The organism is Bacillus sp. BB51/4 (assembly GCF_008368845.1).
GTDB classification, from domain to species: Bacteria; Bacillota; Bacilli; order Bacillales; family Bacillaceae_G; genus Bacillus_A; species Bacillus_A wiedmannii.
The window spans coordinates 1-57,671 of sequence record NZ_QOSC01000013.1 but is presented as its reverse complement, the minus strand read 5'-3'; the positions used below and the strand labels follow the sequence as shown (position 1 = coordinate 57,671).

Here is a 57,671-nt window from a genome sequence, read left to right as displayed (position 1 = left end):
ATCTTCAATTATATCCATATATCCTTGTCCTATAGCTGTTCCATAGTGTAATGTAAGCCCCTTCTTTTCATACACTGACTTTGGCACCGAAAAAATAAACCTCCTCAAGTTACTTTCATCAGCTGGTTCCATAATTAAAACAATCCCATCCTCATCAAACATATACGCTCGCCCTCCAACTTTACATTCACTATGGCTCAGTATTGCCTTTGTCAGCTAAATTTAAAACAAAAAAATAAGTTGCACATCGCTCTATAATTAAAATAAGAAGCATTAATTCTTTTTTTTAAGTTTAATGCTTCTTCAAAACTTTGATTTAATTGTCCATAATCCGTATTATACGAATTATTTCAATTCCCCTCAATTCTTCATTTCCGGACAATATAGAGTACATCAGTTTCAGATAAACCAAATTTCCTCGCACTTTTCATTCCTTGTTTTTCAGCTATGTTATACAATTCCACCTTAAATCCTACATTCATTAATCGTTGTATAAATCCTGATTGATTATAAATTCTTACATGTTCTTCATGACCAAAAGCTAATTTTCTCAATTTTGGCGTTAAAATTAATTCATTCTCTATAATAATATCTACATTCATTACGATTGGAGCTTGAATAATTCCCCATCCATTTGTTTTTAATACTCTATATAACTCTCTCATCGCTTTTTCATCATCTTGAACGTACTGTAATACATGACCACATAAAATCACATCAAATGTATCATTTTCATATGGAATTCTAGTAACATCAATTTCCTGCATTAATGGATCCTTTGGTTCAATATCTCCACACACATATATAATATTTTTATACTGAGCAAACCAACTTCTTAACTTCGCTTCTGGTGCAATATGAAGCATAGTATCATTTCCACTTAATAAATCCGTTTCCATTTCAATATATACACGATATAACCTTTCACGGTCCATCGAATCACATACCGGACAAATCCCCGTATCTTTATTCCACATCTCGAATTTATATTTTGGAAAAGCGTAATGTTCTGGCCAAGGTGAAAATTTTTCAAATTGTTGATTGCAAAATTGACAATAGCAGACTTCTTTCTCAAATATACGATTAACTAGCTTATTTAGTTCCTTCTCTATCTTTTCATTATCAATTTGATTTAATTGACTATTTTTTACTACATCCTTAATTATTAAAACCGCATTTTCCAAACAATTAGTTAAACACTCTTTATAATCTTGCTCACAATTTAAAAACCCACTATTATATGCATCTATTATTAATTCAATCCATTCTTCAATTGTCTTTAATGTAAATTGCATTTGTTTTTGATTTTCCCCACTATGTTGTCTAAAATAACTAAGGGGTTCCTCTATATAAACTACTTTTCCTTTCTTCATCATATCTAGCCATGTTGCAATGTCATTAATAGCAGAGTAAGCCTTCCCCTTAAAACACCCAAAATCCCCTCCCAAAAATTTTCGATTAAATAGAACTGTTGTAGGCTCACCAACTACATTTTTTAAGTTTTTTAACATATAATCCCCTAATTCTTTCCCTTCAAAAAGTGTAGTTTCTTTGGCGATTTTCATATTCAATGTTGATGGTGATAATACTTTTCCATTCTCATCAATTAATTCACGATATGACGTCACAAACGAAATGTTTTCTAGACTAAAAAAACAGTTCATCATTCTTTTAATCTTTTCAGGATGAAATAAGTCATCATCTAATAAAAAGTTTATATAATCTCCATTTGCAAGTTCTATACACTTATTAAAGTTCTCTGCTTCTAATCGAGGTTTATTTTTAACATATGTAATACATTCATATTCACTTAAATATGGTTGGATCATCGCTTGAATTTCACCGTTTGTACTATCGTCAGAAATTATTATTTCAATATTTTCATATGTTTGATTCAAAGCACTTTTGAGAGCTAATTCCAAGTAATGAGGTTTATTATAGGCAGGAATAAGTATACTGACTTTCGGTAAATGAGAGTTGTTATTCCGATACTGTTTTTTCTTTTCTATATTTATTTCCTTTCGCTTAATTTGTCGGTAGTAGTCTAATGTATATAATATTGATGATGGAACTAATTTTTTTGCATAGTCTAGGAAATTAGTTATCGCTTTATATAACTCTTTTTCAGTAGATAAAAAACCATACTTTTCTCCAACTATAATACTATGTGAAAAATCCTCTACTCCATCCATAAGTTTATTAGATTCATTCAACTGTTGACCTGAATGTAATCGGAAGTAACTAAGTGTCTCTGCTATATATACTGCTTTTCCTTTACTTAATAAAGATAACCATGAGGCTATATCTACATTACATAGATACCTCCTCTTATCAAAAATCCCATACGGTTCTTGTAAATCATTTTTACGAAATAAAACTGTTGTCGGTTCTCCAATATAATTTTTTTGATCCACAATTACCCTATTTCCTAATTCTGTTCCCTCTATAATCGTATCCTCTTCAAATAAACGGACAGTTGAATAAATATGTCGTAGTTCTTTCCCTTTATCATCAATTACTTGACGATGAGATGTTACAAGCTTGATTTCATTATCTAAATCATTGGAAAAATACTTCATCATTTTTTCAATTTTATTCATATGAAATATATCATCATCCATTAAAAAATTTATATACTCACCGTTCGCTTCATTAAATAACATTAGCGCATTTTCAAATTGTCCGAGAGTTGACCTGTTTTTTATATAAATAATATTTGAATGATCACATAAGTATTTTTGTAACACATTTTCCGTTTCGTCATTCGTGCTATCATCTCCAACAATAATTTCTATATTAGAATATGTTTGTTGTAATACACTACACAATGCTTTTTCAAAGTAGCCAGGACGATTATAAGTAGGAATTAATACACTTACCAACGGAATTCGATCTATCGCCTCTTCACTTTTTTCAAAACGATTCCCCATCTTTTCCCTCCACCTTTTCGCATATTATTTATATACGCGACATAATATCACATTACTTAAACCGTATGAAACCTTTATACTTTTATGCAAGCCCATAACAAAATATCCTACTTTTCACTCCAAAATATACATATTCAATAATTTAAGCATTTGATTAACTGTTTTTTATACATTTGATTTCTATCATAAAATAATGTAAGACAAATAAAACGAAACTTTAATCAGGGGGGCTTCTCCATCCCTTCTGATTATCCCCCTCACCAATCGGACTTTTACGTACATAACTTCCTCACATCAGCCGGATCTTGCCCTGCAAATAGCGAGATAAATCTATACCTTAAAAAGAATATATATTTCTTAACAAAAAAATAGCTGCACCATTAGGCGTAGCTATTTTACAATTATTACTTATTCAAACTATATTCCTTTATCTAACTCATACAGCTTACGATACTTCTCGCTTTCTTTCAGAAGTTGTTCATGACTGCCTTGCATCACAATTTGACCACGATCAAGGAATATAACTTCATCTACATGTTCAATTCCTACAAGGTGGTGTGTAATCCAAATAACAGTCTTTTCTTCTGTTGCAGAAAACATTGTTTCTATTAAAGATAGTTCTGTCTTTGGATCTAAGCCGATCGTAGGTTCATCAAGTACAATAATTGGAGCCTCTTGCATTAGCGTTCTAGCAAAAGCAACCCGTTGTCTTTCTCCACCAGAAAACCTTTTCCCCATTTCATGCATTTTTGTTTGCAATCCATCTGGAAGAGAAGCTATATGCGAAGCTAATTGTGCTTTCTCTAAAGCTGTCCATATCTCTTCATCCGTAGCCTCTGGTTTACCGATTCGCACATTATTTCCAATTGTCGTATCGAATAAATGCGGTTTTTGATTCAATACAGAAATATATTTTGATAAAAGATTCGTATGAGCATGTTCACTATGCAATAAAACTTCACCATGCAACGGGCTTAGCGCACCTGCTAACAATTTTAACAAAGTAGATTTTCCTGTTCCACTTCTTCCTAAAATGGCAATTTTCTTTCCTGCCTTTATTTGCAGTGATACTTCTTTCAATACAAATTCATTACTATCTGGGTAACTATACGATACATTATTTACTTCAATGTCTATATGTTTTGATGCAACATAATCTTTATCCTCATGTAATTCCTTTTCATCCTGTAAAACATCATTAGCTTCTACTTTAATTAGACGATGAGCAGATTCTACATATGATGGAATTCGATCTATAGCATCTGAAAGAGGAATAAGCGCGTTTGTGACTGATAACGTCATTAAGACGAAAGCCGCAATAACGGTAGGTGCAATCTGTTCACTTGCCGCCTCATTTCCAGTCCATATGATCATTGAAATAACTACAATCCCCACTACTAATTGAATGATACTGTCCCGAATATGATTCCAGCGCTTCATTCTTTTTTCCGTTTTTAACAACTGAGCATTTTGCTCTACATACTTATCAATGAATTCATCTTTTCTACCACTTGCTTGCCAATCTGATAATCCAAAAACAGCGTCTGTTAATTGTTGATACAAACGGCTTCTTCCTTGTTTTAAAGTAACATGATGTTGCTTCATTAAAAGTAATGATACAAACGGAAGCAGAAAGACGATAATAGCCAACATACTTGCTGCAATAAGTGCAAATACTACGTCAAATGCACCGATAACAAGTACGAATATGCTATATACAACTAATGCTAATAGACTAGGAAATATTGTACGTAAATATAGGTTTTGCAAATGCTCTATATCTTCGGATAATATACCTAACATATCGCCCGTTTGAAATCGTGAGCGGAAAAATAACGCCTGCGGTTCTACTATTCTATATAGTTTCGTTCTCATCTTTTCTAATATGCGTAGTACGACATCGTGTCCAACTAAACGCTCTAAATAATGAAATACCGCTTGTCCTATACTAAACGCACGTGTTGCAACGATAGGAACATATACAGCCATTACATTTTCTGGTCTAAGAGCAGATTTAGAGATTAAATAACCTGAAATGAAAAGTAACATCGCACCTGAACTAACTCCAAGAAGACCAAGGAAAATAGTTAAAGTCATTCTACCTTTATTTTGCTGTATATAAGGTTTAATCCAGTTACTCATCTCTATCCCCTCTCTTTCCTGTGAAAATGTAATGCCTCATTCTTTAAAAGTTCTTCATACGTTCCGCTTTCTATCATTTCCCCTTTATTTAAAATAAGAATATGATCCATCTGTTTCATCCAGTGAAGACGATGTGTTGCAAGAAATACTAGCTTACCTTCAAACAGACGTAACATCGCTTGCTTTATTTCAAATTCAGTTTCAATATCAAGATGTGCTGTAGGCTCGTCTAATAAAATAATTGGCTTTTTGCTTAAAAGTGCACGCGCCATAGCGACACGTTGTTCTTGCCCGCCACTAAGCATACGTCCACCTTCTCCAATTCTTTCATACATCCCGTTCGGAAGCGATGTAACGAGTGAACGAAGACCAACTTCATTAATAACTCTTTCCACTTCTGCATCAGTTGTATTTGTTTCATAGAAACAAATGTTATCTTTTAATGAAAGCGGGAAAATATAAGGTTGCTGTGGAATATAAGCAATATTCTTTTGCCAATCTTCTCGAGTAGACCCGTCAATTTTCACACCATTTATTATCAGCTTTCCACCCGAAGGAGTTAAAAATCCTGCTAATACGTCAATTAACGTCGATTTCCCTGCCCCACTTTCACCAATTACACCTATAGCGCCGGTGCCTTTCCAAGTAAAATCAATTCCCTCTAATATAGCTTTTTCAGATTCATTATTCTTTACTTTTACATCTTGTAATTTCAAGTTACTAGAGGCATTCCATATTAAACCTACATTAGATTCTTTCGTTCCTATTTCTTTTTGTTGCTGTAAAATCTCTTCTATTTGCTCCATTGCAAGTTGTCCATCTAACGTAGCATGATAATTCGCTCCAACTTGTTTAATCGGCAGAAAATATTCTGGAGCTAAAATTAAAATCGTAAGGGCTGGCAATAGTACAATTGTCCCATCTATTAAACGTATCCCTAATCCGACTGCCACAAATGCGATTGATAAGCTCGTAAAGAAATCTAATGCAAAAGAAGAAAGAAAAGCAACTCGCAAAGTACGCATCGTTGCTTTTCTATATCTTTTACTTACTTTTTCAATCTTTCCTTCGTGCTGTTTACTTTTACCTAAATACTTTAATGTTTCTAATCCTTTTAACGTATCTACAAAATGATTAGAAAGTACACGATACGACTCATACTGACTATCCGCCATCTTTTGCGCTGCTAATCCTAGTAGGATCATAAATATAATTACGATAGGAATCGTTACAACTAAAATGATTCCAGACTCAATATCTAGCGTGAAAACATATAGTACAATTAGTCCCGGTACGATACTACTTCTAATCATTTTAGGAATTGTTAATTCAATATATGTTTTAAATTTCTCAATACCTTCAATCGATAAGGTAACCAGATGACCTGTTCCAGCAGTTTGAACATATCGTGGACCTAATGTGAAATACGCCTCTATTAATTGTTTTCGCAGTAGCGATCCTGTTTTTTCAGCGAAACGTTCCACTAATATTTGCGAAATTCGAACTAGCATATGACGTACTGCAAACGTGATTCCAAAATAAACCGTTTCATTTAACACAGATTGCACTGTTTCTCCTTGAAATAAAAACGTAATAGCCCGTGCTAAAAACACTGTTTGCCCAATAATACTTATAGCTTCTAAAATGCTAATGATTGTTAACACTACATATAAAACTCGGCTACCAGGATACGATGGAAGTCCTCTTTTTCTTTTCATTAGTACTCCAAATCTTTATCTGACTTAACAGGTTGTCTAAACACATAGAAACTCCATATTTGACTTCCCAAAACAAATGGCAATATAGCAATTGAAAAATACGTCATCAGTTTTAGTGCATAATCTCCCGATGCTGCATTATAAATTGTTAAATCGTATATTGACCCTAACGAGCTAATTAAGACACGTGGGAACATGCCGATAAACACACTCGCACTTAGTAAAATGATTGTTAAACTCGTCATAAAGAAAGCCCAACCATCTCTTCTTCTTTTATTTAATAATGTTGACGTACATAATGCTACAAAAGCTCCAATCGGAACCATAATCCACTCTGTACCATGGGCAGTGAAAATATCTGTTTTCCATAATCCTAATCCGGCAAAAATAAGGAGTGCTATAATTGAGAATGGCGCAATTTTCATTGCAGCAATACGTGCACGTTCTCTTAACTTACCAGTTGTACGAATAGTAAGGAATTGCAACCCGTGAACAATACATAACAGAAGGAACATAACTCCTCCAAGTAATGCAAATGGATGAAGTAACGGTAAGAATCCACCTACAGCATTTTTAGTTTCATCAATTGGAATACCTACCATAAAGTTAGCAATTGCAACTCCCCAAAGAACAGGCGGTAGTAAACTTCCTAAAAACATACCCCAATCCCAAAAACCTTTCCATTTATGATTGTCTATTTTCGCACGGAATTTAAAGGAAACCCCTCTTATAATTAAAGCAAGAAGCATAAATACAAACGGAATGTAAAATCCGCTAAATAAAGTTGCATACCAGTGTGGGAATGCCGCGAACATAGCTCCACCAGCACAAACAAGCCATACTTCATTCGCGTGCCAAAATGGACCAATTGTATTTAAATATATTCTTTTCTCTAAATCGTTTTCCCCTAAAAACCTTGAAACTATACCTACACCGAAATCGAAACCTTCAAGTACAAAGAAGCCTACGAATAAAATTGCAATAATGATAAACCACAACTCATTAAGAGATAACATACTCTTCCTCCTTATCAAATGGATCATGGCTTTGAGAATCCTGTTTCGTTTTCTTATTTTCATGTCCTTTAATGACACGAACGAATAAGTAAACAGTAATTCCTCCTATAATTAAATATAGTGATGTGAATGAAACTAAAGAGAATAATACTTCTCCGAACGTAACATTTGGAGATACAGCATCTTCCGTTTTCATAACACCGAAAACTACCCAAGGCTGACGTCCCATTTCAGTCATAATCCATCCTACTGTATTACCGATAAACGGTAGTGCAATTGCATACACCATTAATTTTAAATACCAAGTTTTTTCAACTAAACGATCTTTTCTTGATAAGAACCATCCGTATGCTCCTAGAAGAAGCATAAATGTTCCACTCATTACCATCGCTCTAAAACTCCAGAACATAGTGTGTACTGGCGGTATATAATCTCCAGGCCCATATTTTTCTTCATATTGTTTTTGAATTTGATTCATTCCTTCTACTTGACCACTAAATTTATCAAATGATAATAGACTTAGCATATAAGGGATTTGAATTTCAAACGAATTTTCTTGCTTCTCTGCATCAATTTTCGCAAATACTGTAAATGGCGCTGGATCCTCACTCGTATTCCATAACGCTTCAGCTGCTGCCATTTTCATTGGATGTGTCTTAATTAATTGTTGTGCTTGCGCATGACCGAAGAATAATACAAGCGCTGTCGTAAGTGTTCCAACAATGATAGAAATGCGGAACGATTTTTTAAACACTTCAGTTTCTTGAGCTTTCGTTATTTTCCATGCACTCACACCTGCAATAAAGAAGGCACCAGTTGCAATTGCCGCTGTAATTGTATGCGGGAATTGTACCCATAATTGTGGGTTTTGGATAATTGCTAAGAAATCATTCATTTGTGCACGTCCATCTGCTGCCATTTCATATCCTACTGGCGATTGCATAAATGCACTTGCAGTTAAAATCCAAAATGCTGATAACATTGTTCCAATTGAAAGGAGCCAAATACATAAAAGGTGAATTCGCTTCGGTAATTTATCCTCACCGAATACCCATAAACCTAAGAATGTAGACTCAATGAAAAATGCTAATAAACCTTCAATCGCAAGTGATGGACCAAACACATCACCTACGAAACGTGAATAGGTTGACCAGTTCATACCAAACTGGAATTCTTGTAGAATACCAGTTACTACACCTACCGCAAAGTTTACAAGGAATATTTGCGTCCAAAACTTCGTCATCTTCTTATAAATTTCTTGTCCCTTTACCACATATAACGTTTGCATTAACGCAATGATAAAAGCTAAGCCAATAGACAGCGGAACAAAAAAGTAATGGAAAATCGTTGTTGATGCGAATTGTATTCGTGCCAATTCGAGCGTTTCCATATTACAATCACTTCCTTCATAATTTTTTATATCGTAATTTCGATTGAATTGTATTAATAAAACAACTCAAACCTTAGAAATATAGAAAGATAAATTTGTTTATGTACTTTTAGAAAATATAAATTTTCAGTTTTCAAGATCATTACAAAAGAACTTTCTCATAAAATTTACCTTTTCACTATTTCAGTAGTGTTTTATCCGTTAATCGAATTGTATAATATACCTGCATAGTAAATTCAGCTGATTTTTGACGTATTATTGACATCATTTTGTCTGAAATATGTCTTTTGTCATTTTTTTGAATTAGATTTTTCTCATTAATAAAATGTATTTTTTTAATATAAGACTTACTTTCGCATCAATAAAATAATCGTTTTTCTCTTTATACACTTGACTTTCTTATGAAAAAATGTCCTCTTAACCAATGAAGAAATTAGTTAGTTTTTTGTCAAGAGGAAAATGTATTTTTAAAATTCAAACACGAAATATTGTTATTCAAAAATAGAAAATACCCTCCTTCTCTCTAGACTAAAAATTCATTTTTTTGTCATTTTTTCAAACTAAATTAATACATAAAAAATACCGAGAATCGATTAGACTCTCGGTATTTTTTATATTATTTTGCTGTATGTTTTCTAACAGCCGGTAAAATTTCAGTAGCAATTAATTCGATGTTTTTCTCAATTTTATCAAATGGTACACCACCAAAATCAATTTGTGCCATAAAGCGTTGTTGCCCAAACAATTCATATTGGTAAAGCATTTTTTCAATAATTTGTTGCGGACTACCAACCATTAACGCGTCACGGTAATCTATTGCATTTGTAAATTGGTGTTTCGGATACCCACCACCGCGTAGTGTAAGCATACCAGCATTAATGTGAGGATAGTATTCACTAAGTGCATCTTGTGAATTTTTTGCTGTATAAAATAAACTCGTTGTTGCAACTGGCAAACTTGCTGGATCAAACCCACTTTTCTCAGCAGCCTCACGGTAAGCATCTACTGATCCTTTAAAGTTAATAGCTGGACCACCTAGTGTTGTTATCATCATTGGTACACCTGCACGTCCTGCTTTAATCGCACTAGCTGGTGGGCCACCAACTGCACGCCAAATTGGTAAGTTATTATTTTTAGCTCTCGGAATAACCGATGCATGTGCAAGTGGTGCTCTGAACTGTCCATTCCATGTTACATGTTCCTCATTATTAATTTTTAATAAAAGATCCATCTTCTCTTCAAATAACTCTCCATAATCATTCACGTCATAACCAAGTAAACTATATCCTCCAATACGCGATCCACGGCCAGCCACAATTTCTGCACGTCCATTAGAAATCAAGTCAATTGTAGCAAAGTCCTCATATACTCGTACCGGATCAGATGTACTTACTATCGTTGCTGAACTTGCAATTTTTATATTTTTCGTAGCTTGTGCAATAGCTCCTAAAATAACTGTATGAGCTTGCGTCGTAAAATGCGTTTGATGACTTTCACCGACAGCAAATACATCCAGTCCAGCTTCATCCGCTAACTTAGCTGTTTCAATTAATTCATGAATTCTTTGTTCTGCACTAATTTTCTCTCCATTATGCGGATTTAAAACATGATCCCCAATCGAATATAATCCAAACTCCATTCCTTTACTTGTATCCATACGGTATTTTTCCATCATTACTCTCTCCTTTAATGAAGTGGTATTAGTTTCTCTTCTAAAAACGTCGGTAATTCAAATGTATCTCTCTATTACTTACAACATCACTTGATTAGTCAATTGATTTCGTAAAAAAAATTACTCTTGTGGTAATTCTTTTTTTTCACTATGCTTATGAACTTTCGTCATCAGCTCGTATAATATTTTTTGCTCTTCTTCATTTAATACATCATCAAAAAACGAAGATTGAAATGCAAGTTGCTCTGGCAATGCTCTCTCTAAAGCTGCTTCCCCTTGCTCTGTAAGACTAATTGTTTTCGTTTTCCAATCCTGTTTTCGTACAATATATCCTTCTTTTTCAAGACGAGTTAACATTCGAGAAATACCGCCTTGTGTAACAGTTACCTTTTCAGCTAACTCCATTTGTGTTAATGGCTGATACGTACGTATTTGCAAAAGAACATCAAATTGAGCTGTCGTTAAATCAAAACGTTTTAAAAACTCATTTGACATCTGATTACTTTGGTTCGTGAATCGTATTAAACGTAACCATATTAATGACCCTATCGTATTATCACGCATGTTTGATCACTTCCTATCGTGAATCTTACTATCACTTTACCACTCAAGTGATAGTAATGCAAGAGATAATTATATTTTTCATACACCTAACTTAAAACAATATGTTATACCCAAATGCATCACTTGTGTAATATCTGGTCTACCTTTCTATGTAAAAAGGTGTAAGCTCAAATACCTAATCCTTATTATGCATTTTTTTGCTTTCTGACACAATTTGTTCGGGAATTCACATCATTAAATAGTTACATTTTATTATCTCCAAAATGAAATATACACCTTATTAACGTACTCTTTCCCCCTCATAAGTATGAGTGTTTTTAATTTGCGAACAAAAAACTAAGTATAATGATACAATTAAATAAAACAATCATAAAAAGGTGGGGATAACATGCAAATTTCTAAACGATTTATAAAACCATTTCCTGAATATGAGGACATATTTTATGATGATTTGGAACAGCATAAAAAACACTTTTTACCCATTTGCTCTATTAATTTACAATGTGTTGAACCGGAATCAGAAGAATGGTTACATATTGTGTCAGCAAAAGAAATCCATGATGGTTGCGTTGGTGATTTTACCAAACCATTTCACACAAATTTTACGAAAGCAGATACATTAGGGTTCGATGTCATTAATGGAAAATATAAATTTGAAGCGGATTGGAATTATTTCAAAATCGAACAAAATAATTCTGACATAATAGAACAAGCCTACGAGAGTAATGAAAGAAATTATCAAATCCGCAAAGAATATTTTCAACGTAATCAAAAAATTTATCCTTATTCTAGCTTTGGAAAAGAATTTACATCTGTAGAAGTATTAGAAGAAGAGTTTGCCGAAAAACAAACAAATGGCTGGGGATTAAATTATCCCGTGGTAAATGGTATCCTAAATGATGTTCGTTTTATGACAGAAGAAGGTAAAGAATTATTAGAAGACTGCGATAACGAAGACGAAATTTTTGACTTTACGAATCTTCTATATGTACCAAAAGATGAATATGGACATCCATTTACATATGTTGGATTTGTTACAGGATATTATTTTCAAGCTTATGGTGCCGATCGTATTTACTTATTCTTTAATAAAGAATTAAGAAAAGCAGTAATTTGTTTTGAATATACATAAGATAATTAAGAAAAATCCATTTTGAACATTATTACATGAATCAACATGGATTTTTTATAAATAATTTATTTATATTTCAATTCCGCATCTACTGTGAAATGTGTAAAACCTCATATATTGTAATATCCTCCATCTCTTCAATTTCAGGCTTTACTTCATAAAATTCAAACTGACTATATCCCCACTTATCTGGGTTATACACTATTACATTCCCTTTACAATTTTCTGTATTCTGGTCATTCTTATTCAAAATGTTAAATTGAGTCCCAATCAATGAATTCTTTTGAGGGATACTCCCCGTATATTCGACAACATATCTGCATTTTTTAAAATCATCACTTAGATTAACAACTAATGGAACACCTATATTTATTTGTTGCCACCCAAACGATTGTAAAATATTATCGTAATACCCTTCAAAAATAAATTTATTCATCCCTTCATGACCATTCCAAATATATAAAGGTGCATAACAGTTATAGAAATTCCCATGCTTACCTGCCTCAGTCATTAAATATGCTTTGAAATTCAATTCTTGAAAACCATCCGTTTTATACCCATTATCCTCTACCCTTTTCCTAATAATCTCCATATCATAATCTTTTGGCAAAATGACCTTATATTGCATTCCAATCATGTTTATCACTCACTTTCCATCTTATATACACAATGATAAGGCGATGATTGACTAACGTAAAATAGGTATAAATTATGTTTGGTATCATTTATAATGATATCGTATAAGGGGCTGTGATAAATGGAAATAAATGATCTTATTATATTCAAAACTGTAGCTAGCGAAGGTTCTATTAGTAAAGCTGCGAAAGAGTTAGGGTATGTTCAACCAAACGTAACTGAGCGAATCAAAAAATTAGAACAAGAGTTAGAAACACCTTTACTACATAGAGATAACAAAGGCGTTTCCTTACTACCTTCTGGTGACATTTTATTAGACTACACGAATCAAATATTAACTCTAGTAGAAGAAGCGAAAGATCAAATTAAAATGAGTGGTTCTTCTTATATAATCGCGACGTCACAATCTATTTTGACTAATTATTTAAGTAAGCGCATTAAAGAAAATTTCAGGAATTATCAAATATATGTAGAAAATAGTAGTCATTTGCAAAAATTACTGCAGCAACAAAAAGTTGATATGGTCATTACTTATGAGGATTACCCGGACACAGCGTTTAAAAAAGTATTTTCCACTTCAATTTCTATAGGCTTATTAAAAGCGAAAGAAAAGTGTACCATTGACTTTTCAAAGGAACTCTTCTTCGTTAGCAATGACAAAAAGTGCCCTTTTAGAAATAGAACGATACAATTTCTAAAAGAAAATAATCTATCTCAGCATCAACTTCAACAATTAGATTCTTATTCACTCATTGAAGATTTTATAAACGATGGCAATGGAATAGCCTTTTTACCGATTAGAAAGGATAAATTGGAACCAATTGAAGATATTCCAGTTGAGAAATTAGCTGTTTATTTTTTTACAAATCATAACTCTTTAAAACAAATCCCTGATGAACTATTTGATTAATAGAAGAGCTATCAAATTAACTAATTACATACGCCAATAAAAATCCCTCCTTTACGAATCTAAAAGAGGGATTTTCATAATCTATACAATTGATTTTTCACACATTTTGCTCCACTTCTGCACTTTTCTCCTTCTTATTCCGTTTCATACTCTTCAGTCCCTTAACCGTGCCAACTAATCCTTTCGGGAAAACTAGCAATACGATAATGTACAATAAACCGAGAATAATCGTCCATCGTTCAAAAATCGGAAACTCTGTGGCTAGTTCTGATAAATAATATTTCAGTGATTCAATAATTCCAGCTCCAGCAATCGCTCCAATTAACGTTCCAACTCCGCCAATCATCGCCATCAACAATGCATTTAATGTCATTTCAATTGAAAATACTGTCGTATTAACAAAACGCAATGTGATAACAAATAAACCACCGCTAATCGCAGCTACTACTCCTGCAACAATGCTAGCAATAATTTTATAATGAAGCACTTTATATCCTAGAGCTTCAACACGTTGTTCATTTTGTGAAATTGCCTTTAATACTTTTCCAATAGAAGATTTGGTGAAAAGACGTAACAGAATAAAAATGACAATTAAACATATAAGGGTTACATAATAAAAGTTAAAACGATCACGGAATAAGTCTGGTACACCAAATGTAAAACCATCCCCTCCATGAGTAAGCCCGCGCCACTTTTCAGCAAGTACGAAAAATAACTGTGAAATAGCAAGTGTTAACATTGCATAAAAATGACTTTTCAGCCGTAAAGAAAGCAAACCGATTATATAACTAACAATGGCTGAAATGATAATTGCAGCTACTATCCCTATAAAAAAATTCGTTATGGATACTCCTTGCCGATCAAATAAAAGCGCTACGCCATATGCTCCTATTCCAAAGAACATACAGTGACCGAACGATACAATTCCTGTATATCCAAGCAATACATCAAAACTCATTGCAAAAATAGCAAAGATGAAGATTTGAGTGAACAAAATTAACAAGCTCCGTGAATCATTTACGAATGGAAATACACTTAAACAAATGAGCATAAATACTCCGAAGTATACTTTAATTCGATTTGATGTGCTGTTCACCATTTCACCCCTTTTCACCAACAAGACCAGTTGGCTTCACTATTAAGAAAAATAGTAACATTAACATATTGATTGCAAGTGATAAATCCGGTATAAAATACGCTGTAAAAGCACCCGCTAATCCGACAATTAAAGAAGCGATTGCTGAACCTTGTACGCTTCCTAACCCTCCAATGATTACTACTATGAAAGCCAAAATCGCATACTGCATACCCATCTCGGCGAAAATAACGCCTGAATACGGTGCTAATAAGAAGCCTCCCAACGCTGCCATTCCTGCGCCTAATAAAAAGACGAAAGAAAATATCGCTTTTACGTTAATACCGAGCGCTTGAACCATCTCTTTATCCATTACGCCTGCGCGTATCATAAGACCTACCTTTGTTCTTTTGAGCAATAATAGTAAGGCAATATAAATGATAATCCCAATTAAAATAACGAATAGACGGTATTTAATTAATATAACGCCTCCAAATGTAAAACTTCCTTGTAGCCATAACGGTAACTTTGCACCAATTGGATTCGGTCCCCAAAATACTTTAATACATTCACTAAGTACAAGCATTCCTCCAAGCGTAACAAGAAGCTGGCGAACGTGATTTCCATATACCGGTCTAATAAGGAATCTTTCTAAAATGAATCCAAGGAACATTCCCATAGCTATTGCTCCAATTAAAGCTAATACGTAACTACCTGTCATATTGAATAGCCAAACACCTGTAAACGCTCCCCACGCAAATAAACCACCATGTGCGAAGTTTAGAACACTCATCAAACCGAAAATAAGCGAAAGACCTGATGCTAATAAAAAAATGAGCATCCCTGTTGAAATCCCATTTACAAATAAATTGATTAACACATCCATCCTTCTCACCCCGGATTCATGTTAAGAGATCCCTAAATATTTATGACACATTTCCTTATCCTCTTTTAATTCATGCATAAAACCGTTATGAACAATTTTTCCGTTATCCATAATATAAAAGTAATCACCAATTTGACTAGCCATCATAAAATTTTGTTCAACGAGTAAAACTGTTGTTTTCTCCTTCATTTTCAAAATAGCTATCATTAATTTTTCTATCATAATGGGGGACAAGCCTTTACTCGGCTCATCAATAAGTAGTAAACCATCACTATTAATAAATGCTCTTGAAATTGCTAGCATTTGCTTTTGTCCTCCGCTTAATAGTCCGCTTTTTTTGTGCCAAAATTGCTTTAAATCTGGAAATAGTTCAAGCATCCATTCTATTTTTTCTTCCGCTTCTTCACCCTTACCTCTAGCAAGAGCGAATGTTTCTTCTACTGTCAGATCGTGAAAAATACCTTGATTTTCTGGTACATACCCTATTCCTTTCCTTGAAATTAAATGTGTAGATAATCCATTTACTTGTGTACTATCGTAATAAATTTCACCATGTGCGATATGATGAAATCCCATAACCGAACGTAATGTCGTAGTCTTCCCTGCCCCATTTCTTCCAAACAGTACAGTAATCGTTCCTTTTTCAACAGCAAGAGATACCCCTTGTAAAATATGAAACTGATCTAAATACGTCTCTATATTATTCACTTGTAATAGTGCCACTATATAATCCCCCTAAATAAGCACTTTGTACACGCTCATCTTTCATCATTTCTTCTGGCAATCCTTCAGCCAATAACTCTCCATGAAATAAAACGATAAGATGGTCTGACAAACCTAGTACCATATCCATTTTGTGTTCAATAAGTACAATTGTACTCTCTGGATGTTTCTTAATGTTTTCAATCACTTGTAAAATAGCCGGTACCTCTTCAACTGATATACCTGCCGTCGGCTCATCAAGTAGTAACACATCCGTTTTTAAAGCTAATAACATCGCAAGCTCTAGCTTTCGTTTTTCTCCATGTGCTAAATCTTTCGCTAATACATGTTCTTTCTCCTGAAGTAATACTGTTTTTAAGAAACGTCTCGCCTCTCCAACTTGTTGCTTAAATTTTGCCGAACTTGGAAAAAAACTATAGTAATCTTGCACGAATGATTGAACACTTAAACGCACATTTTCAAGTACCGTTAACTCTGGAAATATATTTGTAAGTTGAAAAGAACGACCAATTCCTAATCGAGTTCGATCTGAAATTGATAAATTTGTAATCTCTTGTCCTTTAAAATATACTTCACCCTTCGTTGGAGAAATTTGTCCACTTAGTAAATTAAATAACGTTGTCTTTCCTGCACCATTTGGTCCAATAATGGAAATTAGCTTTCCTTTTTGTACTGTCAAATTCACATCCTTAATAACATGATGCTCGCCAAAAGATACGCTAAGATTTTTCGTTTCAAGCAAATGTGTCACAAAATCCCTCCCTTTAAAGCTTTAAGTATGAAAGAAATACGTATAAAGAGGGTGTGCCCCTCTTTATACAAAAACAACAGAAAATTCAGTCTATTTATTTTGAACTGGTGGTTCTGTCTCTTTCATCGTTAATTCTCGCTCTAATACTGGCACTGGATAATCAACACCACCCTGCTTTTTCAATGTGATAGAATACAGTGTCTGCATCGCTTGGTGATCCTTTTCTCTAAACTTCATCTTTCCTTTCGGTGTATCAAATTCCATTCCTTCCATTTTCTTAATTAATGTATCTACATCTGTATCACCTTTTGATTTCTTTAAAGCTTCTACAATAGAAATTGCCGCTGACATTCCTCCTGCTGTAAATAAATCTGGCACCGCACCATTAAATCGTTTTTTATGTTCTTCCACTAACCAATCATTCACCTTATTTTTCGGGAGTGTATGATAATAAACAGAAAAACCTTGCATTCCTACTAACGCATCCATCGTTTTTAATGCCGGTATATCTGGTGCACCTGTAGAAATTTTAATACCTTGCGCTTCCACATTCATATCTTTTAACTGTTTCCAAGGTGAGTTTGCCCCTGCCCAAACGATAAATAAATAGTCTGGTTTTGAGCTAATGATATTTTGAATATTTGCAGTGAAGTCAGTCGAATTTGTATCTGCGTATTGCTCGTTTACAATATTTGCCCCTAATTTCTTCGCTCCAGCTTTAAATGCTGCAATTCCCTCACGGCCGTAAGCATTATCTTGTGCTAATGTTGCTATTTTCACATCTTTTTTAGCGATTGCCGCCGCACCAGCGACTGCATCTTGAGAGGAATTTCTACCTGTTCTAAAAATATATTTATTCCAGTTCTTCCCGGTAATACTATCAGCTACTGCTGGTTCTACAACCATTATTTTTTCATATTCTTCAGCTAATGGTAAAACCGCTAATGTATCACTTGAACTAGACGATCCGACTAAAAAATCGACTTTCTCTTCTTCTAATAACTTCGTAGCTTTTTTAACCGCTACATCAGCTTTTGTTTCCGTATCTTCTACAACAAACTTAATCTTCTTCCCTTCAACTTTGCCAGTTCCACCAGTTGCATAGTCTAACCCTAATTCAAATCCGTTCACTGTTTGTTTTCCATATGATTCTAATGGACCTGTTAATGAAGCAAGAACCCCTACCTTAATCGTCTTTTCATCCTCTGTACTTGTTTTCTTTCCTGAACAAGCTGCCGTTATTAATAACGAACTTAAAACACAACCAGTAGCCATCATTCTTAGCCATTTACGTTTTTTCATCGACATTGTGGTCCTCCCCATATTTTACTTTCTGATAGAGTCAAACACGCCAAAGTTACCCATCCGTAATTATGACTTTTCCTTTAAATCATACAAACAAATCTGTTTTAAAAATTTAATGAAGTACCTTTACATTCGCCGCCTCTTTCCAAATACCTCCATTTACCATATATTCATCTAGTATTTTTCACCACCTAATTACAGTCGCTGCCCACGTATACCCAGTCCCGGCACTAACTACTACTGCAATATCTCCAGGCTGTAATTTTCCCTGTTCATTTGCAAAGTGAAGACCAATGCAAGGATCAAGCGCTGACATATGTCCATAATGATCTAAATATACAACTTGTTCTTCTTCTAGCCCTAGTCCCTGTATCAATTCTATTAACATAGAACGTTTTGTATGCAGTGGTAACAATACTTTAATATCTTTAGGAGTTAACCCACTTTTTTTTAACGCCTCCCGAATCACCTTGTCAAAATTAGGGATTGAAACCCGATCTAGACGTCCTTTCATACTATTAGGATCTATTACATCAATATAATGTTGCCGATTCTCAACTGTATCATAGCTCGCAACCTGCTTTGATCCACCTGCTGGAATACGTACATCTTCATGAAATGAACCATCTGTTATAATCGCACTTCCTAATATTTCACCGTTTCTAGCGTCCTTTTTCACTAAAGCTGCACTTCCGCCATCAGCGAAATTAAACATAAAACGTGAGCGTGGATTATCATAATCTACAATTTGAGATTCTTTACATCCGCCTACTAATAATATATTTTCAATTGAGTTATCGGAGTAGAGCATATCTTTTGCGACTTTGAGGGCAATAGGAAAACAAGAACTAACATTCATAATTTCAAAAGCATAAGCATTTTTTAATCCAAGTTCATGCTGAATTTTTGGGGCACTAGACCATACGTGGTAATCTTTATGTGGACTGCCAAAATAAATGACTACATCAATAGATTGAGGATCTACTTGTGATAATATTGGCTTTGCAGCAGCAATAGCTAAATCTGATGCATGCATCGTTTCATCTGCGACATGTTTTTCATATAATCCAAACTTTTCTATAATAATGTGCTCAGGAATACCTGTTTTTTTAGATAGGTCTGCAGCCGTCTCTACGTCTTTTGGGAAGAAAACACCAGTCGCTTCAATCCCAATATTCATTAGACTACTCCTCCTTCTTTTGGCACCATCATTGTAGCTACACCAGTTAATACCAAATCTCCTTTTTGGTTATGACACTCCGTTAACAATTTCAAAACTCTCTTTTCTATCATAAATTCTTGTACTGTAGCCGTTGCTGTAATTGTATCTCCTATAAAAACTGGTGCTGTAAATTTAATAGTTTGCTCCATATAAATGGATCCTTTTCCAGGTAAATGAATACCAAGCAATTGCGATAATAGACTAGAAGTTAGTAAACCATGTGCTATTCTTTGATTAAATCTAGTTTTTTTCGCATACTCATGATCAATATGGATTGGATTAAAATCCCCACTTAAACCTGCAAATAATACAAAATCCGTTTCTGTTATTGTTTTACTACATGACGCCTTTTGACCCGTGCTGTACATCGTCATCTCTTCACCTACTTTTCAATTGATTTGCTAACTGTGCTTTTTGAATTTTACCAGTTGCATTTTTAGGCAATTCCTCTAGAAACACAATTTCTTTTGGAAGTTTATATTTTGCTAGAAATAAACGACAATGTTCAATGACTTCTTTTTCAGTTAATTCACTGCTACTATTTTTCACAATAAAGGCGATTGGAATCTCCCCCCACTTTACATGTTGCCTACCAACGACCGCTACCTCATATACCTCCGAAATCTTATTAATGACCTGCTCTACTTCAAGTGGATAAATATTTTCACCACCGGAAATTATCATATCTTTTTTTCTACCGACAATGTATACAAAACCATCTTCATCAACTTTAGCTAAATCTCCCGTATATAACCAACCATCTTGAATCGTTTCTTCTGTTGCATCTGGCCGATTCCAATACTCTTTCATTACATTCGGCCCTCTTATAAGTAATTCTCCAACTTCACCAACCTCAACTTTATTTTTGTTTTCATCAATAAGTACATACTCACAAAACAGAACTGGTTTCCCAATTGATCCTACTTTACGTCTTGCATCTTCTTCTGAAAGCATAAATACGGTTGGTGATGTCTCAGTCATACCAAAGCCTTGCCCAAATAAAAATCCTCTATCTATAAATTCTCTCATCAACTCTTCTGGACATGGAGCACCACCGTTATAAAACCAGCGAACTGATTGTAAATTTGTAGTTTCAAACTTTGCGCAATTAATTAATGCTTGATGAATTGTAGGTACACCCATCACTACAGTTACTTTATGTTTTTCTATCATGGAAAGAGCTGTGGTTGGTTCGAATTTTCTTGGAATAATGATTACGCCACCTGCAAATAAAGTTGGAAATGCGAATAAACCAATCCCACCAATATGAAATAAAGGTAATAATACAATGGAGCGGTCGTGAATAGTTAAGTCAATCGCAAATGTATTATTAAGCGCATTCCAAAACATATTTTCTTGTGTAAGTACGGCTCCTTTCGGTTTTCCAGTTGTCCCTGATGTATAACATATAATAAAGGATGCGCTTTCATTTATCTCTTCAAAGTTGTCAATTTTTCTATCTTCTATTTCTTTTAAACTTGTAATCGAAATAACTCTTTGTACATACGATACCTTCTGCATTGACAATGCCATATTGTTAAATGTTTCCTCTACAAATAAAACTATAGTTCCACTATCTTTCAACTGAAATATAAGTTCATTTTCTGTTAACCTTATATTTAGTGGAACAGCAATACATTCTACCTTTGCTATAGCAAACAAAAGCACAATATATTCCAAGCTATTTTGCGATAAAATAGCAATCCTTTCTCCTTTTTTCACATTTAATTCGTAAATTAAATATGCGGCTACTTTACTTACATACTCATGTAACTGTTTATATGTCATTTCCTCCTCTTCTGTAATAATGGCAATGCGATCTGGATGTAAATAGGACCGTTTTTCAATCCAATAAGCAATGCCTTGCATATTTTCCCCACTCCCTTATCTCTTTCTCAATCCTTCAAATATTAATGACATCGCTGCTTCAAATACATCTTCCGGAACATCTTTCTCTTCCCAATAACCCCATCGCATTCCGAGAAATTGCCCAATTGACATAAGACAATACGCAATTGTTTCTTTATCAAGTTGTTTAAACTCTCCCGCTTCCATACCCGCGGATAAACTTTTTAAAAATCCATTTGCGAGCTTTGCATAATACCATCTATATAAGTTATCATCAACAACTACTGCCTGTTGTACAATGTTATATAGATTAGGTCGATCTTTCACCCACCGAAAAAAAGCCTGAAAACCTCTTCTTTGTGCCTCTTCATAACTTGATATTCTCTTCATTTCTTCTTTAATAATTAAGCGTAACTCACGGTTCAATCTGCGAATCAATTCATCAAATATATCTTTTTTAGATGGAAAGTAATTATAGAAAGTTCCGTGCGCTACCTTTGCTTCTTGTGTAATATTCACAATAGAAGCCTCGTAATATCCTTTACTACCAAACACCTCTTCTGCAGCACACAATAATTTCTCTCTCGTCTCTAACCCTTTTGTTGTTAGATTTTTTACATCCATTATTATTTTTTCTGACACCTGAATCACCTCTTAGATTTGATTATAAATATATTTCTGAATTTTACAATTATTATTGTTAGACAAAATCCGCAAGTGTTTTTCTACACACAAAAAGGCCTAACTTAAAAATAAGTTAGGCCTTTAATCTTAATTAGAATTAAGTTCCACTTTCTCTAACCCTTCAGCTAATTGTTTCTTATCTAGCCCTTCTCCTATTACTACCAAGTTCGTCGGGAAACCGAAATCTTGTTCCAGTAAAGTTGGTACCCCAAATGAATATTGGAATAAGTGCGGGTATTTATCTCCATGGAATTTCACAAATCCTTTTACACGATAAATACTATCTGGTAAATTCGAAAGCCATTCGTATAATTTAACTTGATCAATCGATTTCGTAAATTGATATGTCATCGTTTGTATATGTAAATGCTGTTTTACATGTAGTGTCTCATGTTCTCCATCATTCGTAAATTCAGCTTCTTCTATGTCTTCTAAAGATATATTACAATATTTTGTTTCAAATAATTTCGCATGATTATTTATTGCTTTCACTTCTTCAATTACTTTGTTCTTATCCGCATCTGTTAGTAAATCTGATTTATTAATTAAAATGTGGCTACCAAACTTCAGTTGCTCATGCAATAATTGCTGAACGTTTGCACTTAATACACTTCGATTTAACCACCTTACTGCATCTAAAACGACGACAATTGATTTCACTTCTAAGAAAGGTGCTAAAATTGGTGATACACACGCATCTAACACTTCAATTGGATGTGCAACACCTGTCGTTTCTATATAAATGACATCTGGTCTTTCTTGCTGATATAACGAGTGTAATTGTATTTCAAGCTCTTCTTTTAGCGTACAACAAATACATCCTTTCAGAAGTTCCCTTAAAACATTCTCTTTTCCAATAATATCTGTATCTACCGAGTATTCACCAATTTCATTCATTAATACTGCAACTTTTCTATTCTTCTTTTTTTCCGCTAACAATAAATTTTGTAATAATGTTGATTTTCCACTTCCTAAAAAGCCACCTAATATATGAATTTCTACTTTTTTCATTTGATCGACCATCCATTTCTTTATTTCAAACGTATTCAAAGCGTAATAATTACGATTTATATTAATCATTTTATAAAAAGAATAGTGATTTGTAAATATATCTTCACTGTTCGTTTACTTCATAAGCAACTCGAATTCCAGACTCTATTGCTCCTTGCATCCATCCATGTGTTAATGTCGTATGCTCTCCTGCAAAGTGTACTTTGCCAGCTGGCGGCGTAATATACGGAAATAACTCTAACTCTTGACCTGGTTCGAAAGCCGTAAATGCGCCGCAAGAATACGGATTTTGGCTCCAGCTAAAAGATGTTCCAGTAACAAACTCACTATAGACGATGTCACCGTATATTTCCGCTAAATTTTTTAATGCGTAACGTATACGATCTCTTTGCGGGAGACTATCCCACGTTAACGCCTCATCTGCCCACGTATAACTCGCTAAAACGATAGCCGCCCCTGGTGTATGAATGCCATAACTCGGATAATATGTAAATCGTATAGGTAAATCTGTAATAGATTTACCGCCACACTGTCTCGCTTTTTCCCAAAATCTACTTTTAAACTCTATCGCAATTTTAGTCGAAGCTATATAGTTTAATTCACGAATTGCCCGTCTTTTAAAATAAGAGAATAAATGATATGGCTGAACTTCTACAAATCGTAACGCTGAAAATGGAATTGTGATAATAGCAATGTCGCCTGTTACCATAAATGGATGTAACGTTTGTCCATTTGTTACTTGCATCATCACTTTACTATCTTCCTGTATAATTTTTTCTACTTTATACGACATAAAAATATTATCTTTTAACTCAGGTAAAAATGAATTTGGTAATGTATCCATTCCGCCCGTTATCTCATAATATTTTGTCGTTGAAGTAAAAAAGATCATTTCACGTAATACTTCAATTAAAGACATTCCCATATATGCTTCCATATCTAGAAGTACCCCAATCATATCTATTGCTCCATCTGAATAATACTCGCTTAAAAATGATCCGAGCGAATATGTTTTATACTTTTTTTCAACGATGATCCAGTTTTTATTAGGATCTTTTTTTATAAAATTAAGTATTGGTTCTATTACTACTAACATTAACTCTTCTGCTGTTTTTCCTTTTTCGTTCTCTACAATGGGATATCCAAGTATACTTGGATTTTTTTCAAACACGCTCAATCTCGTTTTAATATAATTCGTATAAATAATATCTGAAGCGGTTTTATTTATAAAAAGATTTAATGGTAATTTAAATTTACGAATGTAAGCTAAAGTTAACTCGTGTGTTTCAGGAATTCGCATTGGCCCTGCATTAAAATATAAGCCTCTGCTAAACGGTTCACGGATCGTATATATTCTTCCGCCTATTCGGTTATTCGCTTCTAAAATTGTTATGCTATGCCCTGATTCTTTCAATAACGATGCTGCAACTAATCCTGAAATTCCTGCACCAGCAATAATAATTTGCTTTGGATTCTTCGTTTTTACGAGCCCCACATTAATAATATGGAGCATTCTTTCCATCGTTAATGGCTGCATCATGCCCTTTTCCCCTTCGATAAAGGATTTTATTGCATTATATTCGGTTCACTTACTTCCTATGTTTCGTGCAAGAAATTGCACGGATACATTTTCAAATACTTGAATATCTTTTATAAAATGTAATAAACTAGATATGAATCTATAGAAGTAAGACGTATTATCTTACATAATAAAATCAATGAAATTGCGAGGAATTTTAAAATGAAAAAAGGGATTAACCGTGTAGTATTAGTAGGAACAGGAGCAGTTGGATGTAGTTATGCTTACTGCATGATTAACCAAGCTGTAGCTGAAGAATTTGTTTTAGTTGATGTAAACGAGGCAAAAGCTGAAGGAGAAGCAATGGATTTAAGTCATGCTGTTCCATTCGCTCCAGCTCCAACTAGAGTATGGAAAGGTAGCTACGAAGATTGTAAAGATGCTGATCTTGTAGTCATTACGGCTGGATTACCACAAAAACCAGGCGAAACACGTTTAGATTTAGTTGAGAAAAACGCGAAAATCTTTAAACAAATCGTTCGTAGTATTATGGATAGCGGATTTGATGGTATCTTCTTAATCGCAACTAATCCTGTCGATATTTTAACTTACGTAACTTGGAAAGAATCTGGTTTACCAAAAGAACGCGTAATCGGTTCTGGTACAACTCTTGATTCTGCTCGTTTCCGCTATATGTTAGGTGAATATTTCGATATTGGTCCACACAACATTCATGCTTATATTATCGGTGAACATGGTGATACGGAACTTCCTGTTTGGAGTCACGTATCAGTCGGTATTCAAAAACTACAAACGCTTCTTGATAAAGACAACACATACACGCAAGAAGATTTAGACAAAATCTTCATAAACGTTCGTGATGCAGCTTACCATATTATCGAGCGAAAAGGGGCAACTTACTATGGTATTGGTATGTCACTTCTACGTGTTACAAAGGCGATTTTAAACGACGAAAATAGTGTATTAACAGTATCAGCTTACTTAGAAGGCCAATACGGTCAAAAAGATGTTTATATCGGTGTACCTGCTGTTTTAAATCGCGGCGGTGTTCGTGAAATTTTAGAAGTGGAATTAAGTGAAGAAGAAGAATTAAAATTCGATCACTCTGTTCAAGTATTGAAAGAAACAATGGCACCTGTTCTTTAATCGTGTATGCAAAAAAGCAATCCAATTTATTTTGGATTGCTTTTTCATTGCTCGCTCATTGAAAACATCAGTTATTTTCTATTTTTTAATTGATTCCTCATTATTTACATTAAGTACATCTAATAAGAAGATGAAGATTGGTATACCAATAATAAGCCCCCATATTCCAAGGAAATGCTCTGAAAAGATGAGAATCATAAATGTATAAAAGATTGGTAAATTCGTTTTCGCAGACATGAACTTCGGGTTTAAAAAATAACTTTCAAGAGCATGGATTACTGTAATGAACACAAGTATGTATACAACGTACATAACTCCACCTACGTTATAAGCAATAATACATAGCGGGAACAAGGAAATGATTACACCGGCAACAGGAATCAAACCGAGTAGAAAGACCATGACAGCCAATACAAGAAGCTGAGGAAACCCTAAAATCACAAGTGCAATTACAGTGAGTACACAATTGACAACTGCAATTAAAAACTGTGCTTCAATTACTTTACCGAACGATCTTGCAAACCTTTCGCCAAAATATGCAATCTCCTCATAAAAAACCTTCAGACTACTATCTTTAAATTTCGAAGTAAATGATATTATGCGCTCTTTTTCTAACAAGAAAAATAAACTTAAAATAAGAGAGAGTAGTATTTGCAAACTGACTTTTCCTATATTTGCAATCGATTGATATATGACATCTACACCTTGTTCTATATATTTTGATACTTCCATCCCATTAATTGTTGAGAGTGCATATTTAATGATTTCATTATCAGGTGGATTTTGAAAAAACAACTTAAATTGATAAATTAATTGAGAAATTTGTATCGTTAGCACAGGTAAATATTTATACAATGTCGTGCCAATAAAGGAAACTAATATGATATACAAACATGCGATAACAATTTTCCGATTCACTTTCAACTTCTTTGAAATAAAACGTTGAAACCGATCCATTAAAAACGTCAGTATAAACGTAATCAATATTAAATTAATCATACTTTTTAATCCGTATAATACAAGCGCTACTATTATTAAAACGAGAAACCGTTGAAACCCTCTGCTTCGAAAGAAATTTTTCACTTCATTCATTAAGTTTTAACCTCCCCCTTCAATGGATGGAAATTGAATATATTACATTTTATGAGCTTCTATAGACAATCTTTCTTACTAATTGAGCAGAATCCTTTTTTTCTTTTTATATTGTTAGATTCTTTTTATATTAGCCGATCAACATAATTTAGCGGCGCTCTTTTTTTCGTTTACCCTTTTACAGTTTTGGTGATCTTCTATTTTTAGACTGTTGTTCATACGCATATCCAATATTGAACAGATCCTTTTCACCGAATTGCCTCCCGACAAACACTGCACCTACTGGCTCTCCATTGTTATCATATCCTGCTGGCACAGCTAATTCTGGATAGCCAGCTACAGCTGATAGAAGAACTTCATCGTTGCTAATCATAACTAAAGCATCCAAACCTTTTTCTACTAAATACCTATCTAGCTCTTTTCTAGTATTTTCTTGACTCGTTTGCACTACTTTTTGAACCTCATCTTTTGTTATAGCAGATTTTTCAGATCCCTCAATTAATGTTTGTCCATATTTTATTCGTCTATTACTATCCTTTTTATTAAACGTTATAATCTCTTCTAGCGATTTTACCGGTACATTTTTTTGCTTTGAAAGATAATCGTTAACATTATGTTTGAACTCATATTCTAACGTTTGCAAATTATCTACACCCTCAGCGTTTAACTGAATATCATCAGTCAAGATCGCACCTGCATCTTGAAGGTCTTTTCTAATCTTTTCTGCTACTTCTTTTCTATTTTCATCTTGTCGGTCTATTGAAAATAGAACTCCTACTTTTTTCCCTTTCAATCCGTCTATTGATAAGTCCTTCGTATAATCAATTCTTTCTTTATCTTTCATTTTTTCTGTCATAGCATCTTTTTCATCAAAACTTACCATTATGTTAAATAACGTTGCCGCATCCTTTACCGTTTGTACATTATCTTTTACGATAACTGGCATGCCGTATAAGTTCGACTTCTTATTGAAAGATCTTTCTTTATCTAGCTTTCGCGCTTCTTCCATTGCATTTGGATTAATCTCTGTAACAGCATTTAATGATATTCCATTTTGGTCATGTTCTTGTATTCTAAAAAGATAAATACTCGTTAATTCTTCATATGATAATTTCTCATCATCAATCATTTTTTGAAGCTCATCTACAGTCGCATTTACGACTTCTTTTTCTTTTATCTTTACATTTTCTATATTAATTCCTTTCAACTGATTATGTATCGGTTTTAACACTCTATCTTTATCATATACGATACGCTCCGGTTCCTTTGGAAAATAATTTTTATACACGTAATATCCTCCGGCACATGCCAATAGGACAATACCTCCAGCGATCGACAACGTTACCTTTACCCACTTTTTCATGTTGTTTCCTCCACTCTAAAAGTTGCTCCAATGTATTGAAAAAGAGAGTTATCCTCATAACTCTCTCTAATTAGGATGCTAAATGAAAAAATGAAGAATTTCAATTTCATTATTTCTTTTTTTGCATTTGCTTCGCTAATAATTCTTTCACTTGATTATACGATAATCCCGAATTTTCATTTAAACGTTTTACCTCCTCAACATCAGTACCTACCACTGTATATTTTTTCTCATCATTCATTTTTCCACTTCCCTTTCTACTGCATTATTTCTAATATTTTTCCCCTAAACTCTTATAAATTAATACAAATAAGGAAACTGTACGAAATTCAATAGCTAAAAGGGATTCAGTTACATAAGAGGAAAAGATAAAAAAATGTCGAATGTATATACTTGTTAAATTTAAGGGCTTGGAGGATACATTTTGAAAACATATGAGTTTAAACATAACATCCCAACATTAGAAGAGTACAAATATTTGTGTGATTCTGTTGGATGGACTGATTATATGAATTTTGATGTAGCAGATATTTCACTGAAGAATTCTATTCACTGCATCACAGTGAAAGATAATGAACAAATGATCGGCATGGGGAGAATTGTTGGTGATGGATCTATCTATTTCTATATTCAAGATATAGTGGTGCATCCAGAGTATCAGAAACACGGTATCGGGAAAGAAATCATGCATCGTTTAGTTGCATACTTACATGAGAATGCCCCTGATAAGGCGTTTGTCGGTTTGTTTGCATCACAAGATAAAGAATCATTCTATGAAAAATTTGATTTTAAGGATTACTCACCAAACATGACGGGGATGTTTACTGTCATTTCAAAATAATAAACATAATAGATTTTTAATTGTAAGGAAAGACTTCGATTCATATGAAGGAAATCGTTCTTGCAGTAAGAGTTTAACATTGCATACGAAAGGAGAGTACATATATGGCTAATATGTACTCTCCTTTTATTTAACTTTTTACATATTAAATTTCTTAATAAAATTTCACTACATCTTCAGTAGGTAAGAAAGTTCTTTCTCCTGGTTGTTCATTTGGCTCACCAAATGGCATTTGTCCTACTAAGCTCCACTCTGCTGGAATGTTCCAAGTTTCTTTCACTTCAGCATCTACGATTGGATTGTAGTGTTGCAGGGATGCGCCAATTCCTTCAGCCGATAATAACATCCATACCGTATGTTGTAACATTGCATTTCCTTGATGAGACCAGAATGGGAACTGATCTTTATATAATGGTGCATTTTCTTGCATTTTTTCTACTGTTGCTTGATCTTCAAAGAATAACACAGTCCCAACACCTGTATGGAAACCTTTTAATCTTTCTACAGTCGCTTCAAAGTTTTCTGCTGGTACGCGGGCTCTTAGTGTTTCTTTAACAATATCCCAAAACTTTTCATGTTCTCCATCCATTAATACAACCATACGACCACTTTGCATATTGAAAGATGTTGGTGCGTGTAAAGCTGTTTTTAAAACTTCTTCAATTCTTTCTTTCGTAATTGCATCGTTTTTTGTTACTTTACGAATAGAACGACGGTTCACGATTGCTTCTTTTAATTTTGTTGTAGTTGCTGACATTTTAATTCCTCCAAATATTTGTTTTATAATTTATTTTGTTATTTCATAACAAGCGAATTAGCAATATCCATCTGTATTACATTGCATACCTTCAAATGAATTTGTTTTATCCTTTTCAATTTCTTTATCGATGACTCTTTGTAGCGTTTCTTTACTAGCAAGCCCTTGAATGACTTCATCTCCAATCATGACAGTTGGAACAGCCATAATATTTGCTTCATCATATGCATGCTGAATTGCTTCTTGATGCTTTTCTTTATATTTACGAGTTACTAAAGCATCTTTAAATTCAGCTTCAGGAAGACCTACTTCTACCGCTAATTTTGTTAAAACATCAATATCTTCAATGTTTTGCTCTTCTTGGAAAAATGCTGTGAATACGCGGTGATGATACTCATTTCCTAGTCCACGTTCTTTCGCAAATTGACATCCTTCGAAAGCTAAATGTGTATATGGATGCGGTGAAACACGTGGCAAACGCATATCGATTCCTAACTTCTTCGCAGTTGGAAGAATAAAAGCATCCCATGAGCCTAATTTTTCTGGCTCATTCCATGGATCTATTTTTGAATATGGACTTGGACGTAATTCAAATGGCATCCATTCAATTTCTACATCTTTCTCTTTCGCTACTTCATCTAATGGACCTTTTGCTAAAAAACAAAATGGACATATAAAATCTGAGTATACTTTCATTTTTACAGTCATACTTTTACACCTTACCTTTACAGTTGTAATCAAATCAGTTACATTAATAATAAAAAAATATAAATATGATTTAAGCATTCATTTTTTCTTGCAAAGTTTCAAACAAATGCCCCATCGTAATATTTCTCAAAATTTCTTCCATCGCGGATTGCGCTTGTATTAATATAACTTCTAACACCGCTTGAATATTTGCTCCGATTGGACAATCTGGATTTGGTTGCTCATGAATATGAAATAGTTTGTCTTCTTCGACTACATTTACTGCATGGTATACATCTAACAATGTGATTTCATGTAAATCCTTTAATAATCCCGCACCACCTGGACCGCGATTTACATATACAAAACCAGCTTGTTTCAAGTACGACATCATTTTACGAATGACTACTGGATTTGTGTTTACACTTTCAGCTATATAGTCTGAAGTACAAAGTGAAGATGGATTGTTTTTCAAAATAGATAAAATATGAACAGCTATAGAAAAGCGGCTACTAATTTTCATCGTGATCACCACCTCGATGTAATCATTATAGTTACAACAAAAAGATAAGTCAATCCTTTTCATAGATTTTTTATAAGTAAATTAAAAAGTGTCCCATTATGATATATGAGACACCTCTTTTTATTCTGCAAATAGCGCTTGAAATTCTTCAATAAATAGCTGCACAGCGATGGAGGAATCCTTTAATGAAGGAACAGCTAAAGCAATTTCTCTCCATACTTGTGGTTCCAATTCTCTCGTTTGCACATTCTGTGGTAAATTCGTTAAAGATAATTCGGCTAATATTGCAATACCTAGCCCTTCTTGAATCATGTTTAAAGCTGTAGTAACGGTTGATATTACATACTCAGCCCGAAGTGGTACGTTTGCTTGTTTAAACATATCAATAATGGGTGGTTCGTATCCACCCTTACATAATATGATCGGTTCATTCTCTAAATCACTAATTGCAATAGAATCCTTCTTACAAAGAGGATGATCCTCTCTTAAGATAGCAACCATTTTCCCCTTCGTTAATGGGACAATCTCCATATCTTTATTAGGCAAAATAACAATTCCTATATCAACAACCCTCGATACTAACCAATCTTCAACTTCTTTAATCGTTCCTTCACAAAGAACGACTTCTAAGTTCGGATACTTCTCCTTAAAAAGGTTTATCATTTTGGGTAAGAAATGTGCAGAGGCACTCGGAAAACTCCCAATTCGAATCGTCCCAACTTCGTGTCCTTTCTCCATCGCAACTTCTTGTTCAATCTTCTCTACACCGTTCAAAATCTCTCTAATATGCACAAGAATTCTGTTTCCTACATCCGTAACGATTAGCCCTTTTCGTTTATCACGTATAAGAATCGTAACTCCTAACTCTGACTCAATACTTGAAATTGCATGACTTACAGCTGGCTGCGTCATATTTAACACCCGAGCAGCCTTCGTAAAACTACCTAACTCAACAGTTTTTATTAATACTTGCAGTTGTGTAATGGTCATAACTAATCACTTATACTCCTTATAAAAAAGATTCATTTTATTTATTACAGTCGATATCATATCATAGTGAAATGAATAACAACAAGGAGGTCTTACCGTGACACAGCTTTCTCGAACTAAGACGGCCATAATCCTTACCTTTCTCGTTTTCATGTGGGGAATCAATTGGCCTTTATCTAAGTTTGCCCTGCATTATACACCACCCGTTTTATTTGCAGGCGTTCGAACTTTAATTGGAGGATTCATTTTACTCCTTTTCGCATTACCGAAATACAAAGAGTTACACTTAAAAGAAACTTGGCATTTATACGTTATTTCTTCTTTACTTAACATCATTATATTTTACGGATTACAAACTGTAGGCCTTCAATATATGCCCGCTGGGTTATTTTCCGCCATTGTATTTCTACAACCTGTTTTACTCGGCATTTTCTCATGGATTTGGCTTGAAGAATCTATGTACGGCTTAAAAATTTTTGGGCTTGTTCTTGGATTTATTGGCGTAGGTGTCATTAGCTCTAGTAGTTTAACTGGACATATTTCTATTATTGGAATCCTTCTCGCGATAGGATGCGCTATTGGCTGGGCACTTGGCACAGTATTTATTAAGAAGACTGGGCACCGCGTTAATTCCATTTGGATGGTAACACTTCAGCTTATTATTGGCGGACTTTGCTTAATTGGATTTGGTTCAGAGTTTGAAAGCTGGTCTAGTATCGCTTGGAGTATACCATTTGTTAGTGTACTACTCTTTATTTCATTCTTTGTTATTGCAATGGGATGGCTTGCATACTTCACTCTTGTTGGAGCTGGTGAAGCAAGTAAAGTTGGGGCTTATACATTTCTTATTCCACTAATCGCTATTATTGTAAGTTCAATTTTCTTACATGAGGCCATTACTATTAGCTTATTCATCGGACTATTATTTATTGTGGTGAGTATTTGTTTCGTAAATATAAAGCCGAAAACACTTACTGTAAGGCAGCAGGTTGAAGTGAAATAAAAATGAAAAAGAGCCTGCTGTGTGTAGGCTCTTTCTTATATCTTACTTTTTACGACGCACTACAAAAACACACGCCCCTACCGACGATACAATCGCCAAAATAGATAAGACAATCGCTATTACTTGCATATTACTAGTACCTTTATTCTGTTCTACACTAGACACTTCACCATGTTCTCCTGTTAATGACGTACCTTTTGCAATTGTAGTAAGTGAATGTGGTTTTTCAGCTTTTTCATCGCCTGTCCATTCAACAATTTCTCCGTCTTTATATTGTTGATATGCATCCCAAGCTATTTTTTGTTCTTTATCCGGATTTTTAGCGACGAAAGTAAATCGCTGGAACTGGCCAGGTAAAATCCCTTCTCCTGTTGCTTCCCATACTACAGTTTTCACTTTTCCAGCATTATCTTTTTGCTCTTCCACTTTCCATCCTGGTACTGGTTCATACTGTTGGAATTCCACTCCAGACGGTATTTTCAATGTAACTTTTGTCGTTGCTACATTCTTTTCAACTGGTACTTTTATCGTGTAAGTCTCCCAAGAATTAACGTCCGAAGTTGCTGGTTTCACAGTGACGTGCGCACTAACAGGTAACGAAAAAATGCCCATTGCAATAATTGTTGCGATCATTGTTGTGCCAATTTTTTTTATACGTTTCATTTTCTATTAACTCCTTTTTATTTATACCTTCTCTTTATCTGCCGCCTACTATAAATTTATAATCCGCATCAAAGCTATCAAGAAATTTTGTTAATCCGTGCACTTGTATATTCCAGTTTCCTGTCATGTTAATATACATACCTTCCGCTTCATATTCTCCTGGTGACACGGCCGAAACTTTAAATGAACCTTTCCCCATGTTCATATCCAATGATTGCGTAGTTAAAATAATTTGCTCCATATCAGTAACAGGTTGGCCATTTTCATCCCTTAAAGTAATATGGAATGTATTTTGTCCTACTTTATTAGGACTTACATGTAAAGTAAGTTCATACCCATTATCTAATTGCTTACTCTCTGTAAAAGGTCCAGTAGGAGGCATCGGTGGTGTTTGTACGTTTGTCATAAAAGCTACGATGACAAAGATGATAATTCCTATGATAAACTCTACTTTCACCGTAGCGCCTAATCCTTGCTCCGCTCTCATTTTCCCTTTCACATAGTGAACAATTCCCAATATCCCCATGAAAATGAATAAAAGTATCTTCGCTAATAAAGCTAAACCATACTTCGTATCAAATAACGAATGAATTGTTGGTATAAAGAATGTACTGTTAAAAAGACCTGTTATTAAAATCACGATGACAGCACCTGTTGCCCACGGTGAAAAACGCTTAATCATATCCCAATACATATTCCACTTGTCTTCCTCTTTACGTAAAAGAAGAATAATGGATGATAGACCTCCAACCCATAACGAAGCTGCGAATAAATGTAGAAAGTCCATAACGACCGCAATCTCTTTAAACTTTAAACCAAATGCATGACTATTAAAGGCTTTCATAACAAGTATCCCGATAAACAATAGTATTGGAATGCTCCATACTTTAAACGACGACAGCTTCTCACACTTCATCGCAAAATAAGTAACAATGATAAGCGAACTAATAAGAACCATTTGAGTAATCCACACATATCCAAAAACAGAAAGCTGTAATGTTTCTTTTAATAGTAATGGATCGAATGCTTCTAACCATGAAACATCAGCATTTATTTTCGCTTGCAATGGCAGATTGAATAATAAGCTAATCAATATACCCAATAATGAGATCCATATTATGTTCTTACTCCTTGATCGAACCGAGGTTGCATTCCCTTTATACATAATAAGATTAAAGAATAGCACTCCTATAAATAGTGAGAAACTTGTATATAAAACTCCACGTTCCATAATCATATCTATTTTCGGGACATACCCCATCTCTTCTACTTGTATATCGTCTGCTCCCGCTTCTGCTGACCCAATTCGGAACGGAATCACTCCTTGAATGGGATGCCCATCAGCAGAAATCACTTTCCACTGAATAGAGTAGAGTCCGTTTTTTAAATTTTCTTTTAACCCTACTTCTAATAATTTTTTATTTTCTTTATCAATATGAGCATCTTTTAAATCTACTCTTGTACCTGAGGTATCTCTTACAAACAATGTATTAAAATGCGAAACTTGTATATCCTCATCAAATTCAATTTTCACTGCAGATGGTGCTTTCTTCAACGTTTCATTTTCAGTAGGGTTTGATTTCACAATGTACGCATGAGCAGATGCGCTTTTCGGCATCGATATAATAAGCATACATACAATTAATAACCATGCCCCTAACCTTCTCATTACTTTCACACTCATTTCACTTCTTTCTTCCTCATCGCTCTATTTTCATTACATCTACTTACCAAGTCGATTACTTGAATAAATATTAACCTGATTAAATATAAACTTCTATACAGTAAAACTCTTTATTTCTCTTCCACCTCAAAACTTCTAATATAATAGTAACTACCTTCACAGATACAACTTACATTTTTAAAGTCGATTGTTATTATATCATAAAATATATTTATGTAAGTTCCTAAAGAAGAAAGGTTATCGTGAATTATTTGTGAAGAAAGTGTGAAATACATAAATAAAAAAGGCATTACGTTATTACGTAATACCCTTCTTCAATCATAAAATTTCTTTACTTCTCTTCTGGATAATCACAATACTCAATGATTGTTCCCTCTGTATCCGCTGGGTTAAGATATATTAATCTTCTACCGTGCTTATTAATCCGAAGTGTGTGCTCTAATGTCCGAATACCTTGTTCTTTTAAATCTTCTAGAGCCACATCTAAATCATCGACACGATACGCAACGTGATGAACACCTTTACCTTTTTGTTTAATAAAACGGGCAATTGGAGATGTCTTATTATTCGTCGGTGCAAGTAATTCAATTCTATCTCCATCCACTTCAAGAATGGCTACTTCGCTTTCCACACCAGGAGCTTCACTTACGTAACGATCTATTAAAGTTCCTAGTAACACATTTTCATAAAAACGTATCGTACTATCTATATCTCGAACTGCGATGCCGATATGATCAATTGTTTTTTTCATTTTATTTCCCCTACTACTTTATTTTTTCTATCCTTATCAATAGTAACAAAAAAAGTTATAGAAACAAGTTCTATAACTTTTTTATTTAACCTATTTTCTTATTCGCACTAGCTGGTTGAACTTGATTTTTTGCTTTTAAAACGCTACTGCCATATCCGATAAATCCACCGATAATCGCTGGGAAAATCCATCCTAATCCTACTTCTTGCATCGGAAGGAATTTAGTGAACACTCGGCTTACTACTTCAATGTTAACTCCAGCTGCACTTAATCCATCGAATAAGCTGATGATAAATGTTACGATTAAGCTCACTTGATAAACTTCAGCTCTTCCTTTGAATAATGAATGGAAGAATGTTAAGAAAATCAATACGATTGCTAGTGGATAAATTGCTGTTAGTACTGGAACAGAAACTGCGATTAATTGTGTTAATCCTACGTTTGCAACAATTGCACTAAATACACATAGCGTGATGGCAATCGCTTTGTAAGGAACATTTGGGAATAACTTATGGAAGAATGAAGAACATGCTGATACAAGTCCCACACTAGTTGTTAAACACGCTACTGTAATCATTAATCCTAATAATATTCCGCCATATGATCCAAAATAATAGTTAGAAACTTTCGCTAATACTTCTCCACCATTCTCTAAATGTCCAAGCTTTGCAACACTTGAAGCACCCATATAAGAAAGAGCTGTATAGATAATTGCTAAAATAGATGCTGCAATGATTGTCGCTTTTGCACAAACGACCATAATTTGCGTTTTCGTTTTCGCACCTTTTTCTTTAATTGCATTAATGATGATGATTCCGAATACGAATGATGCAAGCGTGTCCATCGTTAAGTATCCTTCTTGGAACCCTTTAAAGAATGCGTGTGATGTATAAGCTTCAACTGGTGCTTGCATTTCTCCAATCGGGTGAATAAAAGCAACGATTACTAAAATACCGATGAATGTTAATTTAATTGGCGTTAAGATTTTTCCAACAATATCGACAATTTTCGCGGGATTTAGCGAAAAAAAACAAGTGATGCTAAAGAATACAATTGTGAAAAGAATTAAAGGTGTAGAACCTAATCCTTCTGGCATAAACGGTTTAAGACCAATTTCATAAGAAACATTTCCTGTTCTTGGTATTGCAAATAACGGGCCAATCGCTAAGTATAAAACTGTTGTAAACACAATCCCGAATACTGGGTGAGCACGACTTGCTAATGACTGTAAATCATCTTTACCCGAAAAACCAAATGCTAGTACACCTAGTAGTGGTAATCCAACACCCGTTACTAAAAATCCAGCGTTAGCAATCCATACATTCTCTCCTGCCGATTGACCGAGCATTGCCGGGAATATTAAATTTCCTGCTCCAAAAAATAGTGCAAATAACATTAATCCAATAACTACTATGAACGAAAACGGTACTTTATTCGCCATAATATAACCCCCATTCAAATTTCCTTATCTCATTTTCCATTTTTAACTAATTGAATTTTCTGAATATTAAATTCGACTATCAACTATTCTTGAACTTATTATAATTTGTCATATAATATTTTGCAATACTATTTTCAAACTTTTCATTCATTTTATAAATATACATTTTTTAACATAGAAATAGACTAAAAAACCAACATGGTCATCCATGTTGGTTTTTTACATTTACTATCAATTAAAATTTCGCCGCTACTTTCTTAACGTTCTCTAAACCTTCTTCAACAATTTGTTGTGAACGATCTGGATATTGATTGTGCCCTTCAATTACAACAGTCTCTGGATTTGTAATTCCCCAGAACCCAAGCACATTCGTTACATAATTAACCGCCATTTCCATAGGAGCCATTTGTTCTGAAGAATAATCCGAACCACGCGCACCTAATACAACGACTTTCTTATCACCAACTAAACCTACTGGGCCATTTGCTGTATATTTAAATGTTTTTCCAGCTTGAGATAAGTATGAAATATATGTGATTAATGGTGCTGGTACTGTGAAGTTCCAAAGTGGGAACGCAAATACAACTTTATCAGCTTCTAAAAACTGATTTAAATATTGATCTACTGTTGCTACAGCCTTCTCTTCTTCTGCTGTTAATTCCATTCCTTGACTACGTTTGTATCCACCTGAAATAGCGATGTTTCCGTAGTACGGAAGATCTAATGCAAATAAATCTAACTCTGTAATTTCTGTATTTGGGTTCGCTTCTCTATAAGTACTTACAAATGTTTCATACATTTTTGAACTAATTGCTTGCTCCGCTGGACGATCGTTTGCTTTTACAAATAATACTTTTGACATTGTTTTATTCCCCTCTACTTTTGTATTTTCTTCTTTTTTACCAAATAACGAGCTAAATAATCCCACTTTCTTCACCTAAACTTTCTTATCATATTCATTATTCATCATCATAAAAATTCTTATTCTAGTAAAAAGTTCCAATAGATACCTTAAGTAAAAACATAAAAAACTTTTTGTTATTTAATTACCTTATGTAAGCGATTGTAATACAGTAACTTACTTTAGTCAAGTAACTTTAAATAAAAAATAATATCTCAAATTAAAAATAATATCCCCAATACAATTAAAACACCCATTATAACTTTATTATTTGTATAATGGATTTAGAGAGGGCAATTCATATTTAGAAAGGATTTACTCATGAGCACTATAGAAAAGATTCAAACTTTTATTATTCTTTTTGCTGTTACATGCGGCATCGTACTCGGACAATTTAATTTGATACATATGTATTCAGAGCACTTTATTGTCCCCTTCTTATTTTTCATGCTGTACGGATTATTCCTCATCATCCCATTGAAAGAAATAAAAAATGGATTCCGTAATTTAAAATTTGCTGGAACGAGTCTTACTATTAATTTTTTATGGACACCTTTACTCGCTTGGGGATTAGGTGCACTATTTCTTTCAGATCATCCAGCACTTTGGGTTGGATTTATTATGTTAATGGTTACTCCATGTACAGACTGGTACTTAATCTTTACTGAAATAGCGAAAGGAAATGTAGCACTTTCTACTGCAATTTTGCCTGTAAATTTAATTTTGCAAGTACTACTCCTTCCCATTTATTTATTTTTATTTGCTGGTGTCATGAAGACTGTAGCGGTTTCTGTTTTAGTAGAAAGTATTGTTATTGTAATCGCCTTGCCATTTGTACTTGCACACGCTACAAAATTCATTATGTATAAAATGAAAGAAGCTGAAACACTCGAGAATAAACTCATTCCGTTTTTCAACTCTGCGCAAATTGTATTTTTAAGTTTAGCGATAGTAGCGATGTTTGCATCACAAGGTAAATATTTACTACAAAATATGAATGTCGTTTTACTATTACTCATTCCTGTTCTATTGTTCTTCATCATTAATTTCGTACTCGGACAATTTATCGGACGCATTATGCGTTTATCTTATAAAGATACAGTAAGTTTAAACTTAACAACATTAGCAAGAAACTCACCTGTTGCACTTGCTATTGCTGTAACAGCTTTTCCAGACGAGCCTCTTATCGCACTTGCACTCGTTATTGGACCGTTGATTGAACTGCCAGTACTTGCTTGTGTTTCACAAGTGTTGTTACTTATTAAGACAAAACGGCAATACACATAATAAAAAACGTCCTATTTTAGGACGTTTTTTATTTTTGAAAAATCTCATACAACACTTATTTCTTATTTATCATTACAAATGAAATAACCGAAACTAAAAACGTAATAATACCAATTATAATAAATAAAATAGAAGCTGAAATTGACTCTAAGAAATATCCTGTTATTGCAATTCCAACTGGAGTAGATACTAATAATAACGAACTTAAAAAACCGAAAAATCTTCCTTGCACTTCATTTGGAATTAACTTTCTATACAACACTCCAAAATATACATTACTTACCCCAAATGCAATTCCTGACAGAAAATAATAAACTGAAAATAATACCGGATTTAACGTCGTACCCATTGCAGCATTAAAAATCCCCATAATAGCAGTACATATAAAAGCAGTCGTAATCGTTTTATATGTACGAATCTTTTTCGTAATAAATGCTCCTATTAAAATCCCTATCGGTGATGCCGCAAAAACTATACTATACCACTGCATAGATAGATCCATCTCTCTAACAACGATTACTTGCAGTGATAGCATACACGCCGCTCCAAGCAAATTAATGATTGCAGCGTAAGCAACATTTTCAATGATTGATTACTTTTTAAAAGTGAGAACCCCTCTTTAAATTCTTCATAAAAAGGCTTTTTCTTTTCTATTTTCAGTTCACGTGGAAATTTAATTTTCATTAAAATTAAAAACGATATAAAGAATGTAAGTGCATCTAACATAAATACTCCATGAAAATTAAAAATACTAATTAAAAAGCTAGCCATTAAAGGAATGGCTACCGATATGATTTGTATTGAGATTTGTCTCAGCGTAATCGCCTGTTGAACATGCTTTTCTTCCACATATGTTACTAATGCTGCATTTGAAGCTGGAGTAAATAAAGCACTCCCAATTGAACGTATAATAAGTAACAGTAGTAACGGAATGTACAACATTTTATTATAAAATGCTATTACCGCGATGATAATCATAACGATACATCTCATAACATCCGCCATTATCATAAGCTTTCTTCGCGACATTCGATCTGCTAACGTTCCTGTTACAGGTGCAAACAGAATTGCCGTCGTTGCTATTGCAATGTTTACCCCAGAAACAAGTATTGGAGAATTCGTTAATTTCATTACCCATAACGGTAAAACGAGCGTAGCCATTGAATTGCCTATCAAAGAAATACAACTTGCTAAGAAAAAATACGAAAAAACTTTATTGCTCCAAATACTATCACTAGTGCTATCCTCTTTTAAACTTCCAACTTGATTATTCACTACGCCCTCCGGTTTCTTCTTCTATATTTTCTTTAATTCTTTCGCTTCTGTATCACCACCTTTCTAATTCTCCATTTATATGACAAAAAACCTTCTTCAAAATCAGAAGAAGGTTTACTTATACCCATTTTCTTATCTATTAGGACTTTTAGATCCTACAGGATTTAGCACCTTTATATAACATTAGGTTGCTGAGGTTTCAAAGGGCCAGTCCCTCCACCTCTCTTAATAAGAAGTTTTTATTAAAATATCTGAATTTATTATATATTACATCAAAATAATTTCAATATGTTTTTCTATACAGTTAAAAGAGGATGACATCCATCATCCTCTTTTAACAAATTTATCATTACATTAACAAAGCCTTCCTAATTAAAAATTATCGGAAACGTAAATATAACGAAAGCTGCCCAAAGTCCGTAGATTGGTAAATACTTCGTAACGGCATTTTGGATAGCTATTGGTCCTGATTTGTTTTGCAAGAAACGCATATAGGAAAACATAATCCAAATTAGATTTGCCCAGATCAGTATGTTTACCCCTAACACAGCAAGTCTATTAGGTGTAATCCCGTAAGAAGAAAGTCTGAATATGATGGCTGACAAAGCCACAGTGTCAATAATAAGCGCCAGAACAATTAAGGCAAAATTTATATAATCTGAAATGTTCTTTTTCTCATCTGAGTCACTCTCAACAATAGAAAATATAGTAACAGCCAATACACCAAGGAGTATTCCGTTGAAGACCATTAAGAAATTGCGGTCCAAGAACGGATTTTTTCCGACCCATATAACTGTTATAAGATAGATCAACAATGTGATCAGGACAAGAGGACTAAAAATTTTAGATATGTATGGTGTAATATTTTTAGCAAGTTTAAGATTCATTGATACTAAATATGCAGCCACAATAGCGAGAGCAGCAGCACCAAATAACACAACATTACTAAAATAGAATTCTCCTATATCCAAGTCAACGAAGCTAAATAACTTCATGGTGAATACTGCTAATACCATTCCGCTCACTGCCATACTCGCGTAGAGAAGACAATATTCTAAATTAAATTTAATATAAGCTAATCTTGTACTACCTTTTGAATATTCATTTCCTGTAAACGCAATCCCTACTAAAACCCATAACATTATAGGAAAATGTAAATAAGCAAGGATACTGCTGTCTTTATAATTTAATGGCAACATATTAAGATACAATCCGGAAATTAGTAACAACGCCGCAAGGAAATAAATAATACTTTTTTTCGGAGTATTATTGTAAATAAAATAAGCAACAATAAAAGGAATTACACCAAAAGCTAGGTTAATGGGAGCAATTGCTTCCTGCTCGACAAAGTGGAAAATGATTCTGGTGCTTAGTCCAGCTAGAATAGCTAACATACCCATGAATAAGAAACCTTTTTGAAACAGCGATATTTTTTCTTTATTTGCCGTCTCCTTGAAATGCAATCTTTCGTACCAAGCAGCTAGTACCTGAGAATCAGGTTTTTCATCCCATGCTTGTGAGAATGACTTTTTAAAAACTTTCGGGTCTTTTCTATACATTCTCTCCAACTCATGAGGGTTATCCATATTTTCAATAATCAAATTGTTAATGTCCATATTTATACCTCCTCTAATTAAAAAAACAACATTTTTATCTTTTTCATAAAAAGCACCACACTTATTTATTCTGATTTCGATTTTATTACAAATCTTATCGTTTTACAATAATTTTTTATTATTTTAGGTGATATTTTTATTGTGCATTTTTACAAACACCAGTGTAAGTAATTTTGTTTTTTATTGACATGAGTAAATTAATAATTTCTTAAGAATCTATTAAGAAATAAGTGAGTTTTAGGAAATAGAATAGATTTGTGAGAAGAGAATTGATGATTCAAACAGATGCTCTTAGAACATGTCAAAAAACTAATAAAAGAATCAATTTAATAATTGTTTCTTTTCCTCAGTTGAAGTGGCAGAATTTTAGAAGTATGTTTTTGAAAGTGGGAGCGAAGTGTCCCTCAAACCCAAGAAACTCTCCTTCGTTTCGCTTGTTATAGGCAATGATTTCTTTAGCTTTCACACGATAAAGTTGTGTATAAATTGCTTCATAATCGTAGCCCGCATCCAATGTACCATATTGAATCGTCAATGACGAAAGCCACTCTTGAAAGCCCTTTAATAAAGGAATCGCGGCTTTTCCATCGTTTAAACTTGAGGATTATGAAATTGATTCAAATAAATATTTTAGGAGGTTTTTATGAAAAAAATGACTACTACAATTCCTACGTCTACTATATTATCGACTAATTTTACAGAAAATACTTATGTAGCTTCAGACACAGAAGTTTCCTTTACAAGTCCCTACAATATCAATCCAATAGCCAAATGGTTAGAAGAGCATGCAAAGCCTTTAAAAACAACTAATCCAACTGCATCTCTTAATGATTTAAAACCACTGAAGGATATGGTAGGATCAGCTTCAATCGTGGGTTTAGGTGAAACTACGCATGGGGCTCATGAAGTTTTTACAATGAAACATCGCATTGTTCATTATTTAGTATCTGAAAAAGGCTTTACCAACTTAGTTTTAGAAGAGGGGTGGGACAGAGCTTTAAAACTTGATCGTTATGTTCTTACTGGTAAAGGGAACCCAAACCAACATCTATCACCTGAATTTAACACGAAAGAGATAGTAGATCTTATTAATTGGATACAAGAATATAATGCTGATCCAAAACATAAATCCAAAGTGCGTGTCATTGGGATGGATATACAATCAGTAAGCAAAAATATTTATAATAATATAATAGAATATGTACGCAGAAACAATCCAAAGCTTTTGCCTAGTTTAGAAGAGAAGATAAAAGACCTTATTCCTGTAACAAAGGATATTAATATCTTTAGCGGCCTTACGAAAGAAAATAAAGAAAAATATATTTCAAATGCTAAACAAATCAATACTTTATTAGAACAAAATAAAAATACTCTAAATGGAAATTCCAAAGAGTTTGCATGGATAAAACAAACTGCCCGTATTATCGAGCAGTTTACTACAATGGCAGCATCATTTCCTGATAACCCATCGGATTTTTTTTTGAAACATGATATTGCAATGTATGAAAATGTGAAGTGGACAGAAGAACACCTAGGAAAAACAATTGTATGGGCACATAATGGACACGTTTCGAAAACAAATATGATACCTTTTATATACCCTAAAGTAGCAGGGCAACATTTAGCAGAACATTATAGAAAACGGTATGTATCTATTGGAACCTCTGTTTCTGAAGGCCGATATAATGTTTATAATAGTAACCGTGAATTTGGTCCATATGGAATATTAAAATCAGATGATCCAAACAGCTATAACTATACCTTTGGACAAGTAAAAAATGACCAATTTTTACTTGATTTACGTAAAGCAAACGGAATAACAAATACTTGGTTAAACGAAAAACATCCAATTTTTTCCGGAATAACTACCGAAGGCCCTGACATACCGAAAACTGTTGATATATCATTAGGTAAATCGTTTGACATACTTGTTCAAATTCAAAAAGTGAGTCCATCTCAACTAAATCATTAAATCTTTAATAATGTGGCTCACAAGGTATAGTATCGATGGTAGTGTGAGTGACAATCAAGTCATTTAAAACATACTAGCGTTGTTTAAAAATGTCAGTCACGTTATTTCATTAAGGGGTCACTTAATGGAATAACGGTTACAAAGCTAATCAAACATTTTTATAAAAAATGATTCAGTTGAATATATTAAAAGCGTGTTTTAATCAATCTTTTTTCAAAACACACTTTTCTATTTGCTCTTTTATCATCGTTTATAGAGTTAGTTTAATTAAACTTTATTTCAGGGCTACATCAAAAAAGCACCCCCTTCTAGCAAGGCGACTGAAAAAGTGAAAGCTTTGAAAAAATATCATATATCTTTTCAATATATCTAAAAAGAAAAAGAGGTAACCGCCTGTATATAGTAGATGGTTACCTTCTTTTTCTTATGAAGTGGACTTTTTCAGTGCCCTCCTTCTAACTAAGGAGTTTTTTATCCGCAAAGGTTCATTTTTTCGAATAATCGAATCTTTTATGTTAATAGGAAATTGTATTGTACAAGAAAATACATTTTTTTCAGGAATATAAATATTAATATCTTATATCCCCTTATCTATCATTCATAGAGGAAAAATAATCTGATAATCCTATTTCATTTTTTAAATCTAAATATATTAACTCTAATTGTTCCATAGCAGAATTTCCACATACACTTATATAATATTCTTCATTTATTTTTGATGATGTAACAAATGCCTCTTTTGATTCTTTTTCATACAACGTTTTAACAAAATTCTCATTTTCAGATATCGGTACACTAAATGATTCTAACGGAATTACCATACCTAACCCCTTATATTTTATATAACTCTCTTTCGCTGTCCAAATTCTAAAAAACTCCATCTCAAGAACCTTTGAATCCAATTTTGTTAAATATTCTTTTTCTTCCTTACTAAAATAGCTAGCAATATTTAAGAAATCCAAAGATTCTATTTTTTCAACATCTACACCTATTTCAGATTCTGCAATACCTATAAATACCCATTCTCCTGAATGAGAAATGTTAAAACAATACCCAACATGATTTACTATTTTTTTCTTACCAAATTCATCTTCCTCTAATTTTATATCTTCTATATTGGCATTTACTTTTTTTGCGATAAAATATTTCACAAGGAAATTTCCTAATACTGTCCTCTGTCTATCCTCATACTTTCTCATTTCATCCACTTTTACCTTTATAAAATCATCCATAACAGAATATAACCTTTGGTAATTTGCTTTGTTCATATTTAATATATTTGCTAAATAAAGTTCTAACATGTTTTATAAACCTTTCATTAATTATATTCTTACTCAAAAGTTTTACGTATATATCATTCTTCAAAAATTAAGATCATACCATCTCCTCAAAGTGCAAAGAGAATAGTATGACCTTAAATTCATGTTACTAACCATGATAGATGATAAAATACATTCTACTATGTTTTAAAAATAATAGAATCCCTCTACTTCAATTTAATAAACTCAGCAATCATCTATTTAGCGGTCTCATATTATCATTTTTTAATGTTTAATTACTACTTTTTCAAATTGCTCACTTTCAACTTTCTTATTTAGTAAGTCTTCCAATTGATTTAATTCATTTTGAATGACTTCTTCTATATCTCCTGAACAACCACTAAAAATTGGATACGACAAGATTAAATAATTAGAATAGCTATTTACAAAAACTTCTGTACTCTTATTATAATCATCATTTTTTAGTATCTCTTGCATCTCCTCATACTCAATACTAAACCCACCTTGATAATTGATTGAAAGAACTGATGCCATCATATTTCTCATCTCGACTGTGCTGTAGTTTAATAGTTCAACTAAACTATAATGGTTTTCTTTTTTTACATTTTGAATTTCATTAACCTTTTGTTGCCAGTCTAGCAACTCATTCTCTTTAGATCCCTCAATTAGCAATGGTAACCAATCTAAAAACTCTCCAAGTGTATTACTATAATCATTTGTCATATATCTTCTATCTTCTTGTAAAATAAGTATTGGTAAAGGTTCAGTATGGACATTTGTTAATTTATTTTCTCTAGCAAGTATGTTCAAAATATACGCGAATAGTGACCAAGGTTTGTCGTTATAAAGCTTTTCTGTAGCCGAACCCATTTTAAATAATGAAACAACTGACTTTTCTAACACATTATTTATATTACGCTTTACATACTCATCCGTTTTCTCTTTAAATTTTTCTAAGTTCGATAAGTTATGGGTTTCCGCATATATTTTACTAGTTGTTACTTCATTTACATATTGTTTATACGTTTCATTTGTTTTTACATATTTTGCTTTTAAATTCAAAATGTCTATAATTTTCTCTTTAAAAATCTGATTACTTGCCTTATCCCAAATACTATGATGAATAATCACATAAATGCAATATTCTCTTTCGGTCTTTTGTGTAATTACAATATTGCTTAACATATTATTTTCAGTTAATATACTTGTACTCATTTTTCTCCGCATTCCATGAATTAAATCATATACTGCAGTAATATAAGTAGAAGTAGCATATCTTAGATCAAAGTAATTTGGCTTCCAAAACGTATTGTAACCATGTTCACAAATAATATATCTATCCGCTATTTTTTGATAAGTACTTCTTAAAATAGATTGTTCTTGAACAACTTTTTCTATAGCGGCTATAACGCTGTCTTTATCATAATCCCCTTCTATTATAATCTTTTCCTCTATCATAGTATTCGGTGTTGATAAAAACAATTCTTGCATGATTGAAGGTGTATATCCCTCTATAACTTCACCCATTTCACCATCTTTAGTAATTTTCGGTAACGATATATTATTTGTATTCTCTAACTCACTGCACAAGCTTATAAATTGTTCCTCCTCCATATTCCCTGAAACTAATGGATACTTATTCATATCAACGATATAATCTGGAACCTGTAAAAATGATAATTTATTGATTATTTCTCCCTTAATCTCGCCTCTCTTTTCACTACTTAAATCTGTCACAAACAGAACTGAGTGCTCTTTTTTCTCAACAGTTATAGATTTCAATATACTGTCTAATCCAAATTCTTCCCATATTACTTGAGTGATAGCTTCATCTCTGTTTAAATGACTTCTAGTATTTTCTATATACTTTTCATTCTTTCTCTTTTCAATACAGTGCTCAATAATAACTAACAATTGTTTTTTAAACTCATCATTCAATGCTTGCATAAATTTTTCACTATAATTTGAGCCATTATAAATTATAACCATTCGAAGTTTTTTATTAGTTACAGCTCCATTTATAGAAAGACCAGTACTAAATTCATTCTCTATTGCAATCTCTTCACCACGTGGTATATCACTCATATTAAAATAATCTGATCCACTTTCTTGATCTAATTCTCCTAAGTAATTAAAGGTAATATCAGGCTTAACATTTTCCAAAACATTTTCTCCCAATGCCTTTAACACTCCATATCCTAGACCTTTGTTTGGAATTGAGCTTAATGCCTCTTTTGTTTTTTGTATATCATTTGTAATAGAATCTCCTATCCCTGTTACAGCTACTGGATATACACTTGTAAACCAACCAACCGTTCGATCAATCACTATATCCTGATCTAGCATTTCTCTTCCATGTCCTTCAAGATTCAATGCCACAGTTTCTTTACCATCCAATTTATTTACAGCCCTACATACCGCTGTTAAAAGTAAATCATTAATTTCAGTATTGTAGGCTCTCCCTGCTTGGTACAGTAAATAACTTGTCTCGGATTCTGATAAATGCATCACTAATTCTCTAGGTAAATATTTCTCTCCTAATTGATTTGTAGGTAACTTACTTTCCTTAACTAACCTCTCGACTTTTTGCCAATATGGTATCTCTTTTTTTAGCGATTCACTTTCTCTATATTTATTTAAAGCCTCACTCCAAAGTTTGAACGACATAGTTTTTCTAGGAAGAATTACCTCATTTCCTTGTTTAGAAAGAGTATACCCTTTATTCAAGTCTTCAATAATAATTCTCCATGATACTCCGTCTACTACCAAATGATGCATAGAAATTAGCAAGTAATCTTTTTCTTTTGTTCGGAATAATACAACTTTAACTAAAGGTCCTTCAGAAATTTCAAAGCTGGCCTGTATACTATTAGAACTATTATTAATTTTCTCATATAACTCCTCTTTATTTTGAATATGAGAATAATCATAGGAGTGATAATCATACAATGCACTTTCTTTTATCGACTGAACAACCTGTTCTCCACTTCTAAATACAGTCCTTAATGTATCATGATGCTCTACAATAGCAGTAATTGCTTTATTAAGATGTTCTTCATTCACTCTTTCACTGCTTTCCAACATAAATGATTGGTTAAAATGATTTGGCTTTTCTAATTGACTATTAAAGAAATCAATTTGGATTGGCGTTAATGCTGCAACTCCCGTTACTTCACTTTGATCAATTATTATGTTTCTCGCTTTACTTATACCTAGACATATTTTACGAATAGTTTTATTTTGCAAAATATTACGAACATCCGTTCCGTACCCGTTCTCACGTAGCTTTGAAACAATTCTAATCGCCTTAATTGAGTCTCCTCCTAATTCAAAGAAACTATCATCGATTCCTATACGTTCAATACCAAGAATTTCCTCAAACACTCTTGCTACACATAATTCAATTTCATCTCTTGGACCAACATAATGATTCGAATTATCAAAATCAGGAATAGGCAATTCCTTTTTATTCACTTTCCTATTTTGTGTCATCGGTAAAGCGCTTAGTTGCATAATATATGTTGGAACCATATATTGTGGAAGAGTTTTTCCTAATTGATTCTTAATTTCTTCGGTTATGATTTTTTGTTTACTAACTACATAACCACATAAATATTTGTCATTATTCTTTTCTATTAAAGTAACAGCTACATCTTGAATATAAGGTATCTCTCTAAGTTTACTTTCAATTTCCCCAAGTTCAATTCTAAACCCTCTAATTTTAACTTGTTCATCAATTCTTCCTAAATATTCTATATTCCCATCTTCAAGCCAGCGTGCCAAATCCCCTGTACGATAGATTTTTTCTTCAGGAACCAGTGGATTTACAACAAATTTTTCAGCTGTTAATTCCGCTTTATTTAAATATCCCCTTGCTACACCGGCACCCCCGACACATAATTCTCCTGGAATACCAATTCCACATAAATTATGTCCATTTAAGATATGAACTGTTGTGTTAGATATCGGCTTCCCAATTGGAGTTTTTTCTACTAACTCTTCTGAACAAATAGGATAATGTGTTGTAAATGTCGTATTTTCAGTCGGCCCATACACATTTGAAAGTTTTAATTTTTTATTGCTCTTAACTAATTTTTTAACATGTTCTTCTGATGTAGTTTCTCCACCAAAGAGCAACTGATCTAACGAATCAAAAATTGTACAATCTGTAATAACTAATTGATTAAATAAAGCAGTTGTAATAAACATCGTGTTAATTCGATGTTTAGCTAACATTTGTTTTAATGCTTCTACATCCATTAATACATCTTGTTCAACAAGGTATAATCTTCCACCGTTTAATAAAGAACCCCAAATTTCAAATGTGGATGCATCAAAAGCTAATGATCCCGTTTGTAGAATCCCCACATCATGGAAATTAACATAATTTGTATTTTTAACCAAACGAATTACATTTCTATGTTCTACCATAACTCCTTTAGGTTCACCTGTAGTCCCAGAAGTATAGATCAAATATGCTAAGTCAGTTGTTTGATTCATGACTTTAGGATTTTCGCAAGACATATCATAAATATTTTCTTGTTTTAAATTAAGTACAGTTAAAGAACCATCAAGCAGCTCTGGTAAATTCTCAACTTCCGTAAGAAGCACTTTTGCACGACTATCTCTAAGCATATAACGAGTTCTATCTATAGGTTGTTTCGGATCAATTGGTAGATAAGCTCCACCTGCTTTTAATATTGCTAAAATCCCTATTATAGTTTCAATTTTACGTGTAGCCCATATCCCTACAAAATCATTTGGTTGTACTTGTAACTTTTGAAGCTGGTGTGCTAATTGATTTGATCTTTTATTCAAATAACCAAACGTATATTCAAGACCATTAGAAATAACAGCTACTTTTTCAGGTGTCTTTTCAACCTGTTTTTCAAAGAGCTCAACAATTGTACTCTCACCAGGAAATTCAGTTGTCGTTATATTAAATTCTTCAAGTACTTTTTTATACTCAGAATAACCCATTAATGGAATATCATAAATATTTCTTTTTGGATTTTCCACTGCATTTTTTAATAACTCGGAATAGTGTAATCCCATTCGTTCTATTGTTGATTGTTTAAATAAGTCTGTACAATATTCCCATAACAGCTCATAGCCACTTTCAATTTCTGTCATACTAACTGTCAAGTCAAATTTAGATATTTCACTTTCTGATTCAATTTGCTCTAATTTAGTATTTCCTAATTTCAAATGACTTTCCTCATTATTTTGCAATGCAAACATAACATCAAATAAAGGATTTCTTGAAATATCTCTCTCTAAATCTAAATTCTCAATTAATTCTTCAAATGGATATTCCTGATTATCATACGCTTTCAAACATTTCTCTTTTAACTGCTCTATTAATTGTAGATAAGTAAGATTTGGCTGCATATCTCCTTTAATCGCTAATGTATTGACAAACATTCCAAGCATATTTTGTGTTTCAGGGTGGGTTCTTCCAGCGATAGGTGTTCCAACAATAATCTCTTCTGTTCTAGCATATCGACTAAGCAATAACATAAATGTTGATAATAAAACCATATATTCTGTAGCCCCAGTTTCCTTACTTATCAACTTTACTGCTTCTCTTGTACTACTACTCAATTTCGTTTTAATAGAGTTACCTTTAAAACTTTGTTTTTGTGGCCTTGGATAGTCTGTTTGTAAATTTAGCAATGGCAATTCACCAGAAAATTCATCTAACCAATATTTCTTTTGCTCTTTCATAACATTAGAATTTTGCCATACACTATAGTCTTTGTACTGTACTTTTAATTCCGGCAAATCCTCGCCATTATATATTTTCGAAAATTCTTCAAACCACACACCAATTGAACCACCATCACAAATAATATGATGAATATCTAACATTAATATCGATTCATTTTCTGAAATTCCTACTACTTGCACTCTCATCAATGGAGCTTTATTTAAATCGAACGGTCGCACAAAATCCTTATAGATCTTATCAATATTTAACTTATTCCCTTTTCTGTATCCAACAGAAAGTTCAACATTGTCTTCAATTATTTGGACTGGTTGTCCATTCTTCATAGTAAAATGTGTTCTTAATACTTCTTGGCGCTTAATCAGAGCATTGACCGTTTGCTGCAACTTCTCCAAATCAAGACTACCTTGTACTCTCATCATTCCCGGCATATTGTATGTGATATTCTCACCTTGGATTTGATCAATAGCATATAATCTTTTTTGAGCTGAGCTCATTTCATAACTTGGTTTTTTAGGCTGTTTTTCAATAGGCTTATTCTTTTCTAAATCGGTAAATTGCTGTAATTTCTGAGAAATTCTACGCACGGTCTTCTCTTCCATCACATCTCTCAATGGAATTCTAGTCCCTAATTTTTGCTCTATTTTGTTTACTAATCTAGTTGCTCTTAATGAATGTCCTCCTAATCTAAAGAAACTATCATCAATGCCAACCTGTTCAATTCCTAAAATTTCTTGAAATGCTTCTGCAATAACTAACTCAATTTTGTTTCTAGGTGAAATGTATTGCTCTGTCCCTTTATGTTCTGGCATTGGTAAAGCTCTTCTATCTAACTTTCCATTCCTAGTTATAGGTAATTTTTCAAGTTGAACAATATATGTCGGTATCATATATTCTGGTAGACTACCTTTTAAATAATTCAATATATCTCTGGATTCTATTCCATCATCGTAGCAAACATACACACATAAATACTTTTCATGTTTCTCTTCATTTACAATCACCGACACATCACGAATACCTTCTATTTTTCTTATAGTATTCTCTATTTCACCAAGTTCAATTCGGAAACCTCTAATTTTAACCTGTTCATCTATTCTTCCCAGATATTCCAAATTACCATCTTCTAACCATCTTACCAAATCACCGGTTTTATATATAATTTCACTTGAATTATATGGATTATTAATAAATTTTTCTTTCATCAACTCTGGTCTGTTTAAATATCCTTTTGATAATCCATCTCCACCAACACATAGTTCTCCAGGCATTCCAATGCCACATATTTTATTATTGTCTAAAACATAAACCTGCGTATTAGATATCGGCTTTCCAATTGGAATGTTGCCTCCATCAAAATCATTACTTATTGGATAACAAGCTGTAAATGTTGTATTTTCAGTTGGGCCATAACCATTGCATAATTTAATTTTCTTATTTCGAGCAATCAATTGTCGAACATGTTCTGCTGATGCCGCTTCTCCACCAAATAGAACTTGGTCTAACGAATCGAAAATCTTATAATTAGAACTAATTAAATGATTAAATAGAGTAGTTGTAAACCACATCGTATTTATTGCAAATTCAGATATCATTTGTTGCAGTAGCTTAGGATTCATTACTACTTCATCATCAACTAAATAGAGACTACCTCCATTTAACAAAGCTCCCCAAATTTCAAACGTAGATGCGTCAAAAGCAAGGGATCCCGTCTGTAAGATTCGAACATTTTCAAAATCCACATAATCCGCATTTCTCACTAAACGATTTATATTTCGATGTTCTACCATTACCCCTTTAGGAGTTCCTGTAGTACCAGATGTATAAATTAAATACGCTAAATCCCTAGATGTATTTACTATATTTAAATTTGACGATAATTCATCTTTAAGTGCTGCTTTCTGTAAACTAATTTTTTCTAAAGATAAATTATTAAACAATGAAGCATTTATATCAGTTGCTAAAATGAATTGTGCATCACTATCTTTAAGAATGTATTTTACTCTTTCAATTGGTTGTTTCGGATCTATCGGTAAATAAGCACCACCCGCTTTTAATATACCTAAAATTCCAATAATAGTTTCTATTTTTCTTTCAGCCATAATTGCAACAAATTGGTTTTGTTCCATTCCGAGCTTTTTGAGCTTTCTTGCCACTTGATTCGCTCGTTCATTCAAATAATGATAAGTAATTCTTTGATCTTCTGAACCAATAGCAATTTCATTAGGAATTTTTTGTACTTGCTCTTCAAATAGTTCGATAACTGTTTTATTGTCAGGATACTCTGTCTTAGTTGAATTGAATCCATTCAACACCAATATTTTTTCTTCCTCATTTAATAATTCAATGTTATTTACCTTTATCTCTGGATTCTCTATAACACTTTTCAGAATCAAAGATAATCTATTAAGAATTCTTTTCACTTCATGTATTCCAAATAACTCAGTATCAAAGATCATGCCTAAATTTAATACTTCCGTTTGATTTACACTTAAAGTCAAAGCATAATTCGTTTGCTCTCTTCCGTCTACCATCATTAAATTCAATCTCGTATTTAAATTACGCTCTTCTGAATGATAATTTTCAAACGCAATCATAGTTTGAATTAAATCATTACCTAATATGCTACAATTTTGTATCTCTGCTAATGAACTATAGTCATATTGTGAGGTTTGTAAAGCTTGTTCTTGTAAGGTTGATACTATGCTTGAAAAGCTATCGTCTCCTTGATTTTTCACTCTCACAGGTACCATATTAATAAAGAGACCTACCATTTCTTCAATTCCATTTAAATTAACGTTTCTTCCTGATACTACTTTCCCAAAAATTACATCCTGTGTGTTGTTATATCTCTGTAAAATTATTCCCCATGCAGTTTCTATTACAGTGTTAACAGTAACCCCAAGCTTATTACTCATTTTCTCTAGCTTTTGAGTTTCTTCTTTAGATAAACTTATTTCAATTCTTTGAACTTCTTCGCTGGCTTCTTCATTCTTTCTATTGCCTATCGGCTTTATACCTGCCGGTTCTTCATAATCTTCTAAAAGCCTTGTCCAATATTTAAGAGCTATTTCCTTATCTTTATTTTGTGTTAATCGGATATAATCTTCGTAACTAGATGTTTTTTGAATAGACTCTTTCAAATCACTCTTTGTTTTTTTCATGTATAACTGTTCATAAAACCAAATCAAATCATTCATTAATATGGATAGACACCATCCATCCATAATGATATGGTGAAAACTTATAATCAGTCGATAATCTTCTTCATCCAATTTAACTAAAATTACTCGAAGGAAGCTTTCTTTTTCAAAATCAAAACCTCTTCTTACATCCATTTCCCTTATTTTACCTAATTCTACTTGCCTATTTTCTATTTCTGTTAAATCAATTTGTGTAAATTCAATTTCTTTATCTTTTAATAGCACTTGTCTAGGGTCACTTACATCTTTGAAAACTATATTTGTTCGTAAAACTTCATGTTTTGCTACAAGTAACTCAAAAGATTCTTTCAAAATCTTTTCATTTATAGCGATATTGGACTGGAATACAGTCTGAACTACATAACTTGTTGAATCTTCATTGTGTAATTTATGATATAGCATTCCTTCTTGCATTTGTGTCATAGGATAAATTCTCTCTATATCATATCCTTGCTCTTGAAGCTTATTCTTCACTAAAGCAAATTCATTATCACTCCAATTCAATTCTCCAAAATCGGATGCTGTATGTTCACATTGCTCAACCATAATACAATGCTCTATAACTTCTATTAGCTCTTTTTTAAAGCTTTCTTTCATTAACTCCATATTTTCAGTATTAAATTTTGATTTATCATAACTTATTATCATGTGGAATACATTATTAGAAATTGCTCCATTAAAGGAGATTGGTGTCCCAAGATCATTATCGTCTGAAACATTCTTTCCACACGGTAAATCACTCATTACAAAATTCCCATGGCTATTTTCTTGAACAAATTCTCCAAGATAATTAAAAGTAATATCTGGTGTAACACCTTCTATGACACTTTCTCCCAACCTTTTTAATACACCATATCCCATTCCACGATTAGGTACTTTTCGCAATGTTTCTTTTGTATTCCGAATATCCTCTCGAATACTTTTACCAATATCACTTATTGCAACAGGATATACACTAGTAAACCACCCTACGGTCCTGTCAATTTCTGAAACACCCTCTATCGTTTCTCTTCCATGCCCCTCCATATTGACAGCTACTGTACTTTTTCCTGTTACGTTATTTACCGCTCTAGATAAAGCTGTTAGTAATAAATCATTAATCTCTGTATTATAAGCCTTACTAACTTTATATAACATTTTATTTGTTAATTCTTGTGTTAAAGCTAGCTCTATATGCTCCATGTTAAATTTATCTTCGTTTGATATTTTTTCTATTAAACTCTCTTTTACGTTCTCTTCAATTTGTTTCCAATAAGGAATTTCTTTCTTTAAAATATGGCTATTACGATATTCTCGCAATAAATTACTCCACTCTTTATATGACATTGTCTTTGATGGTAATGTAGGAGTACCATCTTTACTATTGTACCCTATATTTATATCCTCTATAAGAATTCTCCACGATACGCCGTCTACTACTAAATGATGGGCACAAAGAAACAAATAATCATTTTTCTCAGTTTTAATTACTGCTGCTTTTAATAACGGTCCCTTTTCTAAATCCATACTCATTTGAAGCTTATTTACTTGATCATTAATTCTTGAATATACGTCTTCCTTTCCTCTGATTTCCAATAAATCAATGTATTGTAATTCATATAATTCACTATCTGTAATGGTTTTTATTTTTTGCTTTCCATCTTGAAATACTGCTCTTAACATATCATGGTGCTTAACAATTGTAGCTAGTGTATTTTCAATTTTCTTTCGATCAATTCTTTGTTTACTTTCTAGCATAATTGATTGATTAAAATGTTCAGGATGAGCTAGATTGCTATGGAAGAAATCCATTTGAATCGGTGTTAGCTCTATATCACCAACGACTTCTTGTTGATCTACCACTTTTATTTCCGCTTTATTTACTCTCGTACTAATATTACGTATAGTTCTATTTTGCATAATTGTTCGAACATTTATTTCGTATCCATATTCTCGTAATCTAGATACTATACGAATTGCCTTAATCGAATCACCACCCAATTCAAAGAAACTATCATCAATACCTACACGCTCTGTTCCTAAAATTTCTTGAAATACCTTAGCGATATCTAGCTCTATCTCATCTCTTGGAGGAACATAACTTTCGGAACTTGTAATATTAGGTTCAGGCAATCCTTTTTTATCAATTTTCCCACTTCTTGTTACTGGTAATCGTTCTAACTGCGTAATGAATGCTGGAATCATATATTCAGGCAAGTTCTCGCCTAACTTCTTCTTAATGTTAGCGACATCTATATTTTGGGTAGTTATTACATATCCACATAAATATTTATCACCATTGTTTTCTTTAATTATAACAACGGCATCACTGAT

The 57,671-nt window shown here is 33.2% G+C and carries 42 protein-coding genes, 2 pseudogenes and 1 riboswitch (1 of these 45 running past the window's edge); of the genes and pseudogenes, 7 read left to right on the top strand and 37 right to left on the bottom strand.

From position 1 onward, the window contains the following. The 8 genes from DN392_RS17470 to DN392_RS17435 form a co-directional block, all read right to left on the bottom strand. Positions 1 to 162, bottom strand: the 5' portion of a protein-coding gene (locus DN392_RS17470) for a hypothetical protein (RefSeq protein WP_000459113.1). 60 nt of this gene lie to the left of the window's left edge; the window shows 162 of its 222 coding nt (coding positions 1-162); the start codon lies at positions 160 to 162; the stop codon falls past the left edge of the window. Positions 163 to 368: 206 nt separating this feature from the next. After that, a complete protein-coding gene (locus tag DN392_RS17465; protein WP_088321559.1) occupies positions 369 to 2,930 on the bottom strand; it encodes a glycosyltransferase in 2,562 nt (853 codons plus the stop codon). 417 nt (positions 2,931 to 3,347) lie between these two features. Next, complete coding sequence (cydC, locus tag DN392_RS17460) at positions 3,348 to 5,072, bottom strand: thiol reductant ABC exporter subunit CydC (protein ID WP_088321558.1); 1,725 nt, start codon at positions 5,070 to 5,072, stop codon at positions 3,348 to 3,350. Positions 5,073 to 5,074: 2 nt separating this feature from the next. Further along, a complete protein-coding gene (gene cydD / locus DN392_RS17455) occupies positions 5,075 to 6,790 on the bottom strand; it encodes a thiol reductant ABC exporter subunit CydD (protein WP_000824078.1) in 1,716 nt (571 codons plus the stop codon). Then, positions 6,790 to 7,806, bottom strand: a complete 1,017-nt coding sequence (cydB, locus tag DN392_RS17450) for a cytochrome d ubiquinol oxidase subunit II (RefSeq protein WP_000950066.1) — start codon at positions 7,804 to 7,806, stop codon at positions 6,790 to 6,792. The genes cydD and cydB overlap by 1 nt, the downstream gene beginning before the upstream one ends. Then, positions 7,793 to 9,196: a cytochrome ubiquinol oxidase subunit I gene (gene cydA, locus DN392_RS17445; RefSeq protein WP_048566561.1), complete on the bottom strand. Its 1,404-nt coding sequence runs from the start codon at positions 9,194 to 9,196 to the stop codon at positions 7,793 to 7,795. Before cydA ends, cydB begins: the two co-directional genes overlap by 14 nt. Positions 9,197 to 9,812: 616 nt before the next feature. Then, positions 9,813 to 10,868 (bottom strand): LLM class flavin-dependent oxidoreductase, encoded by a 1,056-nt coding sequence (locus DN392_RS17440; RefSeq protein WP_064056566.1) that lies wholly within the window; start codon positions 10,866 to 10,868, stop codon positions 9,813 to 9,815. Positions 10,869 to 10,988: 120 nt separating this feature from the next. Continuing rightward, positions 10,989 to 11,432 (bottom strand): MarR family winged helix-turn-helix transcriptional regulator, encoded by a 444-nt coding sequence (locus tag DN392_RS17435; protein WP_001205523.1) that lies wholly within the window; start codon positions 11,430 to 11,432, stop codon positions 10,989 to 10,991. Between the two features lie 388 nt (positions 11,433 to 11,820). On the opposite strand from DN392_RS17435, the gene DN392_RS17430 reads away from it, so the two are divergent. Beyond that, a complete protein-coding gene (locus DN392_RS17430; RefSeq protein ID WP_033658774.1) occupies positions 11,821 to 12,564 on the top strand; it encodes a hypothetical protein in 744 nt (247 codons plus the stop codon). 88 nt (positions 12,565 to 12,652) lie between these two features. Here the strand turns inward: DN392_RS17430 and DN392_RS17425 are convergent, their stop codons facing one another. Next, positions 12,653 to 13,201 (bottom strand): DUF4865 family protein, encoded by a 549-nt coding sequence (locus DN392_RS17425; protein ID WP_000579914.1) that lies wholly within the window; start codon positions 13,199 to 13,201, stop codon positions 12,653 to 12,655. A 120-nt stretch (positions 13,202 to 13,321) separates the two neighbouring features. On the opposite strand from DN392_RS17425, the gene DN392_RS17420 reads away from it, so the two are divergent. Then, positions 13,322 to 14,110: a LysR family transcriptional regulator gene (locus tag DN392_RS17420; protein ID WP_000405014.1), complete on the top strand. Its 789-nt coding sequence runs from the start codon at positions 13,322 to 13,324 to the stop codon at positions 14,108 to 14,110. Between the two features lie 97 nt (positions 14,111 to 14,207). Here DN392_RS17420 and DN392_RS17415 read toward each other — a convergent pair whose 3' ends face one another. The 11 genes from DN392_RS17415 to DN392_RS17365 all read right to left on the bottom strand — a co-directional run bounded on the left by DN392_RS17415 (position 14,208) and on the right by DN392_RS17365 (position 25,155). Continuing rightward, the gene (locus DN392_RS17415; protein WP_002108516.1) at positions 14,208 to 15,161 is read right to left on the bottom strand and encodes a branched-chain amino acid ABC transporter permease; all 954 of its coding nucleotides are present in this window, start codon (positions 15,159 to 15,161) and stop codon (positions 14,208 to 14,210) included. Positions 15,162 to 15,210: 49 nt separating this feature from the next. Continuing rightward, positions 15,211 to 16,071, bottom strand: coding sequence for a branched-chain amino acid ABC transporter permease (locus DN392_RS17410; protein WP_000382794.1), 861 nt, complete (start codon positions 16,069 to 16,071; stop codon positions 15,211 to 15,213). A 21-nt stretch (positions 16,072 to 16,092) separates the two neighbouring features. Continuing rightward, a complete protein-coding gene (locus tag DN392_RS17405) occupies positions 16,093 to 16,794 on the bottom strand; it encodes a branched-chain amino acid ABC transporter ATP-binding protein (RefSeq protein ID WP_048566565.1) in 702 nt (233 codons plus the stop codon). Continuing rightward, entirely contained in the window at positions 16,772 to 17,545 is a 774-nt protein-coding gene (locus tag DN392_RS17400; protein WP_000149322.1) for an ABC transporter ATP-binding protein, read from the bottom strand. The genes DN392_RS17405 and DN392_RS17400 overlap by 23 nt, the downstream gene beginning before the upstream one ends. 90 nt (positions 17,546 to 17,635) lie before the next feature. Then, positions 17,636 to 18,853: a substrate-binding domain-containing protein gene (locus tag DN392_RS17395; RefSeq protein WP_061671811.1), complete on the bottom strand. Its 1,218-nt coding sequence runs from the start codon at positions 18,851 to 18,853 to the stop codon at positions 17,636 to 17,638. A 181-nt stretch (positions 18,854 to 19,034) separates the two neighbouring features. After that, the gene (locus tag DN392_RS17390) at positions 19,035 to 20,030 is read right to left on the bottom strand and encodes a 3-oxoacyl-ACP synthase (protein ID WP_048566567.1); all 996 of its coding nucleotides are present in this window, start codon (positions 20,028 to 20,030) and stop codon (positions 19,035 to 19,037) included. Further along, positions 20,030 to 20,446, bottom strand: a complete 417-nt coding sequence (locus DN392_RS17385) for a MaoC family dehydratase (RefSeq protein WP_048566568.1) — start codon at positions 20,444 to 20,446, stop codon at positions 20,030 to 20,032. Before DN392_RS17385 ends, DN392_RS17390 begins: the two co-directional genes overlap by 1 nt. Before the next feature lie 4 nt (positions 20,447 to 20,450). Further along, positions 20,451 to 21,941, bottom strand: a complete 1,491-nt coding sequence (locus DN392_RS17380) for an o-succinylbenzoate--CoA ligase (protein WP_088321557.1) — start codon at positions 21,939 to 21,941, stop codon at positions 20,451 to 20,453. 15 nt (positions 21,942 to 21,956) lie between these two features. Continuing rightward, positions 21,957 to 22,562: a TetR/AcrR family transcriptional regulator gene (locus DN392_RS17375; protein WP_001290802.1), complete on the bottom strand. Its 606-nt coding sequence runs from the start codon at positions 22,560 to 22,562 to the stop codon at positions 21,957 to 21,959. A gap of 129 nt (positions 22,563 to 22,691) precedes the next feature. Beyond that, the gene (locus DN392_RS17370; RefSeq protein ID WP_048566570.1) at positions 22,692 to 23,615 is read right to left on the bottom strand and encodes a CobW family GTP-binding protein; all 924 of its coding nucleotides are present in this window, start codon (positions 23,613 to 23,615) and stop codon (positions 22,692 to 22,694) included. A 103-nt stretch (positions 23,616 to 23,718) separates the two neighbouring features. Next, positions 23,719 to 25,155 carry a flavin monoamine oxidase family protein gene (locus DN392_RS17365; protein ID WP_061671809.1) on the bottom strand — a complete coding sequence of 479 codons (1,437 nt, stop codon included), beginning with the start codon at positions 25,153 to 25,155 and terminating at the stop codon, positions 23,719 to 23,721. Positions 25,156 to 25,356: 201 nt separating this feature from the next. On the opposite strand from DN392_RS17365, the gene DN392_RS17360 reads away from it, so the two are divergent. Then, positions 25,357 to 26,301, top strand: coding sequence for an L-lactate dehydrogenase (locus DN392_RS17360; protein ID WP_000715320.1), 945 nt, complete (start codon positions 25,357 to 25,359; stop codon positions 26,299 to 26,301). Positions 26,302 to 26,379: 78 nt separating this feature from the next. On the opposite strand, the gene DN392_RS17355 is transcribed toward DN392_RS17360, so the two are convergent. The 3 genes from DN392_RS17355 to DN392_RS30895 all read right to left on the bottom strand — a co-directional run bounded on the left by DN392_RS17355 (position 26,380) and on the right by DN392_RS30895 (position 28,997). Continuing rightward, a complete protein-coding gene (locus DN392_RS17355; RefSeq protein ID WP_001006582.1) occupies positions 26,380 to 27,393 on the bottom strand; it encodes an AI-2E family transporter in 1,014 nt (337 codons plus the stop codon). Positions 27,394 to 27,571: 178 nt separating this feature from the next. After that, positions 27,572 to 28,756 (bottom strand): amidase family protein, encoded by a 1,185-nt coding sequence (locus DN392_RS17350; RefSeq protein ID WP_061671808.1) that lies wholly within the window; start codon positions 28,754 to 28,756, stop codon positions 27,572 to 27,574. Between the two features lie 109 nt (positions 28,757 to 28,865). After that, complete coding sequence (locus tag DN392_RS30895) at positions 28,866 to 28,997, bottom strand: hypothetical protein (RefSeq protein WP_000997338.1); 132 nt, start codon at positions 28,995 to 28,997, stop codon at positions 28,866 to 28,868. A 183-nt stretch (positions 28,998 to 29,180) separates the two neighbouring features. Between DN392_RS30895 and DN392_RS17345 the strand changes: the two genes are divergently transcribed. Beyond that, positions 29,181 to 29,597 carry a GNAT family N-acetyltransferase gene (locus DN392_RS17345; RefSeq protein WP_048566572.1) on the top strand — a complete coding sequence of 139 codons (417 nt, stop codon included), beginning with the start codon at positions 29,181 to 29,183 and terminating at the stop codon, positions 29,595 to 29,597. Between the two features lie 154 nt (positions 29,598 to 29,751). On the opposite strand, the gene DN392_RS17340 is transcribed toward DN392_RS17345, so the two are convergent. The 4 genes from DN392_RS17340 to DN392_RS17325 form a co-directional block, all read right to left on the bottom strand. Continuing rightward, positions 29,752 to 30,354 carry a nitroreductase family protein gene (locus tag DN392_RS17340; protein WP_001277006.1) on the bottom strand — a complete coding sequence of 201 codons (603 nt, stop codon included), beginning with the start codon at positions 30,352 to 30,354 and terminating at the stop codon, positions 29,752 to 29,754. Positions 30,355 to 30,411: 57 nt separating this feature from the next. Continuing rightward, positions 30,412 to 31,062, bottom strand: coding sequence for a DsbA family oxidoreductase (locus tag DN392_RS17335; protein WP_000216675.1), 651 nt, complete (start codon positions 31,060 to 31,062; stop codon positions 30,412 to 30,414). 70 nt (positions 31,063 to 31,132) lie between these two features. Then, entirely contained in the window at positions 31,133 to 31,564 is a 432-nt protein-coding gene (locus DN392_RS17330) for an Rrf2 family transcriptional regulator (RefSeq protein WP_000704066.1), read from the bottom strand. Between the two features lie 120 nt (positions 31,565 to 31,684). Further along, positions 31,685 to 32,554: a LysR family transcriptional regulator gene (locus tag DN392_RS17325; RefSeq protein ID WP_000156765.1), complete on the bottom strand. Its 870-nt coding sequence runs from the start codon at positions 32,552 to 32,554 to the stop codon at positions 31,685 to 31,687. A 97-nt stretch (positions 32,555 to 32,651) separates the two neighbouring features. On the opposite strand from DN392_RS17325, the gene DN392_RS17320 reads away from it, so the two are divergent. Continuing rightward, positions 32,652 to 33,557 carry a DMT family transporter gene (locus tag DN392_RS17320; protein ID WP_000192803.1) on the top strand — a complete coding sequence of 302 codons (906 nt, stop codon included), beginning with the start codon at positions 32,652 to 32,654 and terminating at the stop codon, positions 33,555 to 33,557. A 42-nt stretch (positions 33,558 to 33,599) separates the two neighbouring features. Here DN392_RS17320 and DN392_RS17315 read toward each other — a convergent pair whose 3' ends face one another. The 5 genes from DN392_RS17315 to DN392_RS17290 form a co-directional block, all read right to left on the bottom strand. After that, positions 33,600 to 34,220: a YcnI family copper-binding membrane protein gene (locus tag DN392_RS17315; RefSeq protein ID WP_048566574.1), complete on the bottom strand. Its 621-nt coding sequence runs from the start codon at positions 34,218 to 34,220 to the stop codon at positions 33,600 to 33,602. A gap of 34 nt (positions 34,221 to 34,254) precedes the next feature. Then, the gene (locus tag DN392_RS17310) at positions 34,255 to 35,904 is read right to left on the bottom strand and encodes a copper resistance CopC/CopD family protein (protein WP_000114314.1); all 1,650 of its coding nucleotides are present in this window, start codon (positions 35,902 to 35,904) and stop codon (positions 34,255 to 34,257) included. A 331-nt stretch (positions 35,905 to 36,235) separates the two neighbouring features. Then, entirely contained in the window at positions 36,236 to 36,655 is a 420-nt protein-coding gene (locus DN392_RS17300) for a VOC family protein (protein ID WP_000750847.1), read from the bottom strand. A gap of 85 nt (positions 36,656 to 36,740) precedes the next feature. Next, positions 36,741 to 38,096: a branched-chain amino acid transport system II carrier protein gene (brnQ, locus tag DN392_RS17295; protein WP_001284771.1), complete on the bottom strand. Its 1,356-nt coding sequence runs from the start codon at positions 38,094 to 38,096 to the stop codon at positions 36,741 to 36,743. Positions 38,097 to 38,331: 235 nt separating this feature from the next. Beyond that, positions 38,332 to 39,024: an FMN-dependent NADH-azoreductase gene (locus DN392_RS17290; RefSeq protein ID WP_000522522.1), complete on the bottom strand. Its 693-nt coding sequence runs from the start codon at positions 39,022 to 39,024 to the stop codon at positions 38,332 to 38,334. Between the two features lie 294 nt (positions 39,025 to 39,318). On the opposite strand from DN392_RS17290, the gene DN392_RS17285 reads away from it, so the two are divergent. Then, positions 39,319 to 40,284, top strand: coding sequence for an arsenic resistance protein (locus DN392_RS17285; protein WP_000103796.1), 966 nt, complete (start codon positions 39,319 to 39,321; stop codon positions 40,282 to 40,284). A gap of 55 nt (positions 40,285 to 40,339) precedes the next feature. On the opposite strand, the pseudogene DN392_RS17280 reads toward DN392_RS17285, so the two are convergent. The 3 genes and pseudogenes from DN392_RS17280 to DN392_RS30890 form a co-directional block, all read right to left on the bottom strand. Beyond that, positions 40,340 to 41,559 (bottom strand): annotated as a pseudogene (locus DN392_RS17280) (MFS transporter). A 129-nt stretch (positions 41,560 to 41,688) separates the two neighbouring features. Then, a riboswitch (SAM riboswitch) is annotated at positions 41,689 to 41,794 on the bottom strand. Positions 41,795 to 41,927: 133 nt separating this feature from the next. Beyond that, on the bottom strand, positions 41,928 to 43,175 hold the full coding sequence (locus tag DN392_RS17275) for a DUF4153 domain-containing protein (protein WP_000354057.1): 1,248 nt from the start codon (positions 43,173 to 43,175) through the stop codon (positions 41,928 to 41,930). Positions 43,176 to 43,560: 385 nt separating this feature from the next. Beyond that, positions 43,561 to 43,779: pseudogene (locus DN392_RS30890) on the bottom strand (IS5/IS1182 family transposase); the annotation flags it as partial. Positions 43,780 to 43,818: 39 nt separating this feature from the next. Between DN392_RS30890 and DN392_RS17270 the strand changes: the two are divergent. Next, positions 43,819 to 45,147, top strand: coding sequence for an erythromycin esterase family protein (locus DN392_RS17270; protein ID WP_061671805.1), 1,329 nt, complete (start codon positions 43,819 to 43,821; stop codon positions 45,145 to 45,147). Positions 45,148 to 45,734: 587 nt separating this feature from the next. Here DN392_RS17270 and DN392_RS17265 read toward each other — a convergent pair. Then, complete coding sequence (locus DN392_RS17265; protein WP_000891975.1) at positions 45,735 to 46,448, bottom strand: 4'-phosphopantetheinyl transferase family protein; 714 nt, start codon at positions 46,446 to 46,448, stop codon at positions 45,735 to 45,737. Positions 46,449 to 46,691: 243 nt separating this feature from the next. Continuing rightward, positions 46,692 to 57,671, bottom strand: coding sequence for a non-ribosomal peptide synthetase (locus tag DN392_RS17260; RefSeq protein ID WP_255448000.1), 10,980 nt, complete (start codon positions 57,669 to 57,671; stop codon positions 46,692 to 46,694).

Bases quoted from the DNA above. Each gene is read 5' to 3' on its own strand.
- DN392_RS17265 (WP_000891975.1), bottom strand. From the start codon at position 46,448: ATGTTAGAACTTTATTTAGCAAATATATTAAATATGAACAAAGCAAAT.
- DN392_RS17415 (WP_002108516.1), bottom strand. From the start codon at position 15,161: ATGCTCATTTGTTTAAGTGTATTTCCATTCGTAAATGATTCACGGAGC.
- DN392_RS17315 (WP_048566574.1), bottom strand. From the start codon at position 34,220: ATGAAACGTATAAAAAAAATTGGCACAACAATGATCGCAACAATTATT.
- cydB (WP_000950066.1), bottom strand. From the start codon at position 7,806: ATGTTATCTCTTAATGAGTTGTGGTTTATCATTATTGCAATTTTATTC.
- DN392_RS17330 (WP_000704066.1), bottom strand. From the start codon at position 31,564: ATGAAAATTAGTAGCCGCTTTTCTATAGCTGTTCATATTTTATCTATT.
- DN392_RS17395 (WP_061671811.1), bottom strand. From the start codon at position 18,853: ATGTCGATGAAAAAACGTAAATGGCTAAGAATGATGGCTACTGGTTGT.
- DN392_RS17370 (WP_048566570.1), bottom strand. From the start codon at position 23,615: ATGAAAAAAGTAGAAATTCATATATTAGGTGGCTTTTTAGGAAGTGGA.
- DN392_RS17310 (WP_000114314.1), bottom strand. From the start codon at position 35,904: ATGAGTGTGAAAGTAATGAGAAGGTTAGGGGCATGGTTATTAATTGTA.
- DN392_RS17300 (WP_000750847.1), bottom strand. From the start codon at position 36,655: ATGAAAAAAACAATTGATCATATCGGCATCGCAGTTCGAGATATAGAT.
- DN392_RS17275 (WP_000354057.1), bottom strand. From the start codon at position 43,175: ATGGACATTAACAATTTGATTATTGAAAATATGGATAACCCTCATGAG.
- DN392_RS17390 (WP_048566567.1), bottom strand. From the start codon at position 20,030: ATGAATATTGGGATTGAAGCGACTGGTGTTTTCTTCCCAAAAGACGTA.
- DN392_RS17385 (WP_048566568.1), bottom strand. From the start codon at position 20,446: ATGACGATGTACAGCACGGGTCAAAAGGCGTCATGTAGTAAAACAATA.
- cydD (WP_000824078.1), bottom strand. From the start codon at position 6,790: ATGAAAAGAAAAAGAGGACTTCCATCGTATCCTGGTAGCCGAGTTTTA.
- cydA (WP_048566561.1), bottom strand. From the start codon at position 9,196: ATGGAAACGCTCGAATTGGCACGAATACAATTCGCATCAACAACGATT.
- DN392_RS17440 (WP_064056566.1), bottom strand. From the start codon at position 10,868: ATGGAAAAATACCGTATGGATACAAGTAAAGGAATGGAGTTTGGATTA.
- DN392_RS17410 (WP_000382794.1), bottom strand. From the start codon at position 16,071: ATGGATGTGTTAATCAATTTATTTGTAAATGGGATTTCAACAGGGATG.
- brnQ (WP_001284771.1), bottom strand. From the start codon at position 38,096: ATGGCGAATAAAGTACCGTTTTCGTTCATAGTAGTTATTGGATTAATG.
- DN392_RS17430 (WP_033658774.1), top strand. From the start codon at position 11,821: ATGCAAATTTCTAAACGATTTATAAAACCATTTCCTGAATATGAGGAC.
- DN392_RS17355 (WP_001006582.1), bottom strand. From the start codon at position 27,393: ATGAATGAAGTGAAAAATTTCTTTCGAAGCAGAGGGTTTCAACGGTTT.
- DN392_RS17425 (WP_000579914.1), bottom strand. From the start codon at position 13,201: ATGATTGGAATGCAATATAAGGTCATTTTGCCAAAAGATTATGATATG.
- DN392_RS30895 (WP_000997338.1), bottom strand. From the start codon at position 28,997: ATGAATGATGAGAAAAAATATACAGTGGTAGGTACTGATGTTGAGGAG.
- DN392_RS17285 (WP_000103796.1), top strand. From the start codon at position 39,319: ATGAGCACTATAGAAAAGATTCAAACTTTTATTATTCTTTTTGCTGTT.
- DN392_RS17360 (WP_000715320.1), top strand. From the start codon at position 25,357: ATGAAAAAAGGGATTAACCGTGTAGTATTAGTAGGAACAGGAGCAGTT.
- cydC (WP_088321558.1), bottom strand. From the start codon at position 5,072: ATGAGTAACTGGATTAAACCTTATATACAGCAAAATAAAGGTAGAATG.
- DN392_RS17420 (WP_000405014.1), top strand. From the start codon at position 13,322: ATGGAAATAAATGATCTTATTATATTCAAAACTGTAGCTAGCGAAGGT.
- DN392_RS17365 (WP_061671809.1), bottom strand. From the start codon at position 25,155: ATGATGCAGCCATTAACGATGGAAAGAATGCTCCATATTATTAATGTG.
- DN392_RS17350 (WP_061671808.1), bottom strand. From the start codon at position 28,756: ATGAAAAAGTGGGTAAAGGTAACGTTGTCGATCGCTGGAGGTATTGTC.
- DN392_RS17435 (WP_001205523.1), bottom strand. From the start codon at position 11,432: ATGCGTGATAATACGATAGGGTCATTAATATGGTTACGTTTAATACGA.
- DN392_RS17270 (WP_061671805.1), top strand. From the start codon at position 43,819: ATGAAAAAAATGACTACTACAATTCCTACGTCTACTATATTATCGACT.
- DN392_RS17340 (WP_001277006.1), bottom strand. From the start codon at position 30,354: ATGTCAGCAACTACAACAAAATTAAAAGAAGCAATCGTGAACCGTCGT.
- DN392_RS17380 (WP_088321557.1), bottom strand. From the start codon at position 21,941: ATGCAAGGCATTGCTTATTGGATTGAAAAACGGTCCTATTTACATCCA.
- DN392_RS17325 (WP_000156765.1), bottom strand. From the start codon at position 32,554: ATGACCATTACACAACTGCAAGTATTAATAAAAACTGTTGAGTTAGGT.
- DN392_RS17465 (WP_088321559.1), bottom strand. From the start codon at position 2,930: ATGGGGAATCGTTTTGAAAAAAGTGAAGAGGCGATAGATCGAATTCCG.
- DN392_RS17335 (WP_000216675.1), bottom strand. From the start codon at position 31,062: ATGACTGTAAAAATGAAAGTATACTCAGATTTTATATGTCCATTTTGT.